The sequence below is a fragment of the Loktanella sp. 3ANDIMAR09 genome (genome assembly GCF_001420005.1).
Lineage (GTDB): Bacteria > Pseudomonadota > Alphaproteobacteria > Rhodobacterales > Rhodobacteraceae > Loktanella.
Map to the genome: position 1 here is coordinate 452,153 of NZ_LJAK01000001.1, position 57,290 is coordinate 509,442.

Here is a 57,290-nt window from a genome sequence, read left to right on the forward strand (position 1 = left end):
TTGGTGAACTTGTCCTGGCTGTCCAGCATCAGCAGGTCGGTCAGGTTGCGGCCCTCGATATTCTGAAACAGCCCGTCGTCCGCAAAATTGCGGTTCAAGAGAACGGATACGATCTTGCCGCTTTCGGTCATGACCAGACCAACGTCAGAAACCGATGTCAGGATACCCCCAAGGATATCCGGCCCGATCATCGGAATATCGCCGCTGTTCCAGTATTTGATGCCGCCCGATGTCATGCCGGTCCGATCTGAAGGCGATTGCCGACCTAGGGGTTCACGAATTTTCTTGCTGTGAGATTCCTGAGATCGCATAGCGTTAGGGCCTTCTCGAGGTCGGATGTCGCGTAGTCAGCACCGATCCGGTGCGCGATATCCGTTTCAGTGCAGAGGAGAGGGCCGCCCACCACAATGGGGATCCCACTGTTAAACACGCGAACCTCTTTTACCAGTTGGGCCAGGGTTTCAACCCCGTCGCAATGCGAGGCCGTCAAAAAGACAGCATCAGGTGCGATTTTGCCAAAGATTTCGCAGACCGTTCCGGGCGCTGTTTCAAGCGACAGCGCCACGGAAATGCCTTGCCGTCGCATCTGGTGGGCCAGCAGCATCGGGCCGAATGTATGCGCCATGTCCACACCCGAAATCAGCAAGACACGTGCAGCATCGGGCCGTTTCACGCGCCCTGCATCAATACGCTTGTCCATGTGTCGCAAGAGCGATTGCAGGCGTGCGGTCCCGATCGTGACATCCGTCCAGCTGATCTGGTCCTCTGCCCAAAGCGCGCCCAGTCTGCGGACCGCGTTGGCAATGAAATCGTCCGTCAGCGCAGCGTGACCGACCCCTTGCGCCAGGGCCATGTGCAACAGCTCTGCTGCATCCTCGACGCGAGAAGAGAGCGCGGCTGCGCAAAATCCTGCGACCAAGCCCGTCTCGGGCTTGTCCGGATCGACTTGACCCTCTTGCAAGAGCCGAGCTGAAGGTCGTCGCGACATCGGGGTCTACCGTCCTTGGCTGCCTTGGTCCGAGTGGTGTCCGTGCATTGGCGCCATTGTCGAAATTCGAGAGAGAATTGTCAAAGAGAATTGACAGAATTGCTGCGCTGACTGAATTTTTTTACCCACACGCCATAAAAAGAGGGCTTTTATGCAATTTCCGCGCTGTGTAAGTGAGGTGATACAAGCCGCGAAATGTGTAAGGTATGGTTGACACATGACCAGAATCGCACCTAATCTAAAACCATGAAGTGTCAGGAGGGCATGACGTGTTGACGACCTTGCAGTCCCGCGATGGCCGCCTCGCACCACATGGGGTGGCGGTGCCGCTCTATTCCGCACAAGAGCGAGCCCGGCGCGATGCAACCCGTTGGACGCTGGTGCAGGGCATTCTCGCCCCCGTGCAATTCGTTGTTTTCCTGATCTCAGTGGTGTTGGTGTTGCGCTACCTCGCGACCGGCGATGGCTATGCGCTGGCGACCTTGTCCATCATCATCAAGACCGGGGTTCTGGCCCTGATCATGGTCACCGGGGCGATCTGGGAAAAGGTCGTCTTTGGGCAGTACCTCTTTGCACCATCCTTCTTTTACGAGGATCTCGTCAGCTTTGGTGTGATCGCGCTGCACGGCGTTTACGTATGGGGGCTGGTCACGGGCGCGCTGGATCCGGTGACACTGATGTGGGTCACGCTTGCCGCCTACGCTGCCTATGTCATCAACGCAGCGCAATTCGTGCTGAAACTGCGCCGCGCGCGACTGGATGTGTCCGCATGAACGATCTGACCCCGACACCTGGCGGCGGTTGTCGCAGCGCCCCCGTGCTGAAACAGCGTGGCCAGCGCGAGGTGTTTTGCGGGCTGACCGGAATCATCTGGCTGCACCGCAAGATGCAGGATGCCTTTTTCCTTGTCGTCGGGTCGCGCACCTGCGCCCATCTGCTGCAATCCGCGGCGGGGGTGATGATCTTTGCCGAACCGCGCTTCGGCACGGCCATCCTCGAAGAGCAGGATCTGGCAGGCATGAAGGACGCGCATACCGAACTCGACCGCGAGGTTGCGCGCCTGCTGCAACGCCGGCCCGACATCCGGCAGCTGTTCCTCGTCGGCTCCTGCCCGTCCGAGGTGATCAAGATTGACCTCGCCCGCGCGGCCGAACGGCTAAGCCAGGTCCACGCTCCCCACGTCCGGGTCCTGAACTATTCCGGTTCGGGGATCGAGACGACATTCACCGAAGGCGAGGATGCCTGCCTCGCCTCCATGGTGCCAGTGCTCAAGGACACGGCGGCGCGCGAATTGCTGCTGGTGGGCGCATTGCCCGATGTGGTCGAGGACCAGATGCTGTCGCTGCTGGGCCAGATGGGCATCGACAACATCCGCCTGCTGCCCGCCCGCCGGATCGATGAAACGACAGCCGTTGGTGCCAACACCGTGTTTGCGCTGACCCAGCCATTTCTGGGCGAAACCCATGCCGCGCTGATGCGCCGTGGTGCCCGCCACATCCCCGCCCCGATGCCATTCGGTGAAGAAGGCACAACAGCCTGGTTGCGTGCCGTCGCCACCGAATTCGGTGTCGATGACGCGACATTCGACGCTGTGACCGCTGCGCCCCGCGCCCGCGCCCGCAAGGCCATTGCCCAGGCGGCAGAGCATCTGAACGGCAAGTCGATCTTCTTTTTCCCCGATAGCCAGCTGGAAATCCCGTTGGCCCGCTTTCTGACCCGCGAATGCGGCATGACTGCGGTCGAGGTCGGCAGCCCGTATATCCATGACGCGATCCACGGACCCGACCTTGATCTGCTGCCCGCCGGGCCGCAAATCTCCGAAGGACAGGACGTCGATCTGCAACTCGACCGGGTACGTGCGGCACGTCCGGACCTGACGGTCTGCGGTCTTGGCCTCGCCAACCCGCTGGAGGCAGAGGGCCTGACGACCAAATGGGCGATCGAACTCGTCTTCACCCCGGTTCATTTTTACGAACAGGCAGGCGATCTTGCCGGTCTGTTCAGCCGCCCGATCCGCCGCAAATCTGTCCTCCGGGTGGAGGCAGCGGAATGACCTGCACAATCGCTGTTTTCAAAATATCCTCGGGGGTCCGGGGGCAGACAGCCCCCGGCGGTCAGCCATGAAACTGACCGTCTGGACATATGAGGGCCCGCCACATGTCGGTGCCATGCGTGTCGCTACCGCGATGAAGGGCCTGCACTACGTGCTGCACGCCCCGCAGGGCGACACCTATGCCGACCTGCTGTTCACAATGATCGAACGCCGCAATCATCGTCCGCCCGTCAGCTACACGACGTTTCAGGCACGCGATCTGGGGTCCGATACGGCGACCCTGTTCAAGACGGCCTGTCAGGATGCCGTGGACCGGTTTGATCCGCAGGCCATCATCGTCGGGGCGTCCTGCACGGCGGAACTGATCCAGGACGATCCCGCCGGCCTGGCCGAAACGATGGATCTCAAAATCCCCGTCATCGCGCTGGAACTGCCCAGCTATTCGCGCAAGGAGAACTTTGGCGCGGACGAAACGTTCTATCAGATCGTGCGCGGACTGGCTGCGCCGCAGGACCGCACCGCGCGGATCACCTGCAACCTGCTTGGCCCCACGGCGCTGGGTTTTCGCAACCGCGACGATGTCGAGGAACTGACCGGCCTGCTGTCCGATCTGGGCGTCGATGTGAATGTCGTGGCCCCGCTGGGGGCTACGCCCGCCGATATCGCGCGCCTGCCCGCCGCGCATTTCAACGTGCTGATGTATCCCGAAACCGGCGAGGCTGCGGCCCGCTGGTTGGAAAAGACCCATGCCCAGCCCTACACCAGGACCGTGCCGATCGGCGTTGCCGCAACCCGCGATTTCATTGCAGAGGTGCAGGCGATCACCGGCCTGACCGCCGCTGCCGACGAATCCCGCCTGCGTCTGCCGTGGTGGTCCGCATCTGTGGACAGCACCTATCTGACCGGCAAGCGGGTGTTTCTGTTCGGTGACGGCACCCATGTCTGCGCGATGGCCCGCATGGCCCGCGACGAGATGGGGTTCGAGGTCGCTGGCCTGGGATGCTACAACCGCGAACAGGCCCGCGCCGTGCGCGCCGTGGCCCGCGACATGGGCGTCGAGGCCCTGATTACCGATGATTACCTCGAGGTCGAACAGGCCATCGAGGCGCTTGCACCCGAAATGATCATGGGCACCCAGATGGAACGCCATATCGGCAAGCGTCTGGGTATCCCATGCGCCGTGATCTCTGCCCCGGTCCACGTGCAGGATTATCCCGCCCGCTATTCCCCGGTGATGGGGTTCGAGGGTGCGAACGTGATTTTCGACACACTTGTGCATCCGCTTGTGATGGGGCTGGAGGAACATCTGCTGACCATGTTCCGCGATGATTTCGAATTCCATGATGCGGCTGGCCCAAGCCATCACGGCGGCCATGCGCCCGTTGCGATGTCGGATGCCTCCGGCGGGAGTATTTCCGGCAAGATGATGCCGGATGAAGCACCCAGCGTTGCAGAGGGCAGCAACGTCATCTGGCTGTCGGACGCAGAACGCGAGCTGAAGAAAATTCCGTTCTTTGTGCGGGGCAAGGCGCGGCGCAATACCGAGGCCTTTGCCGCGCAAAAGGGATTGCAGCAGATCAGCCTTGATACGCTCTATGAAGCAAAGGCGCATTATGCTCGATAGTGTCGCCCAGCCCGAATTTCGGTTTGTCATTCTGACGCTGGATAGCCATGCGGCGGGGCCGGCGCTGCGCGCGGCCCCGCGTCTGACCCGTGATTTCCCCGGGCTGAGCATTGAAATCCTTGCGGCAGGCGAATGGGGCGAAAACCCCGCCGCGCTGGACGCCGCACGCGCTGCGATTGCGACCGCCGATATTGTCGTGACCAACCTTTTGTTCCTCGAGGAACATACCCGTGCGATCCTGCCTTCGCTGATCGCGCGCCGCGACGGCTGTGCTGCCATGGTGAACATGATTGCCGACGGCGAGATCGTGCGTCTGACCAAGATGGGTGAGCTGGACATGCAGCGTCCAGCGACCGGCATGGCGGCGCTGATGAAAAAGCTGCGCCCGCAGGCCAAGGCGAACCGGTCCGGCGAAAGTCAGATGAAGACCCTGCGTCGCCTGCCCAAGATCCTGCGCCTGATCCCGGGCAAGTCACAGGACCTGCGCAACTGGTTCTTGTCGATGCAGTATTGGCTGGGCGGGTCCGACGACAACATCGAACAGATGATCCGGATGCTGGTGTCGCGCTATGGCAACCATGCGGGCTGGTCACGGATCAAGGCGCTGCCGCCGGTCGAATATCCAGAGGTTGGTGTCTATCACCCCGATCTGCCCGGCACCGGTATAAGCATCGACGCGACTGATCTGCCGCAACCCGCGCAGCCAATCGCGACGGTCGGGATACTGATGCTGCGGTCCTACATTCTGTCATCCGACTGTGCGCATTACGACGCGGTTATCCGGGCGTTTCAGGCGCGGGGCATGGCTGTCGTGCCTGCCTTTGCGGGGGGGCTGGACGCAACGCCTGCAATCCAACGCTATTTCCAAGGTCGCGTCGATGCCATGGTATCGCTGACCGGGTTCAGCCTGGTCGGTGGGCCTGCCTATAACGACAGCGATGCGGCTGTTGGCCTGCTGCGTGACCTCGACGTGCCTTATATCGCGGCGCAACCCTTGGAATTTCAGACGCTTGCGCAATGGGGAGCCAGTGCGCAGGGCCTTGGTGCCGTGGAGACCACGATGCTGGTGGCGCTGCCTGAAATCGACGGGGCGACCTCGCCGACGGTCTTTGGCGGACGTCACGGGTCAGAGGCTTGCACTGGCTGCGCGCGCGCATGCACAGGCCAGCCAGGTGACAAATCCATGGCCCCCTGCCCGGAGCGTATTACGGTCCTGACCGAGAAAACGGCACGGCTGGCGACGCTTCGGCGCAAGCGGAATGCGGAAAAAACCGTCGGGATCGTGTTGTTCGGCTTTCCGCCGAATGCAGGGGCTGTCGGCACGGCCGCCTATCTGAGCGTGTTCGAGAGCCTGTTCAACACGCTGACGCGGATGAAATCGGACGGATACGACGTTGACGTGCCCGCCGACGTCGATGCCTTGCGTCACATCGTGCTCAAGGGGAATGCCGCGCAATACGGTCAGGATGCCAACGTCGCTGCCTATGTGGATGCCGATACGATTGTGGGACAAACGCCTTGGTTGGACGAGATTGAATCTGTCTGGGGCCCAGCCCCCGGCAAGGTGCAGTCAGACGGTCGCGGCGTTTTCATTCTGGGTCATCAGTTCGGCAAGGTATTCGTCGGTGTGCAGCCTACGTTCGGTTACGAAGGCGACCCGATGCGCCTGCTGTTCGAGCGCGGTTTTGCGCCCACCCACGCCTTTGCCCAGTTCTATCTGTGGATGCGCAACACGCTGCGCGCGGATGTGGTGCTGCATTTCGGAATGCACGGCGCGCTGGAATTCATGCCGGGCAAACAGAACGGCATGGGGGCCAGCGACTGGCCGGACCGTCTGATCGGCGAGATGCCGAATGTCTACCTATACGCTGCGAACAACCCGTCCGAGGCATCGCTGGCGAAACGTCGCAGCAATGCCGTTGTCGTCACGCATCTGACCCCGCCGATCGCGGCCGCTGGCCTGTACAAGGGCCTGCTCGACCTCAAGGACAGTCTGCAACGCTATCGCGGTCTGGCGGTTGATGACAGCCAACGCGTCGATCTGGCGCTGATGATCGCGGAACAGGCGAAGGGTCTGGACCTGAATGCGGACGACCTTGATGGACTGTGGCTGAAGGTCATGGAGGCCGAAGGGTCGTTGATTCCTGACGGTCTGCACATCGTGGGTCAGGTCATGACGCCCGAGGCCCGCGCCGAGATGGCGCAGCTGTTGAGTGATCCTGCCGATGCTGCAAGGGCAGAGGCACTTCTGGCCGAAGATCACGAATTGCCTGCGCTGATGTGTGCGCTGTCGGCTTGTTATATTGCGCCGGTGCCCGGTGGTGATCTGATGCGCAATCCGGCGATCCTGCCGACCGGGCGCAACATCCACGCCTTTGATCCGTTCCGCATGCCGACGGCCTTTGCCATGGCTGACGGGGCAAAGCAGGCGCAGGCGCTGCTGGACACCTATGACGGTATGCCGCGTTCGATCGCGCTGGTCCTGTGGGGGTCTGACAGTATCAAATCCGACGGTGGCCCGATTGCGCAGGCGCTGGCGCTGATCGGAGCCAAGCCACGGTTCGACAACTTTGGCCGGCTTGCCGGGGCGGACCTGATCCCGCTGGCGGAACTGGGCCGTGCGCGCATCGACGTCATCATGACGCTGTCGGGCATTTTCCGCGATCTGCTGCCGTTGCAGACCAAGCTGTTGGCACAGGCCGCGCTGCTTGCCGCACAGGCAGACGAGCCGCTGGACCAGAACCATGTCCGCGCCCATGCACTGGCCCACATGGACAAGACAGGCTGCGATCTGAAACAGGCCGCCCTGCGAGTGTTTTCCAACGCCGAAGGGGCCTATGGGTCCAACGTCAATCAGTTGGTCGACAGCTCTGCCTTTGGTGACGAGGACGAGCTGGCCGACGCCTATGAGGCGCGCAAGAGTTTCGCCTATGGCACCGACGGCAAGGCCGCACAGCACGCGGATCTGTTGCAGGCGTCGCTGGCGCGCGTCGATCTGGCGTACCAGAACCTTGAATCGGTCGAGCTGGGCGTGACGTCGGTCGATCATTATTTCGATACGCTGGGCGGGATCGCCCGCGCTGTGAAACGCGCCAAGGGCGGTGTCGATACACCGGTGTACATCGGTGACCAGACGCGCGGTCTGAACACGGTCCGCACCCTGTCAGAGCAGGTGGCACTGGAAACACGCACGCGCAGCCTGAACCCGAAATTCTTTGAGGGCTTGCTCAAGCATGGGTCGGAGGGGGTGCGCCAGATCGAGGCGCATGTGACCAATACCATGGGCTGGTCTGCCACCACAGGCGCAGTCGACCCTTGGGTCTATCAGCGGCTGAGCGAGACCTTTGTCCTGGATGCCGACATGCGTGAACGTCTGGCCGCACTGAACCCGCAGGCCAGCGTGCGCATGGCGAACCGCCTGCTGGAAGCATCGGACCGGGCCTATTGGGCACCGGGCGCGGCCACGCTGGACGCGCTGCAAAGTGCCGCCGACGCCCTGGAAGACCGCATGGAAGGGGTCGCTGCCGAATGATGATCCGCCTCGCATATGTCACCCTCGGACCGGGGCGCTGCCCCGGACCCCGGGATATTTTTGACCAGAAGAAGGGGACATGCGCCCCGACAGAAAGGAGGCTCTCATGAGCCCCAGAGACGAGATTCCGAACCTGCGTGGCCAGGACGGCGAAGGGTCTGTTCAGGTCCACCAGCCTGAAGATGCGCAGATCGAGGGTGCAAAGGTCTTTGCCGTCTATGGCAAGGGCGGCATTGGCAAGTCGACCACGTCGTCCAACCTGTCGGCGGCGTTTTCCAAGCTGGGCAAGCGGGTCTTGCAGATCGGGTGCGACCCCAAGCACGACAGCACGTTCACCCTGACCGGCACCCTGGTGCCGACGGTGATCGATATTCTCAAGGATGTTGATTTCCATGCCGAAGAGCTGCGGCCCGAGGATTTCGTGTTCGAAGGGTACAACGGTGTGAAATGCGTGGAGGCCGGCGGCCCGCCCGCCGGCACCGGTTGTGGTGGTTACGTCGTTGGCCAGACGGTGAAGCTGCTGAAACAGCATCACATGCTGGAGGACACCGACGTCGTGATTTTCGATGTGCTGGGCGATGTGGTCTGTGGTGGTTTCGCCGCACCTTTGCAGCATGCGGACCGGGCGCTGATCGTCACCGCCAACGATTTCGACAGCATTTATGCGATGAACCGGATCATCGCGGCAGTGCAGGCCAAATCGACGAACTACAAGGTGCGTCTGGCCGGTTGTGTTGCCAACCGCAGCAAGGACACCGACGAGGTGGATCGGTATTGCGATGTCGTCGGGTTCAACCGTCTGGCGCATATGCCCGATCTGGATGCGATCCGTCGGTCACGGCTGAAGAAAAAGACCCTGTTCGAGATGCCCGATGACGAGGATGTCGTGCAGGTGCGCAAGGAATACATCCGGCTCGCGGAAACCCTGTGGAACGGGACGCTGCCGATGGCACCGGAATGTCTGCCGGACCGTGAAATCTTTGAATTGCTGGGGTTTGATTGATGGCCTACGTCCAGACCCGCGACCGCGTCGAAGATTATTTCGACCGCAGTGCCACCAAGGTGTGGGAACGCCTGACGTCGGATGCGCCGGTGTCGGGGATTCGTGCGACCGTGCGGGCAGGCCGCGACCGGATGCGCGATGTGCTGCTGTCGCAGTTTCCCGTTGATCTGACGGGCGCGCGGGTGCTGGATGCCGGTTGCGGGACGGGGGCCGCCGCGGTGGCCCTGGCCGAACGCGGGGCGCAGGTGACGGCGGTCGATATCTCGCCCGCGTTGATCGACATTGCCAAACGCCGCGCGCCTGACGCGGTGGCCGACCGTATCACGTGGATGGCGGGTGACTTGTCTGATGCCAAGGGTCCGTTCGATTTCGCCGTCGCGATGGATTCGTTGATCTATTATTCCGCCGATGATGTGGCCCGCGTGCTGGAAACGCTGCCTGTCACACAGACCGTTGCCTTTACCCTCGCGCCGCGCACACCGCTGCTGATGGCAATGTTCCGCATCGGCAAGCTGTTCCCGCGCGCCGACCGCAGCCCGACAATGGTTCCGCAACGTGCGCGCGATATCCTTGCGGCGCTGGGGTCCGGCACACTGAACGAGGTCGAGCGCGTCAATTCCGGGTTCTACATCTCGACTGCATTCACCTATCGGGGGACTGCCAAGTGATCCTGAAATCCGCTGGTCTGAAATCCCTCACGCTGAAGATGCTGCCGTTTTCGGACGCCGCCAGCGAAGGGTTGCCGCTGGGGCAGTTGCTGCGCCTGTCGCTGTTCCAGATCAGCGTCGGCATGGCGAGTGTCATGCTGCTGGGGACGTTGAACCGGGTGATGATCGTGGAACTGGGCATCGGGTCGCTGCTGGTGGCGGCGATGATCGCCATTCCCGTGCTGGTCGCACCGTTCCGCGCGATGGTGGGGTTCAAGTCGGACAATTACCGGTCCGCCATCGGATGGAAACGTATTCCCTACCTGTGGTTCGGCACCCTGTGGCAGTTCGGCGGTCTTGCCATCATGCCGATGGCCCTGCTGGTGCTGGCCGGCGACCGCGCAATTGATGCGGATTGGGCGGGTTATGTCGGTGCGGGCCTTGCGTTTCTGCTGACGGGTATCGGGATGCACATGACGCAGACCGCGGGTCTGGCGCTGGCTGCCGACCGCGCGGACGAGGAGACACGGCCCAAGGTCGTGGCGCTGTTATATGTCATGTTCCTTGTGGGGATGTTGATTTCCGCCGTGATCATCGGCGCGCTCTTGCGGGATTATTCGCCGCTGCGTCTGGTGCAGGTGGTGCAGGGCACGGCTGTCGTCACGCTGCTGTTGAACGTGACGGCCTTGTGGAAACAGGAACGCATGTCACCGATGACCCGCGCCGAACGGGCCGCCCCCAAGCCCACGTTCAAGGAAGCGTGGACGGATCTTACGTCAGGCGGCGACGCGGGGCGTCTGCTGGCCGTCGTCTTCATCGGCACCATGGCGTTCAGCATGCAGGATGTGTTGCTGGAACCCTACGGCGGTGAAATCCTCGGGTTGTCCGTCTCGTCGACCACGCTGTTGACCGCGGGTTGGGCGACCGGTGCCCTGGTGGCCTTTGCCATGGCATCACGCTGGTTGGGCCGTGGTTTGGACCCGATGCGCATGTGCGCGCGCGGTATCCTCGCGGGTCTGGTGGCCTTTTGTGCCGTGATCTTTTCCGCGCCGATGGACAGCCCGGTGCTGTTCTTTGCGGGTGCCGGTCTGATCGGGTTTGGTGGTGGATTGTTCGGGGTTGCCACCCTGACGGCCGCCATGACGCTGCCGACGCTGGGTGCGTCCGGTCGCGGTTTGGCTCTTGGTGCCTGGGGGGCTGCGCAGGCCACCGGTGCCGGGCTGTCGATATTCATCGGGGGCGCGATCCGCGACCTTGTTAATCATGCCGCCGGGACCGGCATGCTCTCAGAGGCGCTCGCCACGCCGACCACCGGGTATTCGGTCGTGTATCACACCGAAATCGCCCTTTTGTTCCTCACCCTTGTCGTTCTTGGCCCGCTGTTCCGCGCCAAGGCGATGACACCCTCGGAAACCGGCAGGCTGCAACTGTCCGATTTTCCGACCTGACCAAAGGACTACCACCATGCTTGGCAACACAATTATTGGAAACGTCGATCTGGCGAGCGTCGCAATCTGGGCCTTTTGGGTCTTTTTCGCGGGGCTGATTTTCTACATCCAGCGCGAGAACATGCGCGAAGGTTATCCGATGCGGGATGACAACGATCAGGTTCCCGCCAACGAGAGCCTGTTCCCGCTGCCTGCGCCGAAAACGTTCCACCTGCGCGACGGTCGCGGCACGGTCACCGTGCCCAGCCTCGCGTTCGAAGAAGCGAACCTGCGCACCGATCTGGCCATGGCACCATCGTCCAAGGCAACCGGGAGCCCGTGGATCCCTACGGGTGATCCGATGGTCGACGGTGTCGGTCCCGCGGCATGGGCACCGCGTCGGGATATTCCCGAGCTGGACGCCCACGGCCACGCCAAGATTCAGCCGATGTCCACGCTGCCTGATTTCCGCATCTCCTTTGGCAATGACCCGCGCGGCATGCCGGTCGTCGGTGGCGACAACAAGGTTGCAGGCGTGGTGGTCGACATCTGGGTCGATGTGCCAGAGCAGCTGATCCGTTATCTGGAGGTCGAACTGACCGGCGGCGGTCGTCGTCTTGTGCAGATGACGATGTGCCGGGTGCACAGCAACCGGATTCGTGTCCGCGCGCTCTATGCCCATAACTGGGACGGCATCCCGACGATCAAGGGGACCGATCAGGTCACCCTGCTCGAGGAAGAAAAGATCATGGCCTACATCGCGGGCGGCACGCTCTACGCGACCGAACGCCGGACAGAAAACGTCCTGCCGTAACGACGACCGGCCCCGCCTCGCCAGCGGGGCCGCACCAACCACAGGGAACACGACATGCAACATGACGATTTCAAATTCGAACCGATCCGGGGCCTGCCAGAGGCGCTGCCCAAGGATGAAGTGATCCTGTGGCAGGGGCGGCCGATGGCCCGCCGTCTGGCGGTCGAGGCGTTCAAGGTCAAATGGATCATGGGCTATTTCGTGGCGCTTGCCGTCTGGCGCACCACGGTTTCGACGACAGAGGTGCCGCTGGGGTCAGCGATACTTTATGGGTCGCCGTTCATTATCCTTGGGCTGGTGGTCTGCGCGATCCTCTATGGCCTGGCCTGGGTCCAGAGCCGCGCCACCGTCTACACACTGACGAACAAGCGCGTTGCCATGCGGATCGGGGCGGCGCTGACCATGACCCTGAACCTGCCCTACGTCGAAATCGAAGGCGCAGAGCTGGACAAACGCCGCAAGGGGTCGGGCACGCTGACGTTTCTTTTGCCCGCAGATACGCGGCTGTCCTACCTGATGACCTGGCCGCATGTGCGCCCCGGACGCATCACACGTGTTCAGCCGGCTTTGCGCTGCATCAAAGACTCCGAATCGGTTGCCGGTCTATTTGTCGAAGCAGCGCAGACGCGACTGAGCCAGCCAACCGTCGCGCGCACGACGGGCGACCTGTCTGCAATGGCGGCGGAGTGAGTTATGACTGAATCAACCTTCAAGGCACCGACCGATGTCGAAATGGTGCCGCGTCTGCTTGTTGTCGCGATGTTTGGCCTGATGCTGATCACGCTGTCGATCGCGTTTTTCGCGCGGACAACGGATGCGCCGCTGGTGGGTGTCGTGCCGGCCTCGCCTATCGTGCAAAGCGTCGATGTCGCGCTGATCGGCGACCGCAACGGTGCCTACAGCGTGATCGGCGCGGACGGCACCGTTCTGGCGGTTTCGGACCGCGACAAGGCCGGTTTCATCGGTGTCATCGGCCGTGTCGTTGCCCGCAAGCGTGACACGATGGGCCTGCCGCTGGATGCACCGGTCCAGGTCGTGCGCCGCGCCGACGGTATCGTCGCGATCATCGACCCGCTGACGCAGATGGACGTCCCCCTGATGGGGTACGGCCAGGACAACGTGGCGGCCTTTGCCAGGCTGCTGGACTGAAACCAATGCCCTCGGCCTCGCCAGCCGAACGGGTCAGATGTGAAAGGGAACACACATGGGATGGATAACGAAGGAAACAGAGACAGCACCTTGCACGGTGACGATCTCTCATCGGTTCGAAGAGTTGAGCGCGCACGTGCGGTTCGACAACGGCACCACGGTCAATCCCGGTGACACCGTTCAGGTGCAAGGGCCAGAGATCCTCGCGGCCTTTGGCGAGCTGGTCGAGGAAAAGCGCACTGCGGTCATCACCCGTGCGAGCAAGCTGGAACAACTGTGGACCCGCGCGACGGGTGATTTCGAATTCATGGAGCTGTGCGAATTCAGCTTCTCCGAGGAGGTTTTGTCATGAACATGCACTCATCCGACGCGACCACGGCCGAAGAAGCCATCGCCGCCCAAGAGGCGCTGCCGCCCCTGACCAACGAGGACGCGACCCGTGTCGCCATGCAGAACACGCTGCTGACCCCGCGTTTCTACACCACCGATTTCGACGAGATGGATGCGATCGACGTGACACCCGTGCGCGCTGAATGGGACGTTCTGATCGCGCAGATGAAGGCAGACCCCAACAAGGGCCATTTCAAGAAAACGGCAGATTGGGATACCGTGGATTGGGACGGGATGGAGCCCAAGCTGAAGGCCGAATTCATCGACTTTCTGATCTCGAGCTGCACGGCCGAATTTTCAGGCTGTGTGCTGTACAAGGAAATGAAACGGCGCGGGTCCAACGAGGACATCACGACGCTGTTTCAACTGATGGCACGGGACGAGGCGCGGCACGCGGGGTTCATCAACGACGCCCTGCGCGAGGCCGGCATCGCGGTGAACCTCGGGTTTCTGACGCAGTCCAAGAAATACACCTATTTCCGGCCCAAGTTTATCTACTACGCCACCTATCTGAGCGAAAAGATCGGCTACGCCCGCTACATCACGATTTTCCGCCACCTCGAGGCGCATCCCGAAAAACGGTTTCATCCGATTTTCAAGTGGTTCCGCGAATGGTGCAACGACGAGTTTTCGCATGGTGAGGCCTTTGCCTTGCTGATGAAGACCGACCCTGCGCTGACGGAAAGCCGCGTGAACAAGATGTGGATCAAGTTTTTCCTGACGGCCGTGTTTGCGACCATGTGGGTGCGCGATCACCAGCGCCCGGAATTCCACAAGGCGCTGGGCGTCGATCCGGCATGGTATGGCCAGGAGGTGTTCCGCAAGACGTCCGAAATCACCCGCCAGGTATTCCCGATGACGCTGGATATCGACCATCCGCGCTGGCAGCCGACCCTGAACCGCATTCAGGACGCGAATGTCCAGATTGCTGCGGGCGAACGCCAGGGCGGCTTGGGTGGCAAGCTCAAGGCGCTGGGCGGTCGGATCAAGGCTGGCGTGAATTTTGTCAGCCTGCTGACAATCCCGGTCCAGAAAAATGTGGTGCCTGACAGCCCGCGGCTGGAACCAGTCTATTGAGTGTGACCGCATATAGGGGCGCTGGCTCGAATTTTCGCGAAAATTCGGGGGGCGCCAGATCATGACCGGACCGATCTGGCTTTCCGTTGGCCTGGCTGTGTTTCTCTGGTGGTTTTTCACCGGGGCAATTCTGCTGGTCGTGCGGTTGTCAGATCGTCTGGGCGGGCGGGCACCGCTGTGGGCGACTCTCACCGGACTTCCCTTGCTTGGGGGGGGCGGCCTGCTTGTGTCGCTGTCGCTGGGGGATGCGTCCGTGACAGGGATCTATGCCGGTTTCCTGGGAGCCCTGGCGATCTGGGGCTGGGTTGAACTGGCGTTTCTGACCGGTGTCATCAGCGGCTGGCAACGGGACGATTGCCCACCGGGGCTGGCGGGTTGGCCGCGGTTCCAGCGGGCGTTCGCCACTGTCGGCTATCATGAATTGGCGCTGGCCACGGGAGCGCTGACGCTGACGCTGGTCAGCACGGGTGCTGCAAATCAGCTCGCGCTGGCGACCTATCTCATTTTGTTTCTGGCGCGTATCACGGCCAAGCTGAACCTGTTTCTGGGGGTGCCCCGGATCAACACGGATTTTGTGCCTGTCCCGTTGACCCATCTGAAAACCTATTTCCGGCGCGGACCCGTCACCTGGATGTTTCCGCTGGCGATCACCATTCTGACGGCCTTGCTGGCTGTCTGCACGGAACGGCTGTGGGGGGCGCAGACCTATGCCACGACCACCGGCTACGCGCTGCTGACCGCCCTTGCGGCACTGGCGCTGATTGAACACTGGCTGATGGTCATTCCATTGCCTGATGCAAAACTCTGGGCGTGGATGCTGCCCAGCAAGACCAAGACCGAAGGGGACGAAAATGGACTTTGACGCGCTATTCAATGCGCAGCTGGATCAGCTGAAGCAGGACGGAAACTATCGGTATTTCGCCGATCTGGAACGCGCCTGTGGCAAATTCCCCAAGGCGGCCAGCCATTTCGAGGATGGCAAGCGTGACGTGACGGTGTGGTGTTCCAATGACTACCTCGGCATGGGCCAGCATCCCAAGGTCGTGGATGCCATGTGCGAGGCCGTGCGCCGCACCGGGACAGGTGCTGGCGGAACACGCAACATTTCCGGCACCAACCACGACCACCTGCTGTTGGAGGCCGAACTGGCCGACCTGCATGGCAAGGAATCGGCGCTTTTGTTCACCTCGGGCTATGTGTCGAACTGGGCTGCGCTGTCGACGCTGGGCAGCCGCCTCAAGGATTGCGTCATCCTGTCGGATGCCGGCAACCATGCCAGCATGATCGAGGGCATCCGCCATTCCCGCGCGACCAAGGTGATCTGGAACCACAACGACGTGGCCGACCTCGAGGCCAAGCTGGCAGCATTGCCGGCCGACGTGCCCAAGATCGTCGCATTTGAGTCGGTCTATTCAATGGACGGTGATATCGCCCCGATCGAAGCGATCGTCGATGTGGCCGAGAAATACGGTGCCATGACCTATCTGGACGAGGTGCACGGCGTGGGCCTTTATGGTGCACGTGGCGGCGGTGTCAGCGAACGTGACGGCGTTGCCGATCGTATCACCCTGATCGAGGGCACGCTGGGCAAGGCATTCGGCGTCGTCGGTGGCTACATCACAGGGTCTGCTGCGATGTGCGATTTCATCCGCAGTTTCGCCTCTGGCTTCATTTTTACGACGGCCCTGCCGCCTGCGGTGGCAGCCGCGGCCCGCGCGTCCATCGTGCATCTGAAAAATTCGGATGCGGAACGGTTGCAGCAACGCCGCCAGGTCGCGCGCCTGCGCGAGGAACTGGACAAGGCGGGGATTCCCCATCTGGCAAACGACAGCCATATCGTGCCCGTGATGATCAAGGACCCGGTCAAGTGCCGGATGTTGGCGGATTATCTGATGACGGAATGGAATATTTACGTCCAACCCATCAATTATCCCACTGTGCCCAAGGGGACAGAGCGTCTGCGTTTTACCCCCTCGCCGCTGCATACCGATGAGGACATCGAACATTTGATGATGGCGTTGCGGACCTTGTGGCGGCAATGTGCGATGTCACGGGCCGTTGCGTGATTCCGCCACAGGTGTGAATGCGTTCTGGACGGCACCAAAGAAGACGCTAGGTTCACAAAGCAGAATATGGGCATCCGCCCTTTCGATAGGAGGACTACAATGAAGACGTTCGCAATCGCAGCCGCGCTGACGGTACTTGCAGCACCCGCATTCGCCCAAAGCGAAGCCACTGCATTTCAGGGCGACGCTGCATCCGGCGAAGAGCAATTCAACCGCCAGTGCGTCGCATGCCACGTCGTGCAGGATCCCGAAACGGACGAAGTTCTGGCAGGCCGCAACGCACAGGTCGGACCGAACCTCTATGGTGTGGCTGGTCGCACCATGGGCAGCGTCGAGGATTTCGCCTACAGCGATTCGCTGATCGAACTGGGCGAGGCTGGCCGCGTCTGGACCGAAGAGGCATTCGTCGGTTACGTGCAGGATCCGACCGGCTGGCTGCGTGAAGAGCTCGACAACCGTCGTGCACGCGGCAAGATGGCCTATCAGGTCCGCCAAGAGGCAGAGGCCTATGACCTCTATGCCTTCCTTGCGACCTTTGGCGATCAAGAAGCACAGGCCGCAGCACTCGAGGCCGCAGCCGAAGGCAGCTAATCGTCGTCTGCATCATTCAAAGAGGCCGCTGCACCGATGTGCAGCGGCTTTTTTTATTGGAACATGACCCTGATGATGCGGGCGATGGCAGCGGGGTCTTCTTCATGTGCAAGATGACCAAGCGGGCCCAGACTGCGGGTTTCGGCCTGTGACATACGCGCAGAGGCGCGCAGACTGACGGATGGCGGCACCGCAGGGTCGTTGTCACCGATCAGCAGCAAAACCGGTACGTCAACCTGTGGCAGTGCCTGCGACAAGGACTCCAGATTCCATTGTGCCATCTGCGCCAGCGTCCCGCTGACGTGATCCGTGTCCGATGCCAGCGCAAGATACAGCCGCTGTCCTTCTGGCCCGATCTGTGACCCGGTGCCGTCCAGCAGGCGACGCACCCGGCCTTCGGTTGTGGTTGCTGCAAAGAGGGGTGCTGTGAATGGGGCGGCGGCCAGCGCCTTGGCCAGCACCGGGAACAGCCAGCCAGCAACACCGTCAAAGGTTTGTAGTGCAGCATTGATTCCCAGAACGCCGCGCGCCGGGCGCATCCCGTTCAGCACCAGTTGCAACGCGATGGGCGCGCCTGCGGAATGTCCCACCAGCAAATCGGGCGTCCAGCCCTCTTGCGCGCAAAGTGCCGCAAGGTCCGTTGCGGTGTCTGCCACGCCGGACCGGTCGCGCGCGCCGGCGGTGAAACCCTGTCCGGGCATGTCGATTGCGATGACGTGAAAATCCGCAGCCAACAGCGGGAACACGCCCCGCCAGCTTTGTGTGGCACCGCCTGATCCGTGCAGCAGCAGGATCGTGGGGCCGGTGCCTGCCTCTTGGACGTGCCAGCGATGTGGGCCGCTGACAACGCGGCGTGACACCTCGGCCATCGGCCAGTCAGGGGGCGGGGGCCAGCGCATCAGGCGGGCAAAGCTGCGTCAACAGCGCGGGCCAGACGCTGTGAGTCCGCGCGTGGCAATGGCAGGTATGGTGCGTCCAGCGTCTGGGCCAGCGTGCGTAGCTGCGGGTTTGGGCGCTGTCCGGTGTCTATGATCAGCGCCTCGATCCCTTGGGCCCGGATCATGCGGGCGGCGGTCTGTGCGTCGGCGGCGGCCCGTGCGCGATCACCAGAACCGTCCCGGGCAATATTGGCCTTGCCATCGGTCAGCAGGCAAATCGTCGGGGTCATGCCGCGCCTGCGTGCCAGGATCGCGAGTTCGCCTGCGCTGTCCAGACCCGCCGCCAGCGGGGTGCCGCCCCCACCTGGCAGCGCGGCGAGACGCCGTTTGGTCTGCACCAGGCTGCGGGTCGGCGGTAGCAGGATCTCTGCACCGGGTCCGCGAAAACTGACCAGCGCGACGTGGTCGCGGCGTGCATAGGCCTGCGTCAGCAGCAACTCTACCGCGCCCTTTGCCTCTGCCAGACGTGCGAGTGCGGCAGAGCCCGAGGCATCCACCGCAAAGATCAGCAGGCGATCAGTCTGTTCCTCGAATCTGCGGATATGAATGTCGGTGGCGCGGATGTGCAACCCGACGCGGCCCGTTTCGTTGCGCCGGATGGTCTGCCATGGTGCGGCAGCCCGCAGCGTCGCCACAACGTCGATCCGTGCCGCCGTATCGAGCCGTCCGGGCCGCGAAGGCAGCGGTCTGCCGCGTCGGTTGCTGCGTGTTTTTGCACCTGACCCGGCCCCTTTGCCTGCGGTCGCGCGGGTCGCGCGCAGCCGGTCGAGCAGATCGTCGGGGATCATGGCGCGAACGGCCTCCAGCAACAGCTCGTCCGGAATATCCAGATCGGTCCCCTGACGATCCTCGGTGTCAGGCACGTCATCCTGCGGGGCTTGCTGCGGCTCGTCTTCTTGGAGTGGCTCTGGCAATTGGGTTGCCCGGTGTCCAAAGACGAGGCCGCAGGCGGTGGTGACGTGTTCCTCGGTGACAGTGGCCATGGCATCCAACCGGGCGAGTGCACGGGCACAGCGCAGCGCCAGGATGGGCGCGCGCAGGCTGTCGATGCCGTAAGCCGCCCCAAGGGCGGTCATCTGTGCCGCGATGTCAGGGCCGAGGGTGGCGTGAGCCGTCGGTTCGGGACCTTCAGGCAATGCCGTGATGTCGGACAAGGCGACGCCGGACAGGTCCACCCTGAACGCTGCGCGTTCGCATAAGCCAGCGGGTGGTGCCTCGTCGTCGGTGCCTTCGTCCAGCAGGATCAGCGCGCGGGGCTGCGCGTCCAGATGCGCTGCAAGCCTTGCCGCCAATTGTGGCTGACAACGTTCGGCCATGGTCAGGATCAGCGATCCTGGCCGGTCAAGCACACCGGTCTGCGATTGCAGCTGCCCTGTGGCCAGTGTGGTTGCCAGATCCAGTCCGCCAAAGAGCGCGTCGTCGCCGATCGCAGGGTGCAGGCGCACGCCGTCAGGCAGTGGAAGTGCATCGCGGACCGGGCCGGACCGCGCGCGCAAATGCACGCCCCCCAATGCGGGGTCCAGCGCGACCAGCCGCAGGGCCAGCAGCGCGTGATCCCATGCCTCAGCCAAGGACGTCAGCCACGACGCGCCCGACCCGCGCACCTGATCCTGCCTCGTCCAGTGGATCGCGGCGCAGGCGGTGGCGCAGGGCCATCGCAGACACATGCTTGATATGGCTGCGGGTCAGGGCGGTGTCGTTGCGCCAGGCGGCATAGGCGCGCGCGGCCTTGAGCAGGGTCAGTTCACCGCGCAGGCCATCAGACCCCAGCGCGAGGCACAGTTCGGCCACGTCACGCAGGGCACTGTCTGGCGTTTTCAGTTTCTTCAATGCGCCCCGCGCCGTCAGAATGCGGTCGCGCACGCCTGCATCCTCTGCCTGCCAGCGCAGCATGAACGCCGTGTTGTCGTTGTCATAGGCGTCACGGCGGCGGATGACTTCGATCCGGGTGTCGATGTCCTTGGGGCTGGCAACCTCGACCGACAGGCCGAACCGGTCCAGCAGTTGCGGGCGCAGTTCGCCCTCTTCGGGGTTGCCGGACCCGACCAAAACGAACCGTGCGGGGTGGCTGATCGACAGGCCGTCTCGTTCGACCAGGTTGCGGCCCGATTGCGCCACGTCCAGCAAAAGGTCGACGATGTGATCCTCCAGCAGGTTGACCTCGTCGATATAGAGGTAGCCCCGGTTCGCACGCGCCAGCAGGCCGGGCTGGAAAGCGCGTTCACCCGCGCCCAGTGCCCGTTCGATATCCAGCGCGCCGGTCACCCGGTCCTCTGACGCGCCCAGCGGCAGATCCACGACAGGGGTCGGCACTTCGACCATATCCTTGCCCGCGCCGCGTGCCCAATCCGGCACATCGGCCTTTGATGCGGAATTGACGGGGCACCCCTGCACGACCTTGATCGGCGGGAGCAATGCGGCCAGCGCGCGCACGGCGGTGGATTTGCCCGTGCCGCGATCACCGAAAACCAGCACGCCGCCGATGGATGGGTCGATTGCCGTCAGGATCATCGACAGTTTCATTTCGTCCTGACCGACGATGGCGGAAAACGGGAAGGGGGCGGTCATAGCGAGCCTTTCAAGTTCAGCGGGGCGGTGCCGCCCCAGGTGCCGCGGTCCGATAACACGGTGAACCGGGCATAGAGTTCTTCGGAAAACCAGCCTTCTTGCCGCACGGCACGGATGGCTTCTGCGTGGGGGCCGGTGCGCGCGAACGCGTTCATGCTATCAAGCGAGGGCCAGACGGAAAATGTGACCTGATGCAGCATCGGGATTTCACCGATCCCGATCTTGAAGGTCACATTCGGGTCGTGGCCGATCAGGTCGTCCAGGCGTGGCACGCGTCCCCAGAAACGGCGCAGGACGCTGGGTTTGATCGTCGCCCGTGTAAGCGCCGCCAGTGGTCCGTCGGTCGCGGGGCCAGCGGTGAACGGCGCAATGCCCGACCATGCGCCGCGCGCTGATGTGGTGCGCAGCAGGACGGTATAATCCTCACTTGCGCGGTCGGCGTAGCGGACAAAGACCGGCGCTGTGCGTGTCCGTTCGCGCGCCGTTGCCTCGTCTTTCCATGTGGCAAGGATCGCGATGGTGTCGGGGTTCAGCGTCGGACTGAAACCGTGCCCGACGCCAGCACCGCACAGTTTGTGAAACCCGATACCCGGTGTGCGGCGCAGCGGCCCGCGCGCCAGTGCCATCTGCGTCATGGCCCAGAATCGGGCCCGCGCACCGGTAAAGCGATACAGGGAAAGGCTGACGGTCTGGGTCACGGCTCACTCGGGTTGTGTCAACTAAGTCTGACAGTCTGGCGTTGAAATGCAATAAGGTTTTCGATTTTCGCCCATCTGAAAGATATGATTGTCAACTTTGATTTACAGATGTAGCATTTATTCATGTTTGATCTCAACTCTCCTTCGGAAACGGCGCAGCGCGCGATTGTTGTGGGTGCGGGCCTTGGTGGCCTTGCGGCGGCAATGCGGCTGGGGGCCAAGGGCTATGTCGTGACGGTCGTGGACCGCCTTGACCGGGTCGGCGGGCGCGGGTCCTCCGTCACGCAAGACGGCCACCGCTTTGACCTTGGGCCAACCATCGTCACGGTGCCGCATGTCTATGAAAAGCTTTGGGCCGCCTGTGGGCGCGATTTTCATCGCGACGTGACGCTGAAACCACTTGATCCGTTCTATACGATCCGTTGGCCGGACGGGTCGCATTTTCGGGTGAACGGTGACACTGACGACATGGCCGCCGAGGTTGCCCGGCTGTCGCCGCGCGACGTCAAGGGCTACCACCGTTTCCTGCGCGACAGTCATGCCCGCTACAAGCTCGGGTTCGAGGGGATGGTCGCCAAGCCGATGCATCGTGTCTGGGACACGATCAAGGTGCTGCCGCAGTTCGCATGGCTCCGCGCCGATCGGTCGATTCACGCCATGGCGAAATCGCGGGTCAAGGATCATCGGCTGCGCATGGCATTGTCGTTTCATCCGCTGTTCATCGGTGGCGATCCGAACAACGTGACGTCGATGTATGCTCTCGTGAGTTATCTGGAAAAGGAATACGGCGTTCACTACGCGATGGGCGGCGTGCAGGCGATGGCCGACGCCATGGCGCGTGTCATCCGCGAACAGGGCGGTGCGATCCGGCTGAACACGGTGGTTGACCGCATTGATGTGGCGGATGGTGCCGCAAAAGGCATCACGCTTAAGGGTGGTGAACGGTTGGCCGCGCCTTTGGTGGTCAGCAATGCTGACGCAGGCCATACCTACAGCACGCTGATGAAAGACGCGCCGCGCAGCCGTTGGACCGCGAAAAAGGTGCAGAACCGTCGCTGGTCCATGGGTTTGTTCGTCTGGTATTTCGGGACCAAGGGCACAGCCACCATGTGGCCCGATGCTGGGCATCACACGATCCTGTCCGGACCGCGTTACGGTCCGCTGCTCAAGGATATCTTTATCAAGGGGAAGCTGGCCGACGACATGTCACTTTATGTCCACAGGCCGTCTGTCACCGATCCGTCGGTCGCACCTGCGGGCGATGATACCTTTTACGCATTGTCGCCCGTGCCGCATCTGGGGCACGCCAATCCGGTGGATTGGCAGGCCGAAAAGCTGCGCTACCGCGACAAGGTTGCGGATGTGCTGGATGGTCTGATCCCGGGTTTCCGTGACCACATCACGACTGACCTGATCTACACGCCAGAGGATTTCCGCGATCGTTATCTGTCGCCGAACGGGTCAGGCTTTTCGCTGGAACCGCGTATCCTGCAATCGGCATGGTTCCGGCCGCATAACGTCAGCGAAGAGGCCAAGGGTCTGTTCCTCGTCGGGGCAGGCACACATCCCGGTGCAGGCGTGCCCGGTGTCGTGTCCAGTGCCGAGGTGCTGGGCAAACTGGTGCCCGATGCGCCGATGCCCGTTATCCACAAAATGGCCGCTGAATGATCCGCCCCGATGATCTGGCCCACTGCCGCGAGGTGATCCGCACGGGGTCTCTTTCGTTTCATGCGGCCTCGAAACTGCTGCCTGCAAATGTGCGGGACCCGGCCCTGGCGCTTTATGCCTTTTGCCGGCTTGCGGATGACGAAGTGGACGAAGGCAACAACAAGACCGCTGCCGTCCTGCGCCTGCGGGACCGGCTGGACCTGGCTTATGCGGGCAGGCCGCTGGACGCGCCAGAGGACCGTGCCTTTGCCGCGATCATTGCGGAATACGACATGCCACGCGCGCTGCCGGATGCCCTGCTCGAAGGGCTGGCGTGGGACGCGCAGGAACGACGCTATGCAACGCTGTCGGACGTGCGGGCCTATTCGGCGCGGGTGGCCAGTGCTGTGGGTGCGATGATGTGCGTCCTGATGCGGGTGCGCTGTGCCGATACGCTGGCGCGGGCCTGTGATCTGGGTGTGGCGATGCAATTGACCAACATCGCCCGCGACGTGGGCGAGGATGCCCGTGCGGGCCGCATCTACCTGCCGACCGACTGGCTGGCGGGGCACGATATGGATGCTGACGCCTTTCTGGCCGATCCGCGTCCGACGCCCCAGGTGCGCGCCATGACAAAGGCGCTGCTGCGTGAGGCGGATCACCTGTATCGCCGGTCCGAGGCCGGGATCAGCGGTCTGCCGCGCCAGGCACGGTTGGGGATCTGGGCCGCGCGATTGATCTATGCCGGGATCGGCGGTCAGGTCACACGGCAGGGCTATGACTCCATCGGGCAGCGCGCGCATACCTCGCGCGCCCAGAAACTGGTGTGGATCGGTCAGGCTGGGGTACGTGCGCTGGGGGCAGGGGTCATGCCGCGGTCTGCCCTGATTTTTGCCGACCCGCTGCCAGAGGTCGCGTTTCTGGTCGATGCAGCCTGCCAAGGCCAGCCAGTGCGGCGTCGCATGACATCCGTGCTGAATACGCTGGCCGATTTGTCGGCCCGTGAAATGAGTCATGGAAACGGCGGTCAAAGCGCATAAGTAATGGGTCATTGCAGCCCGAAAGGTGCCCACCATGACCACGTTCTTGTTTTTCGTTTTCCTAGCCGCCACATTTGCGGCAGGCACCACCGGGGCGATGTTTCCGACCGGTGAATGGTATCGGAAACTGAACAAACCTGCCTGGACCCCGCCGAACTGGGCCTTTCCGGTGATGTGGACCAGCATCTATCTGCTGATCGCATTCGCGGGTGCGCGGGTGGCGATGATCCCCGGTGCCGGGCTGGCGATGGCGTTCTGGGCCGCGCAGATCGCGTTCAACACGCTATGGACGCCGGTATTTTTCGGCCTGCGGCACTGGCGCGCCTCGCTGATCATCATGGCTGGCCTGTGGCTGTCGGTATTCGGGGCGACCGTAACGCATCTGATGCTGGATCTCTGGGCGGGTCTTGCATTCGTGCCGTACCTTTTGTGGGTGACAGTGGCCGGGGCGCTGAACCTGACGGTCGTGCGCCTGAACCCGGATCAGAAACCGCTGGAAATTCACAAGCTCTAGGGCTTGTGCAGCCGAGCGGGCGGGGCATGCCGTATCCCGTCACCCGCTTGAAATATTGTGCTGCCAGGCGTGGTGCGATTGAATGGACCAAACCAACGGCGGAGGCCCCTCCATGACACGACCCTTGCCCTTGCGGACCCCCGACGTGCCAGAGGCAGAGGCATTTACCGATCCAGCCGCGGCTGTGGCGCGTCTGTGCGAATTATACGACGCCGCTGCCGGATTTCTGACCGACGCCTTTCAGCACATGCTGAACACGGGGGCGGCCGATCACAGCTATCGCGCGTTCTACCCGGAGGTGCGCCTGACGACGACCAGCCACGCCCGGATGGACAGCAGGCTGGCCTATGGTCACGTGGCAGAACCGGGCACCTACGCCACGACCATCACCCGGCCAGACCTGTTTCGGTACTATCTCGAACAGCAACTGGGCCTGCTGATGAAAAACCATGATGTCGCCGTCAAGGTCGGTGCATCATCAACGCCGATGCCCGTTCATTTTGCGGTCGCCCGCGACGAGAGCATTACCGTGCCGCAGGATGGTGCCGCCGATTTTCAGTTGCGTGACGTCTTTGATGTGCCCGATCTTGCGGTGACGCACGATGATATCGTGAACGGCGGCGGTTTTTTGTACCCCGATGGCGCGCGCCCGCTGGCACCCTTTACAGCGCAGCGGATCGATTATTCGCTGGCACGCCTGTCGCATTACACGGCGACGGACGCGGGGCATTTTCAGAACCACGTCCTGTTCACCAACTATCAGTTCTACGTAGAGGAATTCGAGGCCTACGCCCGATTGATGCTGGCCGATCCGGACAGCGGCTATACCGCCTTTGTCGGGCCGGGGAATGCGGTCATCACCGATCCTGATGCGCCGTTGGCCGCGACGGCGAAAACCCCGCAGATGCCGACCTATCACCTCAAGCGGGCGCATGGTGCAGGGATCACGCTGGTGAACATCGGTGTCGGCCCGTCGAATGCGAAAACGGCGACCGATCATATCGCCGTGTTGCGTCCGCACGCCTGGTTGATGGTCGGCCATTGCGCCGGATTGCGCAATTCGCAGCGATTGGGCGATTTCGTCCTGGCCCATGCCTATCTGCGCGAGGATCACGTGCTGGACGACGATCTGCCGGTCTGGGTGCCCATCCCGGCGCTGGCTGAAATACAGATCGCGCTGGAAGACGCCGTCGAAGAAGTCACCAAGCTGGAAGGCTATGAGCTGAAGCGCATCATGCGCACCGGCACGGTCGCCACCATCGACAACCGCAACTGGGAATTGCGCGACCATTCCGGCCCGGTGCAGCGGCTGTCGCAGTCGCGTGCCGTGGCCTTGGATATGGAAAGTGCGACGATCGCGGCCAACGGTTTTAGGTTCCGCGTACCCTATGGCACGCTGCTGTGCGTCAGCGACAAACCACTGCACGGAGAGTTGAAATTGCCGGGTATGGCGTCTGATTTTTATCGTGGGCAGGTCGCAAATCACCTGATGATCGGTATCCGGGCGATGGAAAAACTGCGCGATATGCCGCTCGAACGCATACACAGCCGTAAATTGCGGTCGTTCGAGGAGACCGCATTCCTCTAAAAGTGCCGAAAACCCTTAAAAATATGCGCAAAGCGTGCTTTTGGGGCTTGCCAGCCCGCACTATTCGTTGTGGTCTACCACAACATTACGTGAATTGATGCGAAATGCCCCCAACAAGAGGGGGTTCAACCGGAGGAAGACCATCATGGCAACCAAACCGCTGACCAAGGCACAGCTCGTGACCAAGCTGTCCGAGAAGCTGGACACAGACAAGAAGACGGCAACCGCTGCTCTCGAAGCCGTGACCGATATCATCACCGAAGAAGTCTCTGCTGGCGGCGCCGTGACCCTGCCCGGCGTCGGCAAGATCTATTGCCGCGAGCGCCCGGAGCGCATGGTGCGTAACCCCGCCACCGGCGAGCAGATGAAGAAAGAGGCCGACAAGGTCGTCAAGATGACGATCGCAAAGGCGCTCAAGGACAGCGTGAACGGCTGATCTTGCATCTTGTGTGGATAACGGAAAGGGTCGCCCGTGGGCGGCCCTTTTTGTTTGGATTGTAGCGATGGATATCAAGGCACTGGTGATGGGGGTGGCCTTTGCCGCGATGTGGTCGTCGGCCTTTACCTCGGCCCGGATCATCGTTGAATACGCACCACCGCTGACCGCCCTTGCGGCCCGGTTCCTGATGTCCGGTATCGTGGCTGTCGGCATTGCGCTGGCGATGGGCCAGCGGATGCGCCTGACACGGCAGCAATGGCGCGGTGTCATCATCTTTGGTGTCTGCCAGAACGCGCTTTATCTGGGGATGAATTTCGTTGCCATGCAAACGGTCGAGGCGTCGCTGGCATCGATCATGGCCTCGACGATGCCGCTGCTGGTGGCGCTGGCTGGCTGGTTGATCTTTGGCAGGCGTCTGCCTGTGCTGGGTGTCGCAGGCTTGCTGGCGGGATTTGCTGGTGTCGCGATCATCATGTCGGCGCGACTGGGTGCAGGCAGCGATCCCTTCGGCATGATGCTGTGTGCCCTGGCGGCGGTATCGATCACCGTGGCGACGCTGGCGGTCGCGGGGGCGTCATCGGGTGGCAACCTGATGATGATCGTCGGCTTGCAGATGTTCGTCGGGTTCATCTGCTGTGCAATCCCTGCCGTCCTGTTCGAGACACCGGTCATCGACATGAACTGGCGCCTGGGGCTTGCCTTTGGCTATACCGTGCTGGTCCCGGGCGTGCTGGCGACACTGGTCTGGTTCGCGCTGGTGGGGCGCATCGGCGCGGTCAAGGCGTCGACATTCCATTTCCTGAACCCGTTTCTGGGCGTGGTCATCGCCGCCGTCCTGCTGGGAGAAAAGATCGGCCCTGCGGATGTGCTGGGGGTCGCCGTGATCGCGGCGGGCATCCTTGCTGTCCAGATCAGCAAACAGACGACAGTGCCGCCGCCGGTCTAGGCTGCTGCGCGCGCGGCTGGCAAAATGTCCTGATCCAGCAGGCGCATCAGATCGCCGAAATAGCCGCCGCTGCGGGCAGGGCGCATGGGGTCCGACGTGATGGCCACGGTCAGATTGAGGCCGGGGACGACGCAGATGATCTGACCGCCGTAGCCCCGCGCCAACGCATAGCGGTCGCCCCCCGATTCCCCCAGAAACCAGCCGTAGCCATAGGCCAGGCCGGAAAACTGCGACCGCGTGCGTGGCTGGAACGATTGATTGACCCAGCCGGTGCTCAGCACCTGGTTGCCATTCCATGTCCCGCCCATGCGGTACATTTCGCCGAACCGCACTATGGCCGGCAGGGTCAGGCCCATCTCGTTCCCGCCCAGATAGCGGCCCTGCGGATCACGGGTCCATGCGGGCACCTCGATCCCCAATGGGTCACCTAGACGGCGCTGGGCGAGGGTCAGCAGGCTTTGTCCTGAGACCTGCGACAGGACAGCGCCAAGAATGTGAAAGCTGCCGGTGGAATATTGCATGCTGCTGCCGGGCGTCGCGACAAAGGGGCGTTGCAACGCATCCGCCACCCAGTCGCGACTGGCAATCCACCCACCATAATTGCCGCCAGAGGTGCGTTCCAGACCCGCCTGCATGGTCACAAGGTTGCCCACCGTGATCTCCCCCACGCCATCGGCGGCACCGGCGGGGATCAGCCCCGGCGCGATGTCAGCCAATGTGGCGTCCAGGCTCGCGATCTCACCCCGGTCAAGGGCTGCGCCGGTCAGGGCCGCGACGATGGTTTTCGACACCGATTTGATCGGCACGATACGCCCGACGGCGGGGCCGCGAAACGCCTGCGACAGCACCTGCCTGCCGTCCTGATGGATTGCCATGGCATGTAGCTGGTCATAGCTGGCCGCGCGGTCCAGCACAGCCTGCCAGGGCTGTGCCTGCGCGCGCAATGGCAAGGCTGTCAGAGCAGCGGCCCCGGCGATCAAAGTGCGGCGTGTCAGTGTCATGGCGTTCCCCTTGCGCGATTGGCAGACAGCTAGGCCAACCGCGACAAAACACCAGACAAACGGTCGTGAGGTGTCAGCCGATCCGCCCGCGCACGCCGCCCGTCTGGCCGCGATCCAGCAGGATGTGGTCAAGGATCACGCAGGCCATCATCGCCTCTCCGACAGGGACGGCGCGAATGCCCACACAGGGGTCGTGACGACCCTTGGTCACCACCTCGGTCGGCTGGCCATCCATGGTGATCGACTGGCGCGGCGACAGGATGGATGACGTAGGTTTGACCGCAAACCGCACGACGACATCCTGACCCGTGCTGATCCCGCCCAGAATGCCGCCCGCATGGTTCGATGAATAGACCGGCTGGCCGTCATTCCCCATAAAGATCTCGTCTGCGTTGGCGCGGCCGGTCAGCGCGGCGGCGGCCATGCCTTCGCCGATTTCGACGCCCTTGACGGCGTTGATGCTCATCATTGCGGCGGCGAGGTCGGTATCGAGTTTCGCATAGATCGGCGCACCGATGCCCGCCGGTACGCCGCGGGCAACCACCTCGATGATCGCGCCGACGGAATTGTGGTCGTCCTTGCGCAGCCAGGTCAGGTAGTCTTCCCATTCGGCAGCGGCCTGAGCATCAGGACACCAGAAATCGTTCTGCGCGATCTGGTCCCAGTTGAACCGGTCGCGGTCGATCTTCTTTTCGCCCATCTGCACCATGTAGCCTGTGACCTGCACGCCTGGTGCCACTGCGCCGATGGCTGCGCGTGCCACGCCGCCTGCGGCCACACGCGCGGCTGTTTCACGGGCGGATGACCGTCCACCGCCACGCGGATCGCGCAACCCGTATTTCTGGTGATAGGTGATGTCGGCATGTCCCGGGCGGAATGTGTTCAGGATATCGCCGTAATCCTTGGACCGTTGGTCCGTGTTTCGGATCATCAGCTGTATGGGCGTGCCGGTGGTCTGCCCTTCGTAGACGCCGGACAGGATTTCCACGGCGTCGGGTTCATTTCGCTGGGTGGTGTTGCGGTTCTGGCCGGGGCGGCGTTTGTCCAGCCATTGCTGGATCATCGCGGCATCCAGCGGCACGCCCGGCGGGCATCCATCGACGGTCGCACCCAATGCGGGACCATGGCTTTCGCCCCAGGTGGTGAACCGAAAGAGATGACCAAAGGTGTTGAATGACATGCGCAACGCTCCGTTTCTGATCGCCGCGATAGCCCAAGGCGCAGGCTGTGTCCAACCTGGTGCAGCGACGACACCGTGTTTTGCGTCAAATCGGTGCCGGTGCAAGTCATGCCGTGATCCATGCGTCAGAACGCCCGGTGCTGACGCGGGATGCCCGGGCCTCTTTTCATTTGGTGCAGGCGGCGCTAGCTGTTGGGTACCTCGGGGGGCCATATGGCTGAGATGCGCAAGCGGACCCGTTGAACCTGAACCGGTTAAGACCGGCGGAGGGAAGGTCCGGCATAACGTCGTCCCCAAATCCGCCCGTCGTTTTGGAGGATGACATGAAAACCACCTTTGCAAGCGTCGTGGCCCTGATCTGTGCAAGCCCTGCCTTGGCGCAGACACCGACACTGAACGTTTATACCTACGACAGTTTCACATCCGAATGGGGCCCTGGCCCGGCCATCGAACAGGCGTTCGAGGCGGAATGCGGCTGTGATCTGGTCTTTACCGGGGCGGGCGACGGGGCGGCCCTGCTCGCCCGGCTACAACTGGAGGGCGCGCGCACGGATGCGGATGTCGTTCTTGGCCTGGATACGAACCTGACCGCTGCTGCCGCGGCAACCGGCCTGTTCGCACCGCATGGCGTGACGGCAGATTTTGCACTGCCGATCACCTGGGACGACGACACGTTTCTGCCGTTTGACTGGGGCTACCTCGCGTTTGTGGCGCGGGCCGACACTCCGGCGGTCGCCTCATTTCGGGAACTGGCCGACAGCGACCTGAGCATCGTTATCCAGGATCCGCGGTCCTCGACACCGGGGCTGGGCCTGCTGATGTGGGTGCAGGCCGTCCACGGCGACGAGGCCGGTGCGGTCTGGGAGGCGCTGTCCGACAACATCGTCACCGTGACCCCCGGCTGGACCGAGGCCTACAACCTGTTCCTCGAAGGTGAGGCGGACGCCGTGCTGTCCTATACGACCTCGCCTGCCTACCACCTGATCGCAGAAGAGGACGCCACGAAAACATCCTGGGCGTTTGACGGCGGCAACTATCTGCAGGTCGAAGTCGCGGCCAAGGTCGCGGGCACCGATCAGTCGGCACTGGCCGATCAGTTCATGGCGTTCATCGCCACACCCGCGTTCCAGGAGGTGATTCCGACAACAAACTGGATGTATCCGGCCACTGACGTAGCGCTGCCGGACGGGTTCGGGACGCTGACCGTGCCGGAAACCGGATTGCTGTTGTCGTCGCAGGACGCGGCCGCAATTCGGGATACGGCGTTGGAGACATGGCGCAACGCGCTGTCGCAGTGATGCGCAGCCTGCCAGCGCGGCTGTCGGTCGCGCTGGTCCTTGTGCTGACGCTGGGGACGCTGGTGGCCGTCGCGACGCGCGCGCAGGTCGGCAGCGGCCTTTCGGCTGCTGATTGGGCGGCAATCCGGTTCACGCTGTGGCAGGCGATGGCCTCGGCCGTGGTATCTGTGTTGCTGGCCATTCCCGTGGCGCGCGCGCTGGCCCGGCGTCAGTTCAAGGGCCGGTCTGCGTTGGTCATGTTGCTGGGCGCGCCGTTCCTGCTGCCGGTCATCGTGGCTGTGCTGGGGCTGCTTGCGGTGTTTGGACGGGGGGGGATCGCGAACGACGCGCTTGGCCTGATCGGTATTGCGCCCGTCAGTATCTATGGCGCGGGGGGTGTCATCCTTGCGCATGTGTTTTTCAACCTGCCACTGGCCGTTCGCCTGATCCTGCAAGGCTGGCTGGATATCCCGTCCGAACGTTTCCGGCTGGCGGCGCAGCTGAATGCGCCGATGTGGCGTGTGCTGGAATGGCCGATGTTGCAACGCGTCCTGCCGGGGGCCGCACTGGTGATTTTCCTGATCTGCCTGACCAGTTTCGCGGTGGCGCTGATCCTGGGCGGCGGGCCCCGCGCCACGACCGTGGAACTTGCAATCTATCAGGCCATAAGGTTCGATTTCGATCTGGGGCGTGCCGCGCTGCTGGCCGCCGTGCAATTCGCGCTCTGCGCTGTCGCCGCTGCGATTGCCTGGCGCATCACGCCTCTGGACGGTTTGGGCGGTGGTCTGGATCGCGGCGTTGCCCGCTGGGATCATAGCCCGCTGGACTGGGTCTGGCTGGTGGCCGTGACGCTGTTCCTGGTGACGCCATTGGTGATGATCGTGCTGCGCGGCCTGCCGGGACTGACGCAATTGCCGGACAGCATATGGGCTGCAGCTGGCCGGTCCATCGCTGTCGCGGCGGGGTCAACGATCCTGAGCGTTCTGATGGCGCTCTCCCTGGCGCTCAGGGGCGGGCTGATCGCCAATCTGGTCGGTGTGCTACCGCTTGCATCCAGCGCGCTGGTCATGGGGACAGGGCTGTTCGTCATCGTTTATGCCTTTGTCAGCCCAACTGCCGTGGCGTTGCCGGTGACAATGCTCGTGAACGCGGTGCTGGCGCTGCCGTTCGGTCTGCGGGTGCTTGGCTCGGCGGTGCGCGACGTGCGTGCCAACTATGATCGCCTGTCACAAAGTCTGGGTTTGTCGGGCTGGGCGGCGCTGCGTATCGTGATGCTGCCGCGTCTGCGGCGACCCTTGGGGTTTGCGGCTGGATTGGCCGCTGCACTCTCGATGGGGGATCTGGGTGTGATCGCCCTTTTTGCCACCGATGCGCAGGAAACGCTGCCGCTGGCGATGTACCGTCTGATGGGCGCCTACCAGATGGAGGCAGCGGCAAGTGCAGCGCTGCTTTTGCTGGGGCTGTCGCTGGCGGCATTCTGGATTTGCGACCGGGGAGGGCGCGTCGATGCTGATCTTTGACAACGTAACCCTGCGGGTCGGTGATTTTACGCTGACTGCGGATGCGCATGTCGGGCCGGGTCTGACTGCGGTGATCGGACCATCGGGGGGCGGCAAATCGACGTTGCTGTCCGCGATTGCGGGTTTTCTGGACACCGCAGCTGGGCAGATTGCATGGGATGGTCGCGATCTGTCGGGCCGCGCACCGGGGGATCGTCCCGTGACGATGCTGTTTCAGGACAACAACCTGTTTCCGCATCTGACCGTTGCCCAGAATGTCGGACTGGCGTTGGGTCCGCGTCTGCGGATGTCAGCGGCAGAGACCAGTCGCATCGCCGACGTTCTGCGGCGCGTGGGCCTGGGCGATCTTGGCCGTCGCAAACCGGCAGCGCTGTCCGGCGGCCAGCAAAGCCGTGCGGCACTGGCGCGTGTCTTGCTGGCTGACCTGCCTGTTGTGCTGCTGGACGAGGCATTCGCAGCATTGGGCCCCGCCCTGCGGGCCGAGATGCTGGAACTGGTGCACAGGACGCTCGTTCAGGCGGGGCGCACCGTGCTGATGGTCACCCATGATCCATCGGATGCCCGGGCATGGGCCGATCAGGTCATTCTGGTGGCAGACGGGGTGGTGCAGCCACCACGGCCCGCCTCCGCGTTGTTTGCGGACCCGCCAGCCGCCCTGCGAGCCTATCTGGGCACATGAAAAAGGCCCGCCGGTTGGGCGGGCCTTTTGTCTATTGCGATCAGGAAATGATCAGGCTTCGTCTTTGTACTTGGGCTTGTGCGGTGCCCAGAGTTTCTTGTTGGTGAGGTACAGAAGCACCGCCAACAGCGACAGAAAGAGCACGCCCGTCATGCCGGCCTGCTTGCGGGCCGTCATCTTGGGTTCGGCGGTCCACATCAGGAATGCAGCCACGTCTTGCGCGCTTTGCTCCAGGGTGGCTTCGGTGCCGTCGTCATAGTCCAGATCGTCGCCATACAGCGGCGGTGCCATCGAGATCCAGCTGCCGGGCACAGTGTGATGGCCGTGTTCGTCCTTGCACGCCTCTGGAAAGCCGCCGTTGGCGAAGGCTATATTATAGTAGCCATCCATCGGCGTTTCCATTTCCAGCGCGCATTCCGGCTCTTCTTCGTAGCCGGTCAGCAGCGATGCGATGTATTCAGCGCCACCCATGCCGTTGATCAGCTGGCTGATGCCGGTGCCGTAGGGGCCGTGGAAACCCGCACGCGATTTGGCCATCAGCGACAGATCGGGGGCGTTGGACAATGACGATTCAGGATAGCGATCCGCCGGGGTTGCCGCGCGGAAGTCACCAAAGCCGTCATCAAGTGCCTGGTCGAACACCTCGAAGTTTTCGGCGTAGGCGCGCATCTGCTCTTCGGGCAGGGCAGGGCCCGTTTCGTCCGAAAGCGTGCGGAACGCGACCAGTTCGAGACCATGACAGGCCGAGCAGATTTCAGTGTAGACCTTGAGGCCCCGCTGAAGCTGGTTGCTGTCATAGGACCCGAACGGACCCTCGAACGGGAAGGCGTAGTCGGTGATTTCGACCTCGACGCTCGCGGCGTGGGCGGCCCCGGCGCCAAGCGCCAAGGCCGTCATCGTTGTCAGTGAAAGTTTGCGAAACATTGTCATAGATCCTTTGTCTTTCACTCTGCCGGGTTCACGATGGTTTTCGTGCCACCGGTCTTGGAGGCGTAGTGCGCTGCATAATCCGCCTCGATCGTTTCGGGCAGGGGCAGCGGTTTTTCCAGAACGCCCAGCAGCGGCAGGATCACCAGGAAGTAGGCAAACCAGTAGGTCGAGGCGATCAGCGAAATCCAGTCGTACGGGAACTCCGCCGCCTGTGCGCCAACCCACATCAGCACGATGAAGTCGACGACCAGCAGTGCGAACCACCACTTGAACATCGGACGATAGCGGCCCGAACGCACGGTCGAGGTGTCCAGCCAGGGGGCGAGTGCCATGACGGCGATCGCACCGAACATCGCGAGCACACCAAAGAACTTGGCGTCGATGATGCCGAAGGTCAGGAAGTTCACGATCTGCACGACCCAGACGTCAGCGGTAAAGGCCCGCAGGATCGCGTAGAACGGCAGGAAATACCATTCGGGCACGATGTGCGACGGCGTCGCCAGCGGGTTCGCCGGGATGTAGTTGTCCGGGTGGCCCAGGTAGTTCGGCATGAAACCGACGATTGCCATGAACACGGCCAGGATGATCGCCAGCGCGAACAGGTCCTTGATCACGAAGTAGGGCCAGAAGGGCAGCGTGTCCTTTGCTGCGTCTTCCTTGGACGTGCGGCGGACTTCAACACCCGTGGGGTTGTTGTTGCCGGTCGTGTGGAAGGCCCAGATGTGCACGATCGTCAGGCCCAGCAGGATAAAGGGCATCAGGTAGTGCAAGGAGAAGAAGCGGTTCAGCGCGGGCTGACCAACGGCGGATGCACCCAGCAACCAAGTCTGCAGTGCTTCACCGACGAAAGGAACAGCGCCAAACAGGCCTGTGATCACGGCCGTACCGTGGAACGACATCTGGCCCCAGGGCAGAACGTAACCCATGAACGCGGTGCCCATCATCAGCAGATACATCAGCATGCCGATGATCCACGTCACCTCGCGTGGTGCCTTGTAGTTGCCGTAGTAGAGGCTGCGGAAGATGTGCAGATACACGGCGATAAAGAACAGCGACGCGCCGTTGGAATGGAAGTAGCGGATCATGTGACCGCCGTTCACGTTGCGCATGATATGTTCGACGGATTCGAACGCCATGTCGACGTGCGGCACGTAATGCATGACCAGCACGATGCCGGTCACGATCTGCAGTACCAGCGTGAATGTCAGGACGATGCCCCAGATCCACATCCAGTTCAGGTTCTTTGGCGTCGGGATCATCAGCGTATCATAGGCGATGCCGAGGATGGGAAGACGCTTGTGAAGCCACTTTTCACCGTTCGATGACGGCTCGTAGTGGTCGTGCGGGATGCCAGCCATGCTGTTTCTCCTTTAACCGAGTTCGATGGTCGTGGGGTCGACGAATGCGGCGACCGGCACGGGCAAGTTGGTGGGCGCAGGCCCGCGGCGGATGCGGCCTGCGGTGTCGTAGTGGCTGCCGTGGCACGGGCAGAACCAGCCGCCGAAATCACCCTGTTCACCCAGTGGCACACAGCCAAGGTGCGTGCAGACGCCCATCTGGACCAGCCACGCGCCATCGGGCGCGTCGGAACCTTCGGGGGTGGGCAGCGCGCGGTTCTGGTCGGTCGCTTCGGAGCCGACGGCCAGGTTGGCGTTTTCAGCGGATTGATCCGGCAGATCAGCCAGATCCACAGCGCGCGCGGCGTCGATTTCGGACTGCGTGCGGTAGCGGATGAAAACAGGCTTGCCCTGCCACAGTACGGTCAGCTGGCTGCCTTCGGTGATGCCGGACACATCGACACGGATCGACGCAAGTGCCTGCACATCGGCGGATGGGTTCATTTGGTTGACCAGGGGCCAGACGGCTGCGCCCGTGACCACCACGCCGGCACCGGCCGTCGCATAATATAGAAAATCGCGGCGTGTGCCCTGGTGTTCGTCTGCATGTGACAAAGGGATATCTCCGGTTGTAGTGAACGGGGTGAACCGCTCTGCGAAAGACAATAGGCGGACTGCGCCGCTTAATTCGGCGCTGTTTAGCTTGCACGACCCGGCCCGTCCAGCGGACATTCCGGCGCAGGGGTTGCAGTTTGGCGGCGCACGCCTAAGGAATGCTTTCGCCGTGACTTTAATAATAGTGTCATGGGCCACTTTATCCAAACATGCTGGCTGCGGCGCATTGCTGCGGGTCAGGCCGTCGCAGCGGTGTCGATCATGGCCGCGCGTCCGCTGAATGTGGCATGCCACCCGGCCAGCGCGTCCCGTCCGGCGCGCCATTTGCGCGAATCATGCCGCAGATCAAGGTATCCCAATGCGCAGCCCATCGCGATCTGGCCCATGTCCAGCGGGCCGGACAAATGGCTGATCCAGCGGTCTTCGACCGCGTCCAGCGCACGGGCGACCTTGGCCCATTGCGCGTCGGTCCATTCAGGCCATTGCTTGTCGTCCGGTCGCATCCGGCCTTCGTAGGTTATCGCCAGGGCGGCCTCCATGATTCCGTCGGCCGTCGCCTCGAGTGTCAGCGTGTCCCACAGGCGGGCATGTGGATAGAGACCGGCGTTTGCGTGGTCATCCAGAAAACGGGTAATGACGCGGCTATCATAAAGCGCCGGTCCATGAAGCCGCAGGAGCGCCGGGATCTTGCCGATGGGATTGGCGGCGGCCACGGCCGCATCGGTGGCAAAAGGCGTGGTGCTGACATTGACCTCTTGGACTGCGTCCAACAGGTGCGCCTCGCGCAGAAGGACGCGGCATTTGCGGGCAAAGGGCGAAGCAGGTGAACACAGCAGTTGCATGATGGACCTCCGGGGTTGGCGCAACTGTGCACCCGGTCATGGCTGCCTGTCGAGAGGTCAGGCCGTCAGACGCGTCGTGTCGGCGCCGGTGATCACCGCATCGACGATCTGGCCGGTCGGTTGGTCCGTGTCGAAATGCACCTCTGCGAATTGTGCCGTGCGACCCATGCGGGGGCTTTCCATCAGGACGGCGTGGCGCTGTCCGATCTGATCTTGCAGATGGCGGGTCACGGCCGCGTCACCCGCGGCACGCAGGCGTGCGGCGCGATCCTTGATCGCGGGGCCACGGACCTGCGGCATACGGGCGGCAGGCGTGCCGGGGCGTGGCGAATAGGGAAACACGTGCAGCCAGGTCAGCGCGCAGTCCTCGACCAGCGCCAGAGAGTTCTCGAACGCTGCTTCGGTTTCGGTTGGAAACCCTGCAATGATATCTGCACCAAAGGTCATGTCGGGCCGCAGGCGGCGGGCGTCCTGCGCGAAACGGATCGCGTCGTCGCGTGAATGGCGTCGTTTCATCCGCTTCAGGATCAGATCATCACCATGCTGAAGCGACAGATGCAGGTGGGGCATCAGGCGCGGTTCGGTCGCAATCGCCTGCATCAGTGCCTGATCCACCTCGATCGAATCGATTGACGAGATGCGCAGACGCGGCAGATCCGGCACCAGTTTGAGGATGCGCAGGACCAGATCACCCAGACGCGGTGTCGCCGGCAGGTCGGCACCCCAGCTGGTCAGGTCGACACCGGTCAGCACCACCTCTTGAAATCCGCGATCCACCAAACGCTTGATCTGGTCAACGACGACACCAGCGGGGACCGACCGCGAATTTCCCCGGCCAAAGGGAATGATGCAAAATGTGCAGCGGTGATCGCAACCGTTCTGGACCTGGACATAGGCACGGCTACGCGTGCCGAAACCGTCGATCAGATGGCCTGCGGTTTCGGTCACGGACATGATGTCGTCGACCTGCACCGGTTCGGTGCTGCCGATCAGGTCGGGCGCCATCCCGGCCCAGGTGGACGGGTCCATTTTTTCCGTGTTGCCGATGACGCGATCAACCTCGGCCATATTGGCAAAGGTTTCAGGTTCGGTCTGTGCGGCGCAGCCTGTCACGATCAGCGTGGCATCCGGATGCGCGCGCCGCAGTTTACGAATGTCCTGCCGCGCCTTGCGCACGGCCTCTGCGGTCACGGCACAGGTATTGACGACGACGGCATTGGTGACGCCCGCCGCCTCGGCCAATTCGGTCATCGCGGCGGTTTCATAGGCGTTCAGCCGGCACCCGTGGTTGGAAAAGATCGGTGCGTCAGCCATGCCAGACCCCGTCGAAGACATGCGCGGTCGGCCCTGTCATCCAGACACCGTCCGCGCGCCAGTCAATCATCAGCGTGCCGCCGTCCAGGTCGATGCGCACATGGTGCCCGGTCAGGCCGCGCCGCGCGGCCGCCACCGCCACGGCACAGGATGACGAACCGGACGCGAGCGTCACACCCGCGCCACGTTCCCAGACCCGCATGCGCAGATGATCCGGCCCAACGACCTGCGCGAACTGCACGTTTGTCCGTTCGGGAAACAGCGGGTGATGTTCTGTTTCGGCACCGCGTGCCGCAAGGTCGATTGCGGCCAGGTCATCCACGAAAAAGCTGCAATGCGGATTGCCCATGCCGGTCCCGACCGGATCGCCTTCGATCGGCAGGTGCAGAGTATCTGTGTCATGCGCCAGCGGAATATCCGCCCAGTCCAGCAGCGGCGCACCCATGTTGACGGATACACCGTCCGGCGTGCGCTGGGCGAGCAACGTTCCGCGATCCGTCGTGATCGTGACGCGGTCCAACCCTATGCGCGCCATGTGCCATGCCGCGATACAGCGCGTCGCGTTGCCGCAGGCTGCCGAGGTGCTGCCGTCGCTGTTCCAAAAGGTCAGATGCAGGTCACCTGCGTCGCTGTCTGCGATTTCGGCCAGCTGATCAAAACCGATTCCGCGATGCCGATCCGCCATCGCAACAGCCAGGCGGGAATCGACGGCGTGACCTTCGCGTGCGTCAATCACGACGAAATCGTTGCCCAGGCCGTGCATCTTCATGAAGGGGATCGGGTGTGTCATGGGCGGGCCTATACGCCTGACCGAGAACTTTATCCAGCCCGTGCCGCTTTGGGGGGTTGACCATCTCGTGTTGCCATTCTAGTTCGCACCCCGTGGTCAGAGCCTGTAGCTCAGTTGGTAGAGCAACTGACTTTTAATCAGTAGGTCCAGGGTTCGAACCCCTGCGGGCTCACCACGAAAACCTTTCAGGACAGCTAGCGTATCGCATGCCAGGCAGGCACCCTGCGGGGACGATATGCTTTGCGTCATATCGCCTGTTCGGTTGGCAGTGCGCGGTCGGTCCGACCGCGAATCGCAGGCACTGGACTATGCGCTCTTGCGGATGACCAGCCTTCCCAGAAAGGCATGCAGTTTCTTGGTGCGCTTCTTGCCTTCGAGGACTTCGACCAGTGCGTTTGCCATATCCGTCAATGGCTGGCGGTAGGTCGTTAATTCGTATTGCGGGCTGGACGCCTGCGGCACATCGTCGAATCCCGTGATCGCGATATCTTCGGGCACGCGCAGTCCCAGTTCATAGCGGATCGCATCGCAAGCCCCCATCGCCAGGGCGTCGTTTTCACAAACCAGCACATCCGGCAAATCTGCCTGTTTTGCGCCTTTGAAACGTTGCACCACGAGGTCGTAGGCCAGCTTGGGGTCGTAACGGTCGACAGAGGCGAACCTGGGGCGGTTTCCGCTGGTCTTTTCCCATTGCGACAAGAAGATTTCCTTGCGCTGAAGGTGTGCGGACTGCGTCTGCGGGCCAGCAATGAAAAACGGGTTCCGATAGCCTGCCGCAAACACATGTTCTGTAATGGCCGTCATCGCCGCGCGGTCATCGCAGCAGACGGAAATCGTATTTTCGTTTTTCGACATGCGCGCAAAGACGATCAGTTTCTTGACCCGCTTGGCACCGATCGCGGTCTCGAGGCTTTGGTCGTTGAAGCTGACGCCGATGAGGATGGCCGCATCGACACGGCGTTGGCTGGCGTTGAGGAGTGCTGCTGATGCGTCCTGCTCATCGCTGGTATTCACCAACAGCGTATCATAGCCGTTCTTGCGCAGGATGCGCGTCAGCCGTTCCATCATCACCAGCTTGTGCGGGTTGGCAAAGTCATCGACGAGCAAGGCCACCAGATTGGTGCGGTCAGTGGCAAGGCTTGTTGCCAGCAGATCCGGGACATAGCCCAGCGTTTCGGCGGCTTTCATGACCTTTTCGCGGGATTTCGCGGAAATAGAGGCGTCTTTCTTGAAGGCGCGGTTCACGGTCCAGCGCGACACGCCAACCATTGCGGCAACGTCGTCAGCCGTAACAGAGCCTTCTTGATCCTTCATTTCCGAAACGGCTCCTTCGACTTTGCGCATGTTCGGCGACTGTGAACGCTCATCGTCCTTGTTTCAATCTTAGATGATTTTTGCACCCGCGTGCAAAAATTTCTTGCACGCGGGTGCAAAACTGGTTTTCAATGACGCAAGGGAATCGGGAGGATCTCAGAATGCGGGTAGGTTTGCTCGGTGCGGGACGCATCGGGACTGTTCATGCGCAGGCCATTTCTGCGCATCATGACAGCGAATTGGTCGCTGTTTCAGATGCGTTGAACGACAACGCGCAGGCGCTTGCAGCCACCTATGGCTGCGCCGTCCGCACCTCGGATGAGATCATCGCAGATAGCAGCATCGACGCGGTGTTGATTGCGACGTCCACGGATACGCATTCCGACCTGATCGAGGCCGCGGCCGCCGCAGGCAAGGCGGTGTTGTGTGAAAAGCCGGTGGACCTCAGCCTTGCGCGTGCCACTGCCTGCCTAGAGAATGTCGGCGATCGCGCCGCCAAGATCATGATCGGTTTCAATCGCCGGTTTGACCCCAGTTTTGGTGCGCTCAAATCCGCCATGATGGCGGGCGAAATCGGCAAGACCGAGCTTCTGTCGCTGACATCCTTTGATCCCGCGCCGCCACCCGTCAGCTACATCAAGGTTTCTGGCGGCTTGTTCCGCGATATGATGATCCATGATTTCGACATGGCGAATTTCATCATGGGGGCGACACCCGTGACCGTTTCCGCCGCAGGCACGTCCATCGTTGATCCTGCCATAGGCGAGGCGGGCGATGTGGACACGGCGGTCGTCACGATGACCTATGCCGATGGCCGGATCGCCGTGATCAAGAATTCGCGCCGCGCGGTCTATGGCTATGACCAGCGGGTCGAGGTTCTGGGGTCCGAAGGCCTGTTGCAGGCGCAGAACATGCTGGAAAACACCGTGGTCAAATCCACGGCATCCGGGGTGAGCAGCGCCAAGCCGACCTATTTTTTCCTCGAACGCTACATGCCGGCCTACAAGGCCGAATGGGCGGCCTTTGTCGCGGCGGTCAAGGGCGACACCGACATGCCTGTCGATCTGAACGACGGTGTCGCGGCCTTGGCGATGGCAGAGGCAGCAACGCGGTCCGCGCAGACGGGCCGCCCGGTCGATATGGCCGAAATCACAGGGAATTCGGACCGCGGGGAGGCGGCCTGAAAAGAGGCGCGCGCCCACATCGGGCGATGCGACATGCGCAGCCAATGCGCGTGAACAAGAGGCCGGGTTGACCGGCACGAATGGAAATCCAAGGGAGGAAAACCGAATGAAGACATTTATGAAAGGCGCAATCGCTGCTGGTGCAGTCGCTGTGGCCGCACCCGCGATGGCCCAGGATATCGCTGTCGTTGTCCACGGCCAGGCCAACGATGCGTTCTGGTCCGTGGTCAAGGCGGGCGTGGATCAGGCCGCAGCCGACACCGGTGCAAACGTGTCCTACAATTCGCCCGAAACCTTTGACATGGTTCTGATGTCGCAGCTGATCGACGCGGCCGTGAACGAAGAGCCGGACGGGTTGGTCATTTCGTTCCCCGATCCCGATGCGCTTGGGCCGTCGGTTGAACGCGCGATTGCCGCAGGCATCCCCGTCATCACCATCAACGCCGGTGGCGCACAGGCCAAGGAGCTGGGTGCCGCGATGCACGTCGGACAGGACGAATTTGATGCAGGCGTTGCCGCAGGCATGGCGCTGGCCGAGATGGGCGGCACCAATGCACTCTGCGTGAACCAGGAAGTCGGGAACATCTCCCTCGATCAGCGCTGCGCCGGTTTCGAAGAGGGGTTCGGCGGTAGCGTGACAGTCCTGCCGACCACCAACGATACCGCCGAGATCGAATCCAAGGTGTCCGCTGCGCTGGCATCTGACGACACCATCGACACCGTCATGGCGCTGGGCGCATCGACCGCGGGCGAACCTTCGGTTGCCGCCGTCAAGGCATCGGGCCGTGACGTGAACGTGGCGACCTTTGATATGTCCGCAGGCTTCCTTCAGTCGGTTGTGGACGGTGACGCTGCATTCGCACTGGACCAGCAGCAGTATCTGCAGGGTTACATGGGTGTCGCGATCATGGCGCTGCAGGCCAAATTCGGCCTGATGCCCGGCGGCGACATCGCCTCTGGTCCGAACCTGATCACCGCCGACAAGGCCGCCCAGGTGATCGATCTGTCCGCGCAGGGCCTGCGCTAAGCGCACTCGACATGAAACAGAAGGCGGCGCAGTTTTGCGCCGCCTTCGATAAATCTCGAAGAGGGCGTCATGAGCGACACTACACCAAATCAAACCACGGATGAACGGATCAAGGCAGAGCCCCTGATTTCGCGTCTGATGAAAAGACCCGAACTGGGTGCAATCGCGGGCGTCATACTGGTCGCCATCTTCTTTGTGATTACCGCGGATTCCGCGATGTTCACGGCTTCTGGCATCATCAACTTTCTTACACCGGCGGCACAGCTGGGAATTTTGGCAATCGGCGCTGCCCTGTTGATGATCGGTGGCGAATTCGATCTGTCGATCGGATCGATGGTTGCCTTTGCCGGTCTGTTCTTTGGTGTCTGCGTCATGGTCTGGGGGCTGCCGCTGATCGTCGCAATCCCGGTCACCTTCGTGTTCTCTGCCTTTGTCGGCGCAATCAACGGGTTCATCGTGATCCGGTCCGGTCTGCCGTCATTCATTGTGACGCTGGCATTTCTCTTTATCCTGCGTGGCCTGTCGCTGGTGGGCCTGAAATGGGCCTCTGGCGGGTCGACGCAGCTGCGCGGCGTGCGTGATGCGACCGAAAACGACTGGCTTGCCCCCGTGTTTTCCGGCGATGCATTTCCGGGATTTTTCGCCTGGCTGGCTGAACGCGGGCTGGTCGAAACATTCAGCAACGGCACGCCCAAGGTGACGGGGATCCCGGTCGAGATCCTGTGGTTCATCGTGCTGGCGCTGGTTGCAACCTATGTTCTGCTGCGCACCCCTGCCGGAAACTGGATCTTTGCTGCAGGCGGCGACACGACGGCTGCGTCCAATTCGGGTGTCCCGGTGAACCGCATCAAGATTTCACTGTTCATGGTGACGGCGTGCTGTGCGGCGCTGGTGGCGATCATCACCGTGATCGACGCAGGTTCGACCGACGCGCGGCGCGGTTTTCAAAAGGAATTCGAGGCGATCATCGCCGCGGTGATCGGGGGCTGTCTGCTGACGGGCGGCTATGGGTCGGCAATCGGCGCATTCTTTGGCTCCATCATCTTTGGCATGGTGGTGATCGGCCTGACCTACACGAATTTCGACCAGGACTGGTTCCAGGTGTTCCTGGGCGGGATGCTGCTGATCGCGGTTCTGTTCAACAATGCCATTCGCAAGCGCGTCACGGGAGAGCGTTGATATGACCGATGACAGCAAATTCCATCATGGCGCCGTCGATGACCGTGTCGCACCGATTGTCCAGATGCAGGACATCCAGAAACACTTTGGCAACATCATCGCCTTGGCAGGTGTCAGTTTCGATATCCGGCCCGGAGAATGTCACTGCCTGCTGGGTGACAACGGCGCGGGCAAGTCGACATTCATCAAGACCATGTCGGGCGTTCATCAGCCCACACACGGCAAGATCCTGTTCGAGGGCAAGCCGATGAGCTTTGCCACGCCGCGCGATTCAATGGAGGCCGGGATCGCCACAGTGTTCCAGGACCTTGCGATGATCCCGCTGATGTCGGTGGCGCGCAACTTCTTCATGGGGCGTGAACCCACCAAGGGGCGTGGTCTGTTCAAGCGGTTCGACGTCGAACTGGCCAATGAGATCACCATGACGGAAATGCGCAAGATGGGCATCAACCTGCGCGGACCCGATCAGGCGGTCGGCACGCTGTCGGGTGGCGAACGCCAGACGGTTGCGATTGCCCGTGCGGTCTATTTCGGTGCCAAGGTGCTGATCCTGGATGAGCCGACCTCGGCGCTGGGTGTACGCCAGACATCCAATGTGCTGGCCACGATCGACAAGGTGCGCAAGCAGGGCGTCGGCGTCGTCTTTATAAGCCACAACGTGCGGCACGCGCTGGCGGTCGGTGATCGTTTCACCGTGCTGAACCGGGGCAAGACGCTGGGGACGGCCAAGCGCGGCGAAATCACCCCCGAAGAATTGCAGGACCTGATGGCGGGCGGCCAGGAACTGGCCCAGCTCGAGGGGTCGCTCGGCGGGACGGTCTGACGACATTTATCGCATACCATTCAGTGTCCTCCCAGGAACGTTGAAATGGTTCGAGGGGCTGACAGGGCCGTTCCTGTCAGCCCCTCACACTGAAATTTCCGAAAAACAGGTGCGTCACATGACGAAACTTGATCTCATCACGATTGGCCGATCCTCCGTGGATCTCTATGGCGCGCAGATCGGCGGCCGGTTGGAGGACATGGGGTCGTTCGACAAATATATCGGCGGCAGTCCGACGAACATCGCCTGCGGCACCGCCCGTCTGGGCCTGAAATCCGCCGTGATCACCGCCGTTGGTGACGAACACATGGGCCGTTTCATCACCGAACAGCTGACGCGCGAGGGGGTCAGCACCGACGGGGTCAAGGTGGACCCCGAACGTCTGACCGCGCTGGTCCTGCTGGGCATCCGGGATCAGGAACAGTTTCCACTGATTTTCTATCGTGAAAACTGCGCGGACATGGGGCTGACGGTCGATGACATAGACCCTGCGTTCATCCAGTCGGCCCGCGCCGTCGTGGCCACCGGCACGCATCTGAGCCATCCGCAGGTCGAGGCCGCGACGATCAAGGCGCTGGAGATCGCGCGCGCGGCCGGTCTGCAAACCGCATTGGATATCGATTACCGTCCAAACCTCTGGGGCGTGGCCGGGCATGGCGACGGCGAAAACCGTTTTGTCGCAAGCGATGCGGTCACGACGAAACTGCAATCCACGCTGCATCTGTTCGACCTCATCGTAGGCACCGAAGAGGAATTTCATATCGCGGGCGGGACAACCGATACGATTGCAGCATTGCGTGCCGTCCGGGCCGTCAGCGGTGCCACACTGGTGTGCAAGCGGGGCGCTGATGGGGCGGTGGCCTTTGTCGGTGAAATTCCCGACAGTCTGGACGATGGCGCGGCAGGTCCGGGTTTCCCGATCGAGGTGTTCAACGTGCTGGGGGCCGGTGACGGTTTCATGTCCGGCCTGCTGAAAGGCTGGCTGGACGGAGTGGATTGGCCAACGGCGCTGAAATACGCAAACGCCTGCGGTGCCTTTGCGGTCAGCCGCCATGGCTGCACGCCCGCCTATCCGTCGTGGGAAGAGCTGCAATTTTTCTTTGCGCGCGGGATCAAGCGTCCGGACCTGCGCAATGATGCGGAACTGGAACAGGTCCATTGGGCCACCAACCGGTCGGGTGACTGGTCCACGGTCAGGACCTTTGCGTTCGATCACCGGCTCCAGCTGGAAGAGATGCAGGGCTATTCGCTGGAAAAGGGCGCAGCCTTCAAGGAATTGTGCCTTGCCGCCGCATTGAAGGTTCAGGACGGCAAGCCGGGCTATGGCATCTTGTGCGACAACCGGATCGGGCGGTCTGCCTTGCATCAGGCGTCCGGCACAGGCCTGTGGATCGGTCGTCCGACCGAACTGCCGGGATCGCGCCCTATCGCGTTCGAGCCGGAACTGGGCGAAGACCTGGGAAATCTGCGCGAATGGGCGCGTGAAAATGTCGTCAAACTGCTGGTGTTCTGCCACCCCGACGATGACGACAAGACGTTCAAGATGCAGATCGCGCGGGTCAAACGACTGTTCACGGCGGCGCGGCGCAACGGGCTGGAATTCCTGCTGGAAATCATCCCGTCCAAGGTCGGCCCCGTTGATGACCAGACATCCGCCACGCTGATCCAGTCTTTCTACGACGCGGGCGTCTATCCAGACTGGTGGAAGCTGGAGCCGTTCAAGACCGATGCGGCATGGGTAAATGCCGTCGCCGCAATCGAGAGAAACGATCCGCGGACCCGCGGGATCGTCGTGCTGGGGTTGGACGCGCCCGAAGCTGAACTGGCGGCCAGTTTCGCGCTTGCCGCGCGCCAACCCTTGGTCAAGGGTTTCGCGGTGGGGCGCACCATCTTTGGTGATGCGGCGCGGGCCTGGCTCAAGGGTGATATGGACGACGATGCGGCCATATCGCAGATGGTCGGTCGCTATTCCCGGCTTTGCGATATCTGGGACAAGGCGCGGGCCGATGCCCGCCTGAACGAGGAGTGATCCGATGACCAAGACGATCCGACTGACGGCCGCACAGGCCATGGTGCGCTATATCGCGGCCCAGCAGAACGCCGATGGCGACCGCTTTGTCGAAGGCTGCTGGGCGATCTTTGGGCACGGCAACGTCGCCGGGATCGGCGAGGCGCTGCATGCGGCCAAGGAAACATTTCCGACGTGGCGCGGCCACAACGAACAGACAATGGCGCATGCCGCCATCGCCTACGCCAAGCAGTCGGGTCGTCGCAAGGCCATGGCCGTGACGTCCTCGATCGGGCCGGGGGCGGCCAACATGGTGACGGCGGCGGCGCTTGCGCATGTGAACCGTTTGCCGGTCCTGCTGATCCCCGGCGACGTCTTTGCCGATCGTGGCCCCGACCCGGTTTTGCAACAGGTCGAGGACTGGACCGACGGCACGGTGACCGTCAACGACATCTTTAAACCGGTGACGCGCTATTTCGACCGTATCATGCGCCCCGAACAGCTGTTGACGGCCCTGCCACGGGCATTCCGGGTCATGACCGACCCGGCCGAATGTGGCCCGGTGTGTCTGTCGTTCTGTCAGGACGTACAGGCCGAAGCCTATGATTTCCCCGAAAGCTTCTTTGAACCAAAGGTCTGGCATCAGCGCCGTATGCGCCCCGACACACAAGAGTTGCAGGATGTGGCCGACCTGATCCGCAAGGCGAAACGTCCGGTGATCGTGGCGGGCGGCGGGGTGCATTACAGCGGTGCCACCGACGCGCTCGCGGCCTTTGCGGAGGCACACAACATCCCGGTGACCGAAACGCAGGCCGGCAAATCCGCGCTGCCGTGGGATCATCCGCTGAACATGGGGCCGATCGGTGTGACCGGTGGCGCAGCCGCGAACACGGTCTGCGCCGAGGCTGACGTGGTAATCGGAATAGGCACCCGTTTTCAGGATTTCACCACCGGATCATGGGGCCTGTTCGCCAATCCCGTGCGCAAGCTGATTTCCCTGAACGTCGCGGCCTATGACGCGATGAAACATGGTGCGGTGCCGTTGCAATCTGACGCCCTGATCGGCTTGCAGGAATTGGGGGATCTGCTGAAAGGCCACGTCTCTCCCGGTGCGGTTGACGGGCTCAAGTCCGACTGGTTCGCGCAGGTCGATCCGCTGACCGACGCCCCTGACGGCAATACGCTGGCCACCGACATGCAAGTGATCGGTGCCGTGCAGCGCGCCGCCCACGAACAGACCGTTGTCATGTGCGCAGCCGGGACCATGCCGGGCGAATTGCACAAGCTGTGGAAGGCGGGCAAACCCGGCAGCTATCACATGGAATACGGTTTCAGCTGCATGGGCTATGAAATCGCGGGCGCGATGGGCATCAAGATGGCCGAGCCCCATCGCGATGTGATCTGTTTCACCGGCGACGGCACCTATATGATGGCCAATTCCGAAATGGCGACGGCGGCGATGATGGGGATACCCTTTACCGTCGTGGTCACGGACAATCGTGGCTATGGCTGCATCAACCGATTGCAGATGGGCACCGGCGGGGCAGAGTTCAACAACCTGCTGGACCACGCCATCGGCGGTGAAAATTCCAGGATCGACTTTGCAAAGCACGCGGAATCCATGGGGGCCGTCAGCATCAAGGTCAGTTCGATCGCAGAGCTGGAACAGGCGCTGACGCGCCGGGCAGAGGCCAAGGGCCCCTATGTGATTGTCATTGACACAGACCCCTACCCCAGCACCGAACCGGGGGGCACCTGGTGGGATGTGGGTGTGCCAGAGGTCAGCACCCGTGCCGAAGTGAATGCCGCGCGTGCGGCCTATGAAACCAACAAGAAAAAACAAAGGGCCGACTGATGTCTGTCAAAATCGGAATTTCGCTGATCGCGTGGCAAAACGACGATCTGCCAGAGCTGACCAAGGACTATACCACCGAAGGTGCCATGCAGGACGCTGCCCGGATCGGCTACAAGGGGGTCGAACGTGGCCGCCGGATGCCGGCCGATACGGATGGCCTGCGTGCCTATCTAGACACATACGGGGTCGTGCTGTGCGGCGGTTGGTGTTCGGGCAACCTGATGGTCACGACGGTGGCCGAGGAACAGGCGGCGATCCGTCAGCAGGTCGAACAATTCGCGGCCCTCAATGCGCCCTGTATCGTCTATGCCGAATGTTCAAACACCATTCAGGGCATGCTGAACACGCCCGTCAGTCAGCGCCCCAAGCTGTCCCGCGACGAGGTGCTGGCCTATGCCGCAAAACTGTCCGAGGTCGCCAAGTGGTCCGCCGACACGGGGGTCACGCTCAGCTATCATCATCACATGGGGGCGATGGTCCAGGACGCCGAGGACATCGACTGGCTGATGGAAGGGTCCACCGATGATCTGACCCTGCTTTACGATACAGGTCATCTGCATTTTGCGGGTGCCGATCCGGTGGCGGTTCTGGACAAATGGGGGCACCGCGTCAGTCACGTGCACTTCAAGGATGTGCGCCAGCCGGTGCTGGACTGGGTGAACGCGCAGGACAAAAGCTTTCTCGATGGGGTTGCTGCGGGGGTTTACTCCGTGCCGGGTGACCCCGAGGGGTGCATCGATTTTCAGGCGATCACCGACAAGCTCGCGAAAATGGATTACCACGGCTGGATCGTGGTCGAGGCGGAACAGGACCCGGCCAAGGCCGCGCCCTATGAATATTCCAAAATCGGCTTTGACCATATCACCGCGATCTGTGGTCGGTCCGGCCTGACAATCGAGGGATGACCGACATGGCTGACCTGCTGAAAAAACCGTTCGGAACCCGTGGCAAGGTGCATCAGATCACACCCGAGAGCGCGGGCTGGCGCTATGTCGGGTTCTCTTTGTACCGGCTGCGGGCCGGCGATACCGCAGCCGAGGTGACGGGCGACCGCGAAGTCATTCTGGTAATGGTCGAAGGCAAGGCCGCGGTGAACGGCGCGGGACAGGACTGGGGCGTGTTGGGCGACCGGATGAACGTTTTCGAGAAAACGCCACCGCATTCCCTGTATCTGCCCAATGGCACCGCATGGGAGGCAAAGGCCGAAACCGATTGCGTCATTGCCGTCTGTTCCGCCCCCGGCATCGGCGGCCATGCCGCGCGCCGGATCGGACCTGACGGGATCACGCTGACCGAACGTGGCAAGGGCACGAACACCCGTCACATCAACAACATCGCCATGGAAAACGAGGATTTTTGCGACAGCCTGCTGGTGACAGAGGTGTTCACCCCGGCGGGCCATTGGTCATCCTATCCCAGCCACCGGCATGACGAAGACGATTTTCCGCGGATCACCTACCTCGAGGAGACGTATTACCATCGTCTGAACCCGGCCAATGGGTTCGGCGTGCAGCGGGTCTATACGGACGACGGCCTGTTGGATGAAACAATGGCCGTGAGCGACGGCGACGTGGTTCTGGTTCCGCGTGGGCATCATCCTTGCGGCGCGCCCTACGGGTTCGAGATGTACTACCTCAATGTGATGGCGGGACCGTTGCGCAAATGGCGGTTCGTCGCGGCCCCCGAGGTCGCGTGGATCATGGAAAGGGACGCCTGACATGACCGCAGCGTTTCAACTGGCCGCCTGTGCAGAAATGCTCTGGCAGGACAGGCCGATTGCCTGGCGTGCGGCCAGATTGCACGAAATGGGTTTCGGCGTCGGTCTGTGGAACTGGCCCGCATGGGATATCGACGCGCTGGAACGGACCGGTGCCCATTTTACAATCATGAACGGCTACCTCGAAGGGCGTCTGGCCGATGACGACGGGGCCGAGATGCTGCTGAAATCTGCCCTTGAAACGGTGCAGATCGGCAAGAGGTTGGGCGTGGACCGGTTGAACCTGCACGGCACCGGATTAGGCGATGGCGGAATCCCGATCCGGCAGCACGATGTGACAACCGGGGCAATGTGGCTCAAGGCGCGTGATACGCTCAATCGCGTCTGCGATCTGGCGGAAACCCATGATGTCGTCTTTACGCTGGAAAATCTGAACCAGCTGGATCATCCGGGCTGTCCGTTCGGCTCGACGGCCGATGTGCTCGCACTTGTGTCGCAGATCGACCGCCCGCAACTGTACATCAATCTGGACCTGTATCATACCCAGATCGGCGAGGGTGACCTGATCCGCTGGTGTGAAAAATGCCTGCCCTGGATCGGAGAGGTTCAGGTGGCCGACAATCCGGGCCGCTGCGAGCCCGGCACGGGCGAGGTGAACTACAAGGCCGTGGCCCAGGCTCTGCACCGGATCGGATATGCAGGCCCGGTCGCCCTCGAATCCTTTGCCAAAGGCACGGATGAGGCCGCACTGGAGGCGTTTCGCGCTGCGTTCACGCTGTAGCCGCGCCTTAGGTCGCCATGCGGTTTCTTCACGCTGGCCGGTGTTTGATGGCACGGCACTTTTCCCCTGCGGCGCAATAGGCTAGGACGACGCGATATGTCGCCAAACAAGGGGCCGGGTGCGTGAAATTTTCTTTGTCGTGGTTGAAAACCCATTTGGACACCGATGCTTCTGTCGAAGAGATTGCGGAAACCTTGACAGATCTCGGGCTCGAGGTTGAAGGCATCGAAAATCCGGCCGAACGTTTGCGCGACTTTACAATCGGTTACGTGGCCTCGGCGGAAAAGCATCCTGATGCGGACAAGTTGCGGGTTTGCCAAGTCGAAACCAAGGATGGATTGCAGCAGATCATCTGTGGTGCGCCGAATGCGCGGCAGGGGATCACCGTCGTCGTGGCGCATCCCGGCGTCTATGTTCCCGGAATCGACACCACGATCGGCGTGGGCAAAATCCGCGGCATCGAAAGTTTCGGCATGATGGCGTCCGAGCGCGAGCTTGAACTGTCCGAAGAGCATGACGGCATCATCGAACTGCCGCAGGGCGATGTCGGGCAAAGCTTTGCCGATTGGTTGGCGCAGCACGATCCCGCGCGGGTCGATCCTGTCATCGAAATTGCGATCACCCCAAACCGTCCCGATGCGCTGGGCGTGCGCGGCGTGGCGCGTGATCTGGCGGCACGCGGGATCGGCAAGCTGCGCCCGCTTGCAGCGCCGGCCTTGCAGGGCAACGGTGCCCCGGCGGTCGGTGTGTCGATCGCAGATGATACCCAGGACGGGTGTCCCGTGTTTTGTGGTCGTCTGATCGAGGGTGTGACGAATGGCCCGTCCCCCGCGTGGTTGCAGCAGCGTCTGACGTCCATCGGTTTGCGGCCGATCAGCTTCCTTGTGGATGTGACGAATTTCTACACCTACGACCTGAACCGCCCGTTGCATGTCTTTGACGCGGACAAGGTATCTGGCGATCTGCGCGTTCACCGTGCATCGGGTGGCGAAGAGATCGTCGCGCTGGATGACAAGACCTACACGCTGTCCGCAGGTCAGATCGTGATTTCCGACGACAACGGACCCGTCAGCATCGCAGGTATCATGGGCGGCGCGGCGACAGGCTGCACCGCCGATACAACCCGCGTTTTTGTTGAAAGCGCCTATTGGGACCCGGTGCAGATTGCCTACGCAGGCCGCGCCTTGCGGATCAATTCCGATGCCCGCTACCGGTTCGAGCGCGGGATTGATCCTGCGTTCACGCCAGAGGGTCTGGACCATGCCTGTGCGTTGATCGTGGACACGGTCGGCGGTCAGGTCAGCGACATGGTGACCGCCGGTGCCGTGCCTGACGTGGCGCGCAGCTATCGGCTGGATACTGACCGTGTCATCAGCCTTGTGGGCATGGATATTCCGGCCGACACACAGCGCCAAACCCTGACTGCGCTGGGGTTTGTTCTGGACGGCGATCAGGCCCATGTGCCCAGCTGGCGGCCCGATGTGCAGGGCGAGGCTGATCTGGTCGAAGAAGTGGCACGCATCGCGTCGCTGACCAAATTGCAGGGAAAACCGTTGCCACGCACTCAGCCCGGCGTTCCCAAACCGGTTCTGACGCCACAGCAGGCCCGCGCACAGGCGGCGCGGCGCACGGCAGCAGCGCTGGGTTACAACGAATGCGTGACCTATAGCTTTATCGATGCGGCCTCTGCCGCGATGTTCGGGGGCGGGTCCGATGCCACGCGTCTGGAAAACCCCATCAGTTCCGAAATGTCACATATGCGCCCCGCGTTGCTGCCGGGTCTGTTGCAGGCCGCCGCACGTAACCAGACGCGTGGGATCGCTGACATGGCCCTGTTCGAGGTCGGTGATATTTTTGCTGGCGGTGAACCGGGTGAACAATCACCTTGCGTGACTGGTATCCTGATCGGGCGCACCGGCCCCCGCGATACATTCGGCGCATCGCGCCCGGTGGACCTGTTCGACGCCAAGGCCGATGCCGAGGCGATCCTTGCGGCCATCGGTGCGCCTGCGAAATCGCAGGTGATGCGGGATGGGCCGGACTGGTTCCACCCCGGTCGGCATGGGCAAATCTGCCTGGGACCGAAAAAGGTTCTGGGTATCTTCGGAGAGCTGCATCCAAAGGTGCTGGCCGATATGGGGGTCAAGGGACCGGCAGTCGGGTTCACGTTGTTCCCTGCCGAAGTTCCCCTTCCGCGGTCCAAGACCAATACGCGCCCGGCATTGACGGCAACCGATTTGCAGGCGGTCGAACGTGATTTTGCCTTTGTTGTGGATGCGGATGTCCCCGCGCAGACGCTAATGAATGCGGCGGCCGGCGCGGACAAGGCGTTGATCGCAGAGGTGCGTCTGTTCGATGAATTCATCGGCGGCAATCTGGGCGAGGGCAAGAAATCCCTTGCGATCACGGTGCGGTTGCAGCCGACCGAAGCGACCTTGACCGATAAACAGATCGAGGCGGTTGGCGCACAGATCGTGGCCAAGGTCACCAAGGCAACAGGCGGCGCATTGCGCAGCTGACGAGGGGAACGCGATGAAAGTCTACCTGTCTGGCGAAATCCATACGGACTGGCGTGACCGGATCACCGCGGCTGCCGCTGATCTGGACGTGACGTTTGCCGGACCGGTGACGGATCATGCCGCCTCTGACGATTGCGGTGTGGCCATCATGGGGGCCGAGGACCAGAAATTCTGGCACGATCACAAGGGTGCGAAATTGAATGCCATTCGCACCCGCCAGGGGATCGAAAGCGCGGACATCGTCGTTGTGCGGTTCGGCGACCAATACAAGCAGTGGAATGCAGCCTTTGATGCAGGCATGGCCGCAGCGCTGGGCAAATCGCTGATCGTGATGCATGGACCGGACCATCAGCATGCCCTGAAAGAGGTCGACGCCGCCGCATTGGCCGTCGTCGAGACACCGCAACAGGTGGTTGATATCCTGACCTATGTCCTGAACGGGACGCTGCCCGATTGACCTTGACCCCCATTTTTCGTGGCCGGTCGCGCGCAAATGCCGCGGTTTCGTCAACTCTGTGTAGAAAAAGCTATCTTTTTTTTAGAATGGCTCTTAATCGTCCTTGGCATCCGGGAATTGCGGCATGACGCCGCATAAGGTTTGGGGAACAAAAACACATGCTTCAGGAATTCAAAGATTTCATCGCCAAGGGCAATGTCATGGACTTGGCGGTCGGTATCATCATTGGTGCTGCGTTCACGGCAATCGTTTCGTCGCTGGTCGCGGACCTGATCAATCCGTTCATCGGCCTCGTGCTGGGCGGCGTTGATTTTACGTCCATGTATGTCGTGCTGTCCGGTGATGTCGCCGCAGGCACAGGCCTTGATGCGGCGCGCGAGACAGGTGCAGCCATTTTTGCCTACGGCGCATTCATTACGGCGTGCATCAATTTCCTGATCATTGCGTTTGTCGTGTTCATGCTGGTCAAGGCTGTGAACCGTCTCAAGGCGGTTTCGGAAAAGCCTGATGATGTCGCACCCGAGGTGGAAACCGGCCCGTCCGAACTGGATGTCCTGCTGGAAATCCGCGACAGCCTGCGCAAGTAAGCCAGCGCTCCTATCGCTAAAAAACGAAAAGCCTGCCATGCGGCAGGCTTTTTTCGTGGTGCAGATGTGCAGTATCTATTTGCGACGGGCACCCTGAGGGCTGGCACTGTTTCGCGCGTGCAGACTGTCGTCGTCAGCCTCGTCCTTTGGAAGACGTGTCATCGCGTGAATCAGGATGGCTGCCAGCAACACAGCGGCCATTCCTGCCAAGAAAACTTCGGTGCTCATTTATCTGCCTCATAAATCCGATACAGTCCAACCCGGCTGCAAATGGATTGTTCCGACCAAACCAAGTTAAAGTTTTTGTGACAGTGCGCAGAGGCGATCGTGCAACACATCATCGCACGTCAGTCAGTAGTCCAGCGCGTCCGGAATGTTCGATGTGATTGCAAATGACAGTGTCCGGGTTCGGATGCCGTCACTTTCTGTCGTCTCGAAGTCGCTGCCAAGCTGCATCGCAAAGGCGCGCATCAATTGCGCGCCGGTCTTTACCTCGGTTGTCGTCCGATGGTCCGGCTTTACGGCGTATGGGCTCCGGCAAATGATGAGTGCGGTGCCGGGCGAGACGATCTTGAGACTGATATGCAGAAATCCGGGATTTTCGGCAGTTGGCACCGGCATGTCGCGAACGGCTTGGGCACCGGTTTCGCCGATGAACAATGACATGGGCACGGCCTGATCGGGGATCAGGCTAAAGGTGTCGCAGGTCAGCCGCGTATCCGCCTTTGGATGGGTGGCGGACAGCGCGTCGAACAGCGTGCTCGACACCTCTTGCATCAGTGGTTCGGCCTCTGCACGTCCGAGGTTATCGCTCTTGTACAAAAGACGGTGCACCGTCGCGAGACCTATGATCCGGGCGTGCAAACGCTTGAGCTTGTTGCGCGCGAAGTTATCCTCACTGGCGCGGATTTCCATGTTGATGATCGAAGAGATCATCTGAAGGTTGTTTTTGACCCTGTGGTGGATTTCCTTGAGCAGAACGTTCTTTTCACGCAAGGAATCTTCCATGCGGGCCTCGTCGTCCATGAGGTCGTAGGCCATGTTGCCAAAGGTTTTTTCCAGTTCGAACAGTTCCGTCGGCAGGCGTTCCATCTGATTGGTGTTCGGCAATGACCTGTTCACGGCAAATAGCCGCATGCGTTTTTGCAGGTCCCGGATGGGGGCCACGACAAGGCGATGGACGGCAAAATAGGCGACCAGAAGACTGGCGAACCACATCAGAACCGGCAGGGAAAACGTTGGTAGCACCGTTCCGGGCGGTTGCAGTCCCGCATCGGCGGGGTCCCAGCTGCCGACGGCGTAGGCAACACCCGGTATCAGGGCGGCGGTCGTCAGAACCTGATGATGACCGTCAGGTCTCTGGTTGCGCACGACCCGCCGTTGCGGGTCAAAGATCGATCCGTTTTTTTGGGGTTCGACAAGCGATCTGACAACGGCCGGGTCCAGCGGTTCGCCCTGGGTGGAAATGACATCGCCGGTCTGGTTGTAGATCACCATCGACAACGGCTGATCATCGATCGTCATGTCCTGCTGCTGGGTCAGAACATCCGTCGGAATGGCGATCGCGACCTGCCCCACAACGGTGTCATTATTCAGGATCGGTTGCAGCAAGACCGCGAAACTGCGCCCATTGCCGGTGATATCACCAAGCGGCACGATGGATTGAACCGCCGACGAAGAACGTGACCGAATTTCCTCGTCGATCAGCTCTTCGCTGATCGGGGTGCGCAAGGACGAGCACAGGATCGGCGCACCAACCGGCACGAAGCCGATAAAACTGTAGATCGGACTGTTTTCGACCAGGCGACTGACGGCGGCAGAGCATCGTTCTGGATCGCCAACCAGCTCTGGGTACATTTCCGCGATGGCAGATGCAGAGCCGATCCCGCTTTGGATTGCGCGGCGTTCACCCGACGATCCAAGTTCGGTCCGCGCGATCAGGCTCAGCTCTGTGCGTTCGCGCAGGGTTTCGTCCAGATCCTTTGTCTGCCAGATGGCCAACATGCCGATCGGCAAAAGGGCAAGCGAAAGAAAGGCGACGACGCGAAACGGAAGCCCGCGGAGGAACCGAAACGATTCCTCGCTATCCGCCCGCCCCTGCGGCATCAGAATGCAGAACTGCCATTGCTGCTGACGACCGCGACAGTCGCCTTGTCGGTCAGTTCCACGGGGCCATCTTCGTCCAGATACATCAGTTCCGCCAGGCGCTTGCGCCCCCGGTTGGCCCGGCTCTTGATCGTTCCGACAGCCACACCGCACATTTCCGCAGCCTCTTCGTAGGAAAAGCCTGACGCACCGACCAAAATCAGGGTCTCGCGTTGTTCGTCAGGCAGCTTGGCAAAGGCCGTCTGGAAATCCGCCATCTGCAAGTGACCATCATGGGCCGGTTTTTCGGCCATGTTTTCGGTGAAAATCCCGTCGACATCCGCAACTTCACGCTTTGCCTTGCGCCGGCTGGAATAGAACGTGTTGCGCAAGATCGTGAACAACCAGGCGCGCATGTTGGTGCCTGCTTCGTATTTGTCGATATTCGTCCATGCCTTGACCACGGTATCCTGCACCATGTCGTCAGCCGTCGCACCATTCCGCGTGAGCGAAATTGCAAAGGCCCTCAA

54 protein-coding genes, 1 tRNA gene and 1 riboswitch (2 of these 56 running past the window's edge) are annotated in these 57,290 nt (G+C 62.0%); of the genes, 37 read left to right on the plus strand and 18 right to left on the minus strand.

The features are described 5' to 3' along the window. On the minus strand, positions 1-236 hold the 5' end (the start) of the coding sequence (gene ppsR / locus AN189_RS02275; RefSeq protein WP_056030322.1) for a transcriptional regulator PpsR. 1,171 nt of this gene lie to the left of the window's left edge; the window shows 236 of its 1,407 coding nt (coding positions 1-236); its start codon is at positions 234-236; its stop codon lies off the left edge, out of view. A gap of 29 nt (positions 237-265) precedes the next feature. Then, positions 266-988, minus strand: a complete 723-nt coding sequence (locus AN189_RS02280; RefSeq protein ID WP_157057350.1) for a B12-binding domain-containing protein — start codon at positions 986-988, stop codon at positions 266-268. A gap of 269 nt (positions 989-1,257) precedes the next feature. Here AN189_RS02280 and bchF point away from each other — a divergent pair, with 269 nt between their 5' ends. The 15 genes from bchF to AN189_RS02355 all read left to right on the plus strand — a co-directional run bounded on the left by bchF (position 1,258) and on the right by AN189_RS02355 (position 17,361). Beyond that, positions 1,258-1,761, plus strand: coding sequence for a 2-vinyl bacteriochlorophyllide hydratase (bchF, locus tag AN189_RS02285; RefSeq protein WP_253279528.1), 504 nt, complete (start codon positions 1,258-1,260; stop codon positions 1,759-1,761). Further along, the gene (locus AN189_RS02290) at positions 1,758-3,041 is read left to right on the plus strand and encodes a ferredoxin:protochlorophyllide reductase (ATP-dependent) subunit N (RefSeq protein WP_056030327.1); all 1,284 of its coding nucleotides are present in this window, start codon (positions 1,758-1,760) and stop codon (positions 3,039-3,041) included. The genes bchF and AN189_RS02290 overlap by 4 nt, the downstream gene beginning before the upstream one ends. Before the next feature lie 67 nt (positions 3,042-3,108). Further along, positions 3,109-4,665: a ferredoxin:protochlorophyllide reductase (ATP-dependent) subunit B gene (gene bchB, locus AN189_RS02295; protein WP_056030330.1), complete on the plus strand. Its 1,557-nt coding sequence runs from the start codon at positions 3,109-3,111 to the stop codon at positions 4,663-4,665. After that, complete coding sequence (locus AN189_RS02300) at positions 4,655-8,197, plus strand: cobaltochelatase subunit CobN (protein ID WP_056030333.1); 3,543 nt, start codon at positions 4,655-4,657, stop codon at positions 8,195-8,197. The genes bchB and AN189_RS02300 overlap by 11 nt, the downstream gene beginning before the upstream one ends. Before the next feature lie 106 nt (positions 8,198-8,303). Further along, the gene (gene bchL / locus AN189_RS02305) at positions 8,304-9,200 is read left to right on the plus strand and encodes a ferredoxin:protochlorophyllide reductase (ATP-dependent) iron-sulfur ATP-binding protein (RefSeq protein WP_056030336.1); all 897 of its coding nucleotides are present in this window, start codon (positions 8,304-8,306) and stop codon (positions 9,198-9,200) included. Beyond that, positions 9,200-9,868: a magnesium protoporphyrin IX methyltransferase gene (bchM, locus tag AN189_RS02310; RefSeq protein ID WP_056030339.1), complete on the plus strand. Its 669-nt coding sequence runs from the start codon at positions 9,200-9,202 to the stop codon at positions 9,866-9,868. Before bchL ends, bchM begins: the two co-directional genes overlap by 1 nt. Continuing rightward, positions 9,865-11,295 carry a PucC family protein gene (locus tag AN189_RS02315; RefSeq protein WP_056030342.1) on the plus strand — a complete coding sequence of 477 codons (1,431 nt, stop codon included), beginning with the start codon at positions 9,865-9,867 and terminating at the stop codon, positions 11,293-11,295. The genes bchM and AN189_RS02315 overlap by 4 nt, the downstream gene beginning before the upstream one ends. Positions 11,296-11,311: 16 nt before the next feature. Continuing rightward, positions 11,312-12,088 (plus strand): photosynthetic reaction center subunit H, encoded by a 777-nt coding sequence (gene puhA / locus AN189_RS02320; RefSeq protein ID WP_056030345.1) that lies wholly within the window; start codon positions 11,312-11,314, stop codon positions 12,086-12,088. Positions 12,089-12,142: 54 nt separating this feature from the next. After that, on the plus strand, positions 12,143-12,778 hold the full coding sequence (gene puhB, locus AN189_RS02325) for a photosynthetic complex putative assembly protein PuhB (RefSeq protein ID WP_056030348.1): 636 nt from the start codon (positions 12,143-12,145) through the stop codon (positions 12,776-12,778). A gap of 3 nt (positions 12,779-12,781) precedes the next feature. Next, the gene (gene puhC, locus AN189_RS02330) at positions 12,782-13,237 is read left to right on the plus strand and encodes a photosynthetic complex assembly protein PuhC (RefSeq protein WP_056030351.1); all 456 of its coding nucleotides are present in this window, start codon (positions 12,782-12,784) and stop codon (positions 13,235-13,237) included. A gap of 55 nt (positions 13,238-13,292) precedes the next feature. Then, on the plus strand, positions 13,293-13,589 hold the full coding sequence (locus tag AN189_RS02335; protein ID WP_056030354.1) for a hypothetical protein: 297 nt from the start codon (positions 13,293-13,295) through the stop codon (positions 13,587-13,589). Further along, the gene (gene acsF / locus AN189_RS02340; RefSeq protein WP_056030357.1) at positions 13,586-14,704 is read left to right on the plus strand and encodes a magnesium-protoporphyrin IX monomethyl ester (oxidative) cyclase; all 1,119 of its coding nucleotides are present in this window, start codon (positions 13,586-13,588) and stop codon (positions 14,702-14,704) included. Before AN189_RS02335 ends, acsF begins: the two co-directional genes overlap by 4 nt. Positions 14,705-14,765: 61 nt before the next feature. Further along, positions 14,766-15,566 (plus strand): putative photosynthetic complex assembly protein PuhE, encoded by an 801-nt coding sequence (gene puhE / locus AN189_RS02345; RefSeq protein WP_056030359.1) that lies wholly within the window; start codon positions 14,766-14,768, stop codon positions 15,564-15,566. Then, complete coding sequence (hemA, locus tag AN189_RS02350; RefSeq protein ID WP_056030363.1) at positions 15,556-16,770, plus strand: 5-aminolevulinate synthase; 1,215 nt, start codon at positions 15,556-15,558, stop codon at positions 16,768-16,770. The genes puhE and hemA overlap by 11 nt, the downstream gene beginning before the upstream one ends. 99 nt (positions 16,771-16,869) lie before the next feature. After that, a complete protein-coding gene (locus tag AN189_RS02355; RefSeq protein ID WP_056030367.1) occupies positions 16,870-17,361 on the plus strand; it encodes a cytochrome c family protein in 492 nt (163 codons plus the stop codon). 53 nt (positions 17,362-17,414) lie between these two features. On the opposite strand, the gene bchO is transcribed toward AN189_RS02355, so the two are convergent. Genes bchO through crtA form a run of 4 tightly spaced genes read right to left on the minus strand, consistent with a single transcriptional unit; the run spans position 17,415 to position 21,565 of the window. Next, complete coding sequence (gene bchO, locus AN189_RS02360; RefSeq protein ID WP_056030370.1) at positions 17,415-18,260, minus strand: alpha/beta fold hydrolase BchO; 846 nt, start codon at positions 18,258-18,260, stop codon at positions 17,415-17,417. Next, positions 18,260-19,870, minus strand: coding sequence for a magnesium chelatase subunit D (locus tag AN189_RS02365; RefSeq protein WP_253279529.1), 1,611 nt, complete (start codon positions 19,868-19,870; stop codon positions 18,260-18,262). The genes bchO and AN189_RS02365 overlap by 1 nt, the downstream gene beginning before the upstream one ends. Continuing rightward, the gene (gene bchI, locus AN189_RS02370) at positions 19,863-20,867 is read right to left on the minus strand and encodes a magnesium chelatase ATPase subunit I (RefSeq protein ID WP_056030372.1); all 1,005 of its coding nucleotides are present in this window, start codon (positions 20,865-20,867) and stop codon (positions 19,863-19,865) included. Before bchI ends, AN189_RS02365 begins: the two co-directional genes overlap by 8 nt. Then, positions 20,864-21,565, minus strand: a complete 702-nt coding sequence (gene crtA, locus AN189_RS02375; RefSeq protein ID WP_056030375.1) for a spheroidene monooxygenase — start codon at positions 21,563-21,565, stop codon at positions 20,864-20,866. Before crtA ends, bchI begins: the two co-directional genes overlap by 4 nt. Positions 21,566-21,688: 123 nt before the next feature. On the opposite strand from crtA, the gene AN189_RS02380 reads away from it, so the two are divergent. The 6 genes from AN189_RS02380 (at position 21,689) to AN189_RS02405 (ending at position 27,739) form a co-directional block, all read left to right on the plus strand. Further along, entirely contained in the window at positions 21,689-23,233 is a 1,545-nt protein-coding gene (locus AN189_RS02380) for a phytoene desaturase (protein ID WP_056030378.1), read from the plus strand. Beyond that, positions 23,230-24,252 carry a 15-cis-phytoene synthase gene (gene crtB / locus AN189_RS02385; RefSeq protein ID WP_056030380.1) on the plus strand — a complete coding sequence of 341 codons (1,023 nt, stop codon included), beginning with the start codon at positions 23,230-23,232 and terminating at the stop codon, positions 24,250-24,252. Before AN189_RS02380 ends, crtB begins: the two co-directional genes overlap by 4 nt. Positions 24,253-24,286: 34 nt before the next feature. Next, the gene (locus tag AN189_RS02390) at positions 24,287-24,766 is read left to right on the plus strand and encodes a TspO/MBR family protein (protein ID WP_056030383.1); all 480 of its coding nucleotides are present in this window, start codon (positions 24,287-24,289) and stop codon (positions 24,764-24,766) included. Positions 24,767-24,878: 112 nt separating this feature from the next. Beyond that, positions 24,879-26,354, plus strand: coding sequence for an AMP nucleosidase (locus tag AN189_RS02395; protein ID WP_056030737.1), 1,476 nt, complete (start codon positions 24,879-24,881; stop codon positions 26,352-26,354). Between the two features lie 145 nt (positions 26,355-26,499). Further along, a complete protein-coding gene (locus tag AN189_RS02400) occupies positions 26,500-26,790 on the plus strand; it encodes an HU family DNA-binding protein (RefSeq protein ID WP_056030386.1) in 291 nt (96 codons plus the stop codon). A gap of 67 nt (positions 26,791-26,857) precedes the next feature. Beyond that, entirely contained in the window at positions 26,858-27,739 is an 882-nt protein-coding gene (locus tag AN189_RS02405; protein WP_056030388.1) for a DMT family transporter, read from the plus strand. Here the strand turns inward: AN189_RS02405 and AN189_RS02410 are convergent. Both AN189_RS02410 and aroC read right to left on the minus strand, forming a co-directional pair. Next, positions 27,736-28,740, minus strand: a complete 1,005-nt coding sequence (locus AN189_RS02410; protein ID WP_056030391.1) for a serine hydrolase — start codon at positions 28,738-28,740, stop codon at positions 27,736-27,738. The genes AN189_RS02405 and AN189_RS02410 overlap by 4 nt on opposite strands. 73 nt (positions 28,741-28,813) lie before the next feature. Then, complete coding sequence (gene aroC, locus AN189_RS02415) at positions 28,814-29,920, minus strand: chorismate synthase (RefSeq protein ID WP_056030395.1); 1,107 nt, start codon at positions 29,918-29,920, stop codon at positions 28,814-28,816. A gap of 192 nt (positions 29,921-30,112) precedes the next feature. Beyond that, positions 30,113-30,209: riboswitch (TPP riboswitch) on the plus strand. A 34-nt stretch (positions 30,210-30,243) separates the two neighbouring features. Here aroC and thiB point away from each other — a divergent pair. The 3 genes from thiB to AN189_RS02430 are packed head-to-tail and all read left to right on the plus strand — an operon-like array spanning position 30,244 to position 33,396. Beyond that, positions 30,244-31,218, plus strand: a complete 975-nt coding sequence (thiB, locus tag AN189_RS02420) for a thiamine ABC transporter substrate binding subunit (protein ID WP_056030397.1) — start codon at positions 30,244-30,246, stop codon at positions 31,216-31,218. Next, positions 31,194-32,717: a hypothetical protein gene (locus AN189_RS02425; RefSeq protein ID WP_056030400.1), complete on the plus strand. Its 1,524-nt coding sequence runs from the start codon at positions 31,194-31,196 to the stop codon at positions 32,715-32,717. Before thiB ends, AN189_RS02425 begins: the two co-directional genes overlap by 25 nt. Continuing rightward, the gene (locus AN189_RS02430; RefSeq protein WP_056030403.1) at positions 32,704-33,396 is read left to right on the plus strand and encodes an ATP-binding cassette domain-containing protein; all 693 of its coding nucleotides are present in this window, start codon (positions 32,704-32,706) and stop codon (positions 33,394-33,396) included. The genes AN189_RS02425 and AN189_RS02430 overlap by 14 nt, the downstream gene beginning before the upstream one ends. A gap of 51 nt (positions 33,397-33,447) precedes the next feature. Here the strand turns inward: AN189_RS02430 and AN189_RS02435 are convergent, their stop codons facing one another. From AN189_RS02435 to dapF, 6 genes are all read right to left on the minus strand, one after another. Next, positions 33,448-34,326: a cytochrome c1 gene (locus tag AN189_RS02435; protein WP_056030406.1), complete on the minus strand. Its 879-nt coding sequence runs from the start codon at positions 34,324-34,326 to the stop codon at positions 33,448-33,450. A gap of 14 nt (positions 34,327-34,340) precedes the next feature. After that, entirely contained in the window at positions 34,341-35,684 is a 1,344-nt protein-coding gene (locus AN189_RS02440; protein WP_056030409.1) for a cytochrome b N-terminal domain-containing protein, read from the minus strand. 12 nt (positions 35,685-35,696) lie between these two features. Beyond that, positions 35,697-36,278, minus strand: coding sequence for a ubiquinol-cytochrome c reductase iron-sulfur subunit (petA, locus tag AN189_RS02445; protein ID WP_056030412.1), 582 nt, complete (start codon positions 36,276-36,278; stop codon positions 35,697-35,699). 236 nt (positions 36,279-36,514) lie between these two features. Continuing rightward, a complete protein-coding gene (locus AN189_RS02450; RefSeq protein WP_056030415.1) occupies positions 36,515-37,120 on the minus strand; it encodes a glutathione S-transferase family protein in 606 nt (201 codons plus the stop codon). A gap of 57 nt (positions 37,121-37,177) precedes the next feature. Further along, positions 37,178-38,434 (minus strand): tRNA (N(6)-L-threonylcarbamoyladenosine(37)-C(2))-methylthiotransferase MtaB, encoded by a 1,257-nt coding sequence (mtaB, locus tag AN189_RS02455; RefSeq protein WP_056030419.1) that lies wholly within the window; start codon positions 38,432-38,434, stop codon positions 37,178-37,180. After that, entirely contained in the window at positions 38,427-39,224 is a 798-nt protein-coding gene (dapF, locus tag AN189_RS02460) for a diaminopimelate epimerase (protein ID WP_056030423.1), read from the minus strand. Before dapF ends, mtaB begins: the two co-directional genes overlap by 8 nt. Before the next feature lie 99 nt (positions 39,225-39,323). Between dapF and AN189_RS02465 the strand changes: the two genes are divergently transcribed. Continuing rightward, positions 39,324-39,399, plus strand: a tRNA-Lys gene (locus AN189_RS02465). Between the two features lie 131 nt (positions 39,400-39,530). Here AN189_RS02465 and AN189_RS02470 read toward each other — a convergent pair. Then, positions 39,531-40,538 (minus strand): LacI family DNA-binding transcriptional regulator, encoded by a 1,008-nt coding sequence (locus tag AN189_RS02470; RefSeq protein ID WP_253279530.1) that lies wholly within the window; start codon positions 40,536-40,538, stop codon positions 39,531-39,533. A gap of 161 nt (positions 40,539-40,699) precedes the next feature. On the opposite strand from AN189_RS02470, the gene iolG reads away from it, so the two are divergent. From iolG to mscL, 12 genes are all read left to right on the plus strand, one after another. Further along, the gene (gene iolG / locus AN189_RS02475) at positions 40,700-41,722 is read left to right on the plus strand and encodes an inositol 2-dehydrogenase (protein WP_056030429.1); all 1,023 of its coding nucleotides are present in this window, start codon (positions 40,700-40,702) and stop codon (positions 41,720-41,722) included. 106 nt (positions 41,723-41,828) lie between these two features. Then, a complete protein-coding gene (locus AN189_RS02480) occupies positions 41,829-42,749 on the plus strand; it encodes a substrate-binding domain-containing protein (protein ID WP_056030432.1) in 921 nt (306 codons plus the stop codon). 69 nt (positions 42,750-42,818) lie between these two features. Further along, the gene (locus AN189_RS02485; RefSeq protein ID WP_056030435.1) at positions 42,819-43,928 is read left to right on the plus strand and encodes an ABC transporter permease; all 1,110 of its coding nucleotides are present in this window, start codon (positions 42,819-42,821) and stop codon (positions 43,926-43,928) included. A 1-nt stretch (position 43,929) separates the two neighbouring features. Further along, positions 43,930-44,751: an ATP-binding cassette domain-containing protein gene (locus AN189_RS02490; protein WP_056030438.1), complete on the plus strand. Its 822-nt coding sequence runs from the start codon at positions 43,930-43,932 to the stop codon at positions 44,749-44,751. 118 nt (positions 44,752-44,869) lie between these two features. Next, positions 44,870-46,780, plus strand: a complete 1,911-nt coding sequence (gene iolC / locus AN189_RS02495) for a 5-dehydro-2-deoxygluconokinase (protein WP_056030740.1) — start codon at positions 44,870-44,872, stop codon at positions 46,778-46,780. A gap of 4 nt (positions 46,781-46,784) precedes the next feature. Continuing rightward, positions 46,785-48,614, plus strand: a complete 1,830-nt coding sequence (iolD, locus tag AN189_RS02500) for a 3D-(3,5/4)-trihydroxycyclohexane-1,2-dione acylhydrolase (decyclizing) (RefSeq protein ID WP_056030441.1) — start codon at positions 46,785-46,787, stop codon at positions 48,612-48,614. Continuing rightward, positions 48,614-49,519: a myo-inosose-2 dehydratase gene (iolE, locus tag AN189_RS02505; protein WP_056030443.1), complete on the plus strand. Its 906-nt coding sequence runs from the start codon at positions 48,614-48,616 to the stop codon at positions 49,517-49,519. The genes iolD and iolE overlap by 1 nt, the downstream gene beginning before the upstream one ends. Before the next feature lie 5 nt (positions 49,520-49,524). Further along, positions 49,525-50,331, plus strand: a complete 807-nt coding sequence (gene iolB, locus AN189_RS02510) for a 5-deoxy-glucuronate isomerase (protein WP_056030743.1) — start codon at positions 49,525-49,527, stop codon at positions 50,329-50,331. A 1-nt stretch (position 50,332) separates the two neighbouring features. After that, entirely contained in the window at positions 50,333-51,112 is a 780-nt protein-coding gene (locus AN189_RS02515) for a TIM barrel protein (RefSeq protein ID WP_056030446.1), read from the plus strand. 122 nt (positions 51,113-51,234) lie between these two features. Beyond that, entirely contained in the window at positions 51,235-53,631 is a 2,397-nt protein-coding gene (pheT, locus tag AN189_RS02520) for a phenylalanine--tRNA ligase subunit beta (protein WP_056030449.1), read from the plus strand. A 13-nt stretch (positions 53,632-53,644) separates the two neighbouring features. Continuing rightward, positions 53,645-54,088 carry a YtoQ family protein gene (locus AN189_RS02525; RefSeq protein ID WP_056030452.1) on the plus strand — a complete coding sequence of 148 codons (444 nt, stop codon included), beginning with the start codon at positions 53,645-53,647 and terminating at the stop codon, positions 54,086-54,088. Between the two features lie 158 nt (positions 54,089-54,246). Then, the gene (gene mscL, locus AN189_RS02530) at positions 54,247-54,675 is read left to right on the plus strand and encodes a large conductance mechanosensitive channel protein MscL (RefSeq protein WP_056030455.1); all 429 of its coding nucleotides are present in this window, start codon (positions 54,247-54,249) and stop codon (positions 54,673-54,675) included. Positions 54,676-54,750: 75 nt separating this feature from the next. Here mscL and AN189_RS19060 read toward each other — a convergent pair whose 3' ends face one another. From AN189_RS19060 to AN189_RS02540, 3 genes are all read right to left on the minus strand, one after another. Then, the gene (locus AN189_RS19060) at positions 54,751-54,903 is read right to left on the minus strand and encodes a hypothetical protein (protein ID WP_157057351.1); all 153 of its coding nucleotides are present in this window, start codon (positions 54,901-54,903) and stop codon (positions 54,751-54,753) included. A gap of 123 nt (positions 54,904-55,026) precedes the next feature. Beyond that, on the minus strand, positions 55,027-56,679 hold the full coding sequence (locus AN189_RS02535; RefSeq protein ID WP_172794840.1) for a sensor histidine kinase: 1,653 nt from the start codon (positions 56,677-56,679) through the stop codon (positions 55,027-55,029). Positions 56,680-56,780: 101 nt separating this feature from the next. Beyond that, a protein-coding gene (locus tag AN189_RS02540; RefSeq protein WP_056030461.1) for an RNA polymerase sigma factor crosses the window boundary here: on the minus strand, positions 56,781-57,290 show its 3' portion. 48 nt of this gene lie beyond the right edge of the window; the window shows 510 of its 558 coding nt (coding positions 49-558); its start codon lies beyond the right edge, outside the window; the stop codon is at positions 56,781-56,783.

Coding starts and splice junctions, on each gene's coding strand:
- iolG (WP_056030429.1), top strand. CDS start 40,700: ATGCGGGTAGGTTTGCTCGGTGCGGGACGCATCGGGACTGTTCATGCG.
- bchO (WP_056030370.1), bottom strand. CDS start 18,260: ATGCGCTGGCCCCCGCCCCCTGACTGGCCGATGGCCGAGGTGTCACGC.
- AN189_RS02280 (WP_157057350.1), bottom strand. CDS start 988: ATGTCGCGACGACCTTCAGCTCGGCTCTTGCAAGAGGGTCAAGTCGAT.
- iolE (WP_056030443.1), top strand. CDS start 48,614: ATGTCTGTCAAAATCGGAATTTCGCTGATCGCGTGGCAAAACGACGAT.
- thiB (WP_056030397.1), top strand. CDS start 30,244: ATGAAAACCACCTTTGCAAGCGTCGTGGCCCTGATCTGTGCAAGCCCT.
- AN189_RS02355 (WP_056030367.1), top strand. CDS start 16,870: ATGAAGACGTTCGCAATCGCAGCCGCGCTGACGGTACTTGCAGCACCC.
- AN189_RS02300 (WP_056030333.1), top strand. CDS start 4,655: ATGCTCGATAGTGTCGCCCAGCCCGAATTTCGGTTTGTCATTCTGACG.
- bchL (WP_056030336.1), top strand. CDS start 8,304: ATGAGCCCCAGAGACGAGATTCCGAACCTGCGTGGCCAGGACGGCGAA.
- AN189_RS02405 (WP_056030388.1), top strand. CDS start 26,858: ATGGATATCAAGGCACTGGTGATGGGGGTGGCCTTTGCCGCGATGTGG.
- dapF (WP_056030423.1), bottom strand. CDS start 39,224: ATGACACACCCGATCCCCTTCATGAAGATGCACGGCCTGGGCAACGAT.
- mscL (WP_056030455.1), top strand. CDS start 54,247: ATGCTTCAGGAATTCAAAGATTTCATCGCCAAGGGCAATGTCATGGAC.
- AN189_RS02430 (WP_056030403.1), top strand. CDS start 32,704: ATGCTGATCTTTGACAACGTAACCCTGCGGGTCGGTGATTTTACGCTG.
- bchB (WP_056030330.1), top strand. CDS start 3,109: ATGAAACTGACCGTCTGGACATATGAGGGCCCGCCACATGTCGGTGCC.
- AN189_RS02515 (WP_056030446.1), top strand. CDS start 50,333: ATGACCGCAGCGTTTCAACTGGCCGCCTGTGCAGAAATGCTCTGGCAG.
- AN189_RS02480 (WP_056030432.1), top strand. CDS start 41,829: ATGAAGACATTTATGAAAGGCGCAATCGCTGCTGGTGCAGTCGCTGTG.
- iolB (WP_056030743.1), top strand. CDS start 49,525: ATGGCTGACCTGCTGAAAAAACCGTTCGGAACCCGTGGCAAGGTGCAT.
- bchM (WP_056030339.1), top strand. CDS start 9,200: ATGGCCTACGTCCAGACCCGCGACCGCGTCGAAGATTATTTCGACCGC.
- AN189_RS02335 (WP_056030354.1), top strand. CDS start 13,293: ATGGGATGGATAACGAAGGAAACAGAGACAGCACCTTGCACGGTGACG.
- AN189_RS02410 (WP_056030391.1), bottom strand. CDS start 28,740: ATGACACTGACACGCCGCACTTTGATCGCCGGGGCCGCTGCTCTGACA.
- AN189_RS02440 (WP_056030409.1), bottom strand. CDS start 35,684: ATGGCTGGCATCCCGCACGACCACTACGAGCCGTCATCGAACGGTGAA.
- AN189_RS02450 (WP_056030415.1), bottom strand. CDS start 37,120: ATGCAACTGCTGTGTTCACCTGCTTCGCCCTTTGCCCGCAAATGCCGC.
- hemA (WP_056030363.1), top strand. CDS start 15,556: ATGGACTTTGACGCGCTATTCAATGCGCAGCTGGATCAGCTGAAGCAG.
- AN189_RS02485 (WP_056030435.1), top strand. CDS start 42,819: ATGAGCGACACTACACCAAATCAAACCACGGATGAACGGATCAAGGCA.
- AN189_RS02525 (WP_056030452.1), top strand. CDS start 53,645: ATGAAAGTCTACCTGTCTGGCGAAATCCATACGGACTGGCGTGACCGG.
- crtB (WP_056030380.1), top strand. CDS start 23,230: ATGATCCGCCCCGATGATCTGGCCCACTGCCGCGAGGTGATCCGCACG.
- puhC (WP_056030351.1), top strand. CDS start 12,782: ATGACTGAATCAACCTTCAAGGCACCGACCGATGTCGAAATGGTGCCG.
- puhE (WP_056030359.1), top strand. CDS start 14,766: ATGACCGGACCGATCTGGCTTTCCGTTGGCCTGGCTGTGTTTCTCTGG.
- AN189_RS02290 (WP_056030327.1), top strand. CDS start 1,758: ATGAACGATCTGACCCCGACACCTGGCGGCGGTTGTCGCAGCGCCCCC.
- mtaB (WP_056030419.1), bottom strand. CDS start 38,434: ATGGCTGACGCACCGATCTTTTCCAACCACGGGTGCCGGCTGAACGCC.
- AN189_RS02395 (WP_056030737.1), top strand. CDS start 24,879: ATGACACGACCCTTGCCCTTGCGGACCCCCGACGTGCCAGAGGCAGAG.
- AN189_RS02470 (WP_253279530.1), bottom strand. CDS start 40,538: ATGAAGGATCAAGAAGGCTCTGTTACGGCTGACGACGTTGCCGCAATG.
- acsF (WP_056030357.1), top strand. CDS start 13,586: ATGAACATGCACTCATCCGACGCGACCACGGCCGAAGAAGCCATCGCC.
- bchI (WP_056030372.1), bottom strand. CDS start 20,867: ATGACCGCCCCCTTCCCGTTTTCCGCCATCGTCGGTCAGGACGAAATG.
- AN189_RS02390 (WP_056030383.1), top strand. CDS start 24,287: ATGACCACGTTCTTGTTTTTCGTTTTCCTAGCCGCCACATTTGCGGCA.
- AN189_RS02425 (WP_056030400.1), top strand. CDS start 31,194: ATGGCGCAACGCGCTGTCGCAGTGATGCGCAGCCTGCCAGCGCGGCTG.
- iolC (WP_056030740.1), top strand. CDS start 44,870: ATGACGAAACTTGATCTCATCACGATTGGCCGATCCTCCGTGGATCTC.
- AN189_RS02490 (WP_056030438.1), top strand. CDS start 43,930: ATGACCGATGACAGCAAATTCCATCATGGCGCCGTCGATGACCGTGTC.
- AN189_RS02400 (WP_056030386.1), top strand. CDS start 26,500: ATGGCAACCAAACCGCTGACCAAGGCACAGCTCGTGACCAAGCTGTCC.
- aroC (WP_056030395.1), bottom strand. CDS start 29,920: ATGTCATTCAACACCTTTGGTCATCTCTTTCGGTTCACCACCTGGGGC.
- AN189_RS02535 (WP_172794840.1), bottom strand. CDS start 56,679: ATGTTGGCCATCTGGCAGACAAAGGATCTGGACGAAACCCTGCGCGAA.
- iolD (WP_056030441.1), top strand. CDS start 46,785: ATGACCAAGACGATCCGACTGACGGCCGCACAGGCCATGGTGCGCTAT.
- AN189_RS02380 (WP_056030378.1), top strand. CDS start 21,689: ATGTTTGATCTCAACTCTCCTTCGGAAACGGCGCAGCGCGCGATTGTT.
- puhA (WP_056030345.1), top strand. CDS start 11,312: ATGCTTGGCAACACAATTATTGGAAACGTCGATCTGGCGAGCGTCGCA.
- AN189_RS02435 (WP_056030406.1), bottom strand. CDS start 34,326: ATGACAATGTTTCGCAAACTTTCACTGACAACGATGACGGCCTTGGCG.
- puhB (WP_056030348.1), top strand. CDS start 12,143: ATGCAACATGACGATTTCAAATTCGAACCGATCCGGGGCCTGCCAGAG.
- AN189_RS19060 (WP_157057351.1), bottom strand. CDS start 54,903: ATGAGCACCGAAGTTTTCTTGGCAGGAATGGCCGCTGTGTTGCTGGCA.